The 56300-nt window shown below is 73.9% G+C and carries 51 protein-coding genes and 3 tRNA genes; 17 read left to right on the forward strand and 37 right to left on the reverse strand.

All coding sequences use genetic code 11. The features are described 5' to 3' along the window. Window positions 1–90 precede the first annotated feature (90 nt). Both glmU and AB0P35_RS16875 read right to left on the reverse strand, forming a co-directional pair. Window positions 91–1548 (reverse strand): bifunctional UDP-N-acetylglucosamine diphosphorylase/glucosamine-1-phosphate N-acetyltransferase GlmU, encoded by a 1458-nt coding sequence (gene glmU, locus AB0P35_RS16870; protein ID WP_363511337.1) that lies wholly within the window; start codon window positions 1546–1548, stop codon window positions 91–93. 72 nt (window positions 1549–1620) lie between these two features. Further along, window positions 1621–1691 (reverse strand) — tRNA-Gln (locus tag AB0P35_RS16875). Between the two features lie 202 nt (window positions 1692–1893). Here AB0P35_RS16875 and AB0P35_RS16880 point away from each other — a divergent pair. The 3 genes from AB0P35_RS16880 (at window position 1894) to AB0P35_RS16890 (ending at window position 4487) form a co-directional block, all read left to right on the forward strand. Then, window positions 1894–2850: a fatty acid desaturase gene (locus AB0P35_RS16880; RefSeq protein ID WP_363511439.1), complete on the forward strand. Its 957-nt coding sequence runs from the start codon at window positions 1894–1896 to the stop codon at window positions 2848–2850. 92 nt (window positions 2851–2942) lie between these two features. Then, complete coding sequence (locus tag AB0P35_RS16885) at window positions 2943–3605, forward strand: TetR/AcrR family transcriptional regulator (RefSeq protein WP_257019282.1); 663 nt, start codon at window positions 2943–2945, stop codon at window positions 3603–3605. Window positions 3606–3623: 18 nt separating this feature from the next. Then, window positions 3624–4487 (forward strand): DMT family transporter, encoded by an 864-nt coding sequence (locus tag AB0P35_RS16890; protein WP_095873435.1) that lies wholly within the window; start codon window positions 3624–3626, stop codon window positions 4485–4487. 28 nt (window positions 4488–4515) lie between these two features. On the opposite strand, the gene AB0P35_RS16895 is transcribed toward AB0P35_RS16890, so the two are convergent. Then, entirely contained in the window at window positions 4516–5322 is an 807-nt protein-coding gene (locus AB0P35_RS16895; RefSeq protein WP_363511339.1) for a methyltransferase domain-containing protein, read from the reverse strand. 110 nt (window positions 5323–5432) lie between these two features. Here AB0P35_RS16895 and AB0P35_RS16900 point away from each other — a divergent pair, with 110 nt between their 5' ends. Next, window positions 5433–5927: a MarR family transcriptional regulator gene (locus AB0P35_RS16900; protein WP_363511341.1), complete on the forward strand. Its 495-nt coding sequence runs from the start codon at window positions 5433–5435 to the stop codon at window positions 5925–5927. A 9-nt stretch (window positions 5928–5936) separates the two neighbouring features. Here the strand turns inward: AB0P35_RS16900 and AB0P35_RS16905 are convergent, their stop codons facing one another. The 8 genes from AB0P35_RS16905 to AB0P35_RS16940 form a co-directional block, all read right to left on the reverse strand. After that, entirely contained in the window at window positions 5937–7478 is a 1542-nt protein-coding gene (locus AB0P35_RS16905) for a nucleoside-diphosphate sugar epimerase/dehydratase (protein ID WP_363511343.1), read from the reverse strand. 90 nt (window positions 7479–7568) lie between these two features. Then, window positions 7569–8411: a response regulator transcription factor gene (locus AB0P35_RS16910; RefSeq protein WP_363511345.1), complete on the reverse strand. Its 843-nt coding sequence runs from the start codon at window positions 8409–8411 to the stop codon at window positions 7569–7571. Between the two features lie 197 nt (window positions 8412–8608). Next, a complete protein-coding gene (gene galK, locus AB0P35_RS16915; protein ID WP_363511347.1) occupies window positions 8609–9742 on the reverse strand; it encodes a galactokinase in 1134 nt (377 codons plus the stop codon). Continuing rightward, window positions 9742–10701, reverse strand: a complete 960-nt coding sequence (gene galE / locus AB0P35_RS16920) for a UDP-glucose 4-epimerase GalE (protein ID WP_095873441.1) — start codon at window positions 10699–10701, stop codon at window positions 9742–9744. Before galE ends, galK begins: the two co-directional genes overlap by 1 nt. Then, window positions 10698–11801: a galactose-1-phosphate uridylyltransferase gene (gene galT, locus AB0P35_RS16925; RefSeq protein WP_363511349.1), complete on the reverse strand. Its 1104-nt coding sequence runs from the start codon at window positions 11799–11801 to the stop codon at window positions 10698–10700. Before galT ends, galE begins: the two co-directional genes overlap by 4 nt. A gap of 84 nt (window positions 11802–11885) precedes the next feature. Continuing rightward, window positions 11886–12560, reverse strand: a complete 675-nt coding sequence (locus AB0P35_RS16930; RefSeq protein ID WP_095873443.1) for a LuxR C-terminal-related transcriptional regulator — start codon at window positions 12558–12560, stop codon at window positions 11886–11888. 185 nt (window positions 12561–12745) lie between these two features. Further along, window positions 12746–12821: transfer RNA gene (locus tag AB0P35_RS16935), tRNA-Thr, on the reverse strand. Window positions 12822–12927: 106 nt separating this feature from the next. Further along, window positions 12928–13377 (reverse strand): helix-turn-helix domain-containing protein, encoded by a 450-nt coding sequence (locus AB0P35_RS16940; RefSeq protein ID WP_095873444.1) that lies wholly within the window; start codon window positions 13375–13377, stop codon window positions 12928–12930. Between the two features lie 139 nt (window positions 13378–13516). On the opposite strand from AB0P35_RS16940, the gene AB0P35_RS16945 reads away from it, so the two are divergent. Beyond that, entirely contained in the window at window positions 13517–14116 is a 600-nt protein-coding gene (locus AB0P35_RS16945; RefSeq protein ID WP_363511351.1) for a flavodoxin family protein, read from the forward strand. A gap of 25 nt (window positions 14117–14141) precedes the next feature. Here the strand turns inward: AB0P35_RS16945 and AB0P35_RS16950 are convergent, their stop codons facing one another. After that, the gene (locus AB0P35_RS16950) at window positions 14142–15476 is read right to left on the reverse strand and encodes an MFS transporter (protein WP_363511353.1); all 1335 of its coding nucleotides are present in this window, start codon (window positions 15474–15476) and stop codon (window positions 14142–14144) included. A gap of 143 nt (window positions 15477–15619) precedes the next feature. Here AB0P35_RS16950 and AB0P35_RS16955 point away from each other — a divergent pair, with 143 nt between their 5' ends. Beyond that, entirely contained in the window at window positions 15620–15817 is a 198-nt protein-coding gene (locus AB0P35_RS16955; RefSeq protein ID WP_144298624.1) for a hypothetical protein, read from the forward strand. A 60-nt stretch (window positions 15818–15877) separates the two neighbouring features. Here AB0P35_RS16955 and AB0P35_RS16960 read toward each other — a convergent pair whose 3' ends face one another. Then, window positions 15878–17677, reverse strand: coding sequence for an ABC-F family ATP-binding cassette domain-containing protein (locus AB0P35_RS16960; RefSeq protein ID WP_363511355.1), 1800 nt, complete (start codon window positions 17675–17677; stop codon window positions 15878–15880). Between the two features lie 142 nt (window positions 17678–17819). Here AB0P35_RS16960 and AB0P35_RS16965 point away from each other — a divergent pair, with 142 nt between their 5' ends. Then, on the forward strand, window positions 17820–18398 hold the full coding sequence (locus tag AB0P35_RS16965) for a Uma2 family endonuclease (protein ID WP_363511357.1): 579 nt from the start codon (window positions 17820–17822) through the stop codon (window positions 18396–18398). Here the strand turns inward: AB0P35_RS16965 and AB0P35_RS16970 are convergent. From AB0P35_RS16970 to rsmI, 6 genes are all read right to left on the reverse strand, one after another. Beyond that, window positions 18379–19305, reverse strand: coding sequence for a 4-(cytidine 5'-diphospho)-2-C-methyl-D-erythritol kinase (locus AB0P35_RS16970; RefSeq protein WP_363511359.1), 927 nt, complete (start codon window positions 19303–19305; stop codon window positions 18379–18381). The genes AB0P35_RS16965 and AB0P35_RS16970 overlap by 20 nt on opposite strands. After that, the gene (gene rsmA, locus AB0P35_RS16975) at window positions 19302–20186 is read right to left on the reverse strand and encodes a 16S rRNA (adenine(1518)-N(6)/adenine(1519)-N(6))-dimethyltransferase RsmA (protein WP_363511361.1); all 885 of its coding nucleotides are present in this window, start codon (window positions 20184–20186) and stop codon (window positions 19302–19304) included. Before rsmA ends, AB0P35_RS16970 begins: the two co-directional genes overlap by 4 nt. Window positions 20187–20288: 102 nt before the next feature. After that, on the reverse strand, window positions 20289–21167 hold the full coding sequence (locus AB0P35_RS16980; protein WP_363511363.1) for a TatD family hydrolase: 879 nt from the start codon (window positions 21165–21167) through the stop codon (window positions 20289–20291). Beyond that, entirely contained in the window at window positions 21167–22786 is a 1620-nt protein-coding gene (gene metG, locus AB0P35_RS16985; protein ID WP_363511365.1) for a methionine--tRNA ligase, read from the reverse strand. The genes AB0P35_RS16980 and metG overlap by 1 nt, the downstream gene beginning before the upstream one ends. Window positions 22787–22875: 89 nt before the next feature. Next, window positions 22876–23322, reverse strand: coding sequence for a hypothetical protein (locus AB0P35_RS16990; RefSeq protein WP_363511367.1), 447 nt, complete (start codon window positions 23320–23322; stop codon window positions 22876–22878). Between the two features lie 201 nt (window positions 23323–23523). Further along, window positions 23524–24369, reverse strand: a complete 846-nt coding sequence (gene rsmI / locus AB0P35_RS16995) for a 16S rRNA (cytidine(1402)-2'-O)-methyltransferase (protein ID WP_363511369.1) — start codon at window positions 24367–24369, stop codon at window positions 23524–23526. A gap of 119 nt (window positions 24370–24488) precedes the next feature. Between rsmI and AB0P35_RS17000 the strand changes: the two genes are divergently transcribed. Then, entirely contained in the window at window positions 24489–26366 is a 1878-nt protein-coding gene (locus tag AB0P35_RS17000) for a phospholipid carrier-dependent glycosyltransferase (protein ID WP_363511371.1), read from the forward strand. A 116-nt stretch (window positions 26367–26482) separates the two neighbouring features. Further along, on the forward strand, window positions 26483–28138 hold the full coding sequence (locus AB0P35_RS17005) for a penicillin-binding transpeptidase domain-containing protein (RefSeq protein WP_363511373.1): 1656 nt from the start codon (window positions 26483–26485) through the stop codon (window positions 28136–28138). 12 nt (window positions 28139–28150) lie between these two features. On the opposite strand, the gene AB0P35_RS17010 is transcribed toward AB0P35_RS17005, so the two are convergent. From AB0P35_RS17010 to AB0P35_RS17040, 7 genes are all read right to left on the reverse strand, one after another. Beyond that, entirely contained in the window at window positions 28151–29722 is a 1572-nt protein-coding gene (locus AB0P35_RS17010) for a N,N-dimethylformamidase beta subunit family domain-containing protein (RefSeq protein ID WP_363511375.1), read from the reverse strand. A gap of 87 nt (window positions 29723–29809) precedes the next feature. After that, window positions 29810–31147 (reverse strand): hypothetical protein, encoded by a 1338-nt coding sequence (locus tag AB0P35_RS17015; RefSeq protein WP_144298626.1) that lies wholly within the window; start codon window positions 31145–31147, stop codon window positions 29810–29812. A gap of 186 nt (window positions 31148–31333) precedes the next feature. Then, window positions 31334–32833 (reverse strand): penicillin-binding transpeptidase domain-containing protein, encoded by a 1500-nt coding sequence (locus AB0P35_RS17020; protein ID WP_363511377.1) that lies wholly within the window; start codon window positions 32831–32833, stop codon window positions 31334–31336. Beyond that, window positions 32830–34182: an FtsW/RodA/SpoVE family cell cycle protein gene (locus AB0P35_RS17025; protein ID WP_363511379.1), complete on the reverse strand. Its 1353-nt coding sequence runs from the start codon at window positions 34180–34182 to the stop codon at window positions 32830–32832. The genes AB0P35_RS17020 and AB0P35_RS17025 overlap by 4 nt, the downstream gene beginning before the upstream one ends. A 59-nt stretch (window positions 34183–34241) precedes the next feature. Beyond that, entirely contained in the window at window positions 34242–34745 is a 504-nt protein-coding gene (locus AB0P35_RS17030; protein ID WP_363511381.1) for a DUF1269 domain-containing protein, read from the reverse strand. A gap of 143 nt (window positions 34746–34888) precedes the next feature. Further along, on the reverse strand, window positions 34889–35551 hold the full coding sequence (locus AB0P35_RS17035; protein ID WP_363511383.1) for an ABC transporter: 663 nt from the start codon (window positions 35549–35551) through the stop codon (window positions 34889–34891). Further along, window positions 35548–36441, reverse strand: a complete 894-nt coding sequence (locus AB0P35_RS17040; protein WP_363511385.1) for an ABC transporter ATP-binding protein — start codon at window positions 36439–36441, stop codon at window positions 35548–35550. The genes AB0P35_RS17035 and AB0P35_RS17040 overlap by 4 nt, the downstream gene beginning before the upstream one ends. Before the next feature lie 127 nt (window positions 36442–36568). On the opposite strand from AB0P35_RS17040, the gene AB0P35_RS17045 reads away from it, so the two are divergent. Then, window positions 36569–37897 (forward strand): VWA domain-containing protein, encoded by a 1329-nt coding sequence (locus AB0P35_RS17045; RefSeq protein ID WP_363511387.1) that lies wholly within the window; start codon window positions 36569–36571, stop codon window positions 37895–37897. Window positions 37898–37899: 2 nt separating this feature from the next. Beyond that, window positions 37900–38865 (forward strand): peptidase, encoded by a 966-nt coding sequence (locus AB0P35_RS17050; protein WP_363511389.1) that lies wholly within the window; start codon window positions 37900–37902, stop codon window positions 38863–38865. A gap of 86 nt (window positions 38866–38951) precedes the next feature. Here AB0P35_RS17050 and AB0P35_RS17055 read toward each other — a convergent pair whose 3' ends face one another. Further along, window positions 38952–39434 (reverse strand): MarR family transcriptional regulator, encoded by a 483-nt coding sequence (locus AB0P35_RS17055; RefSeq protein WP_363511391.1) that lies wholly within the window; start codon window positions 39432–39434, stop codon window positions 38952–38954. 136 nt (window positions 39435–39570) lie between these two features. On the opposite strand from AB0P35_RS17055, the gene AB0P35_RS17060 reads away from it, so the two are divergent. Beyond that, window positions 39571–40791: an MFS transporter gene (locus AB0P35_RS17060; RefSeq protein WP_363511393.1), complete on the forward strand. Its 1221-nt coding sequence runs from the start codon at window positions 39571–39573 to the stop codon at window positions 40789–40791. A 60-nt stretch (window positions 40792–40851) separates the two neighbouring features. Further along, window positions 40852–41262, forward strand: a complete 411-nt coding sequence (locus tag AB0P35_RS17065) for a heme-binding protein (protein ID WP_095873467.1) — start codon at window positions 40852–40854, stop codon at window positions 41260–41262. Between the two features lie 165 nt (window positions 41263–41427). Here the strand turns inward: AB0P35_RS17065 and AB0P35_RS17070 are convergent, their stop codons facing one another. The 9 genes from AB0P35_RS17070 to AB0P35_RS17110 all read right to left on the reverse strand — a co-directional run bounded on the left by AB0P35_RS17070 (window position 41428) and on the right by AB0P35_RS17110 (window position 48581). Further along, window positions 41428–41862 (reverse strand): hypothetical protein, encoded by a 435-nt coding sequence (locus AB0P35_RS17070; protein WP_363511395.1) that lies wholly within the window; start codon window positions 41860–41862, stop codon window positions 41428–41430. A gap of 292 nt (window positions 41863–42154) precedes the next feature. After that, window positions 42155–42228: transfer RNA gene (locus AB0P35_RS17075), tRNA-Ala, on the reverse strand. Window positions 42229–42338: 110 nt separating this feature from the next. Then, on the reverse strand, window positions 42339–43460 hold the full coding sequence (locus AB0P35_RS17080) for a hypothetical protein (RefSeq protein WP_363511397.1): 1122 nt from the start codon (window positions 43458–43460) through the stop codon (window positions 42339–42341). Between the two features lie 160 nt (window positions 43461–43620). Continuing rightward, complete coding sequence (locus tag AB0P35_RS17085; RefSeq protein WP_363511441.1) at window positions 43621–44238, reverse strand: GNAT family protein; 618 nt, start codon at window positions 44236–44238, stop codon at window positions 43621–43623. Next, window positions 44235–44735, reverse strand: coding sequence for a MogA/MoaB family molybdenum cofactor biosynthesis protein (locus tag AB0P35_RS17090; protein ID WP_363511443.1), 501 nt, complete (start codon window positions 44733–44735; stop codon window positions 44235–44237). The genes AB0P35_RS17085 and AB0P35_RS17090 overlap by 4 nt, the downstream gene beginning before the upstream one ends. Window positions 44736–44752: 17 nt before the next feature. Next, the gene (gene moaC / locus AB0P35_RS17095; RefSeq protein WP_363511445.1) at window positions 44753–45190 is read right to left on the reverse strand and encodes a cyclic pyranopterin monophosphate synthase MoaC; all 438 of its coding nucleotides are present in this window, start codon (window positions 45188–45190) and stop codon (window positions 44753–44755) included. A gap of 114 nt (window positions 45191–45304) precedes the next feature. After that, complete coding sequence (gene glp, locus AB0P35_RS17100; protein WP_363511447.1) at window positions 45305–46555, reverse strand: gephyrin-like molybdotransferase Glp; 1251 nt, start codon at window positions 46553–46555, stop codon at window positions 45305–45307. A 96-nt stretch (window positions 46556–46651) separates the two neighbouring features. Next, window positions 46652–47572, reverse strand: a complete 921-nt coding sequence (galU, locus tag AB0P35_RS17105; RefSeq protein WP_095873472.1) for a UTP--glucose-1-phosphate uridylyltransferase GalU — start codon at window positions 47570–47572, stop codon at window positions 46652–46654. A gap of 55 nt (window positions 47573–47627) precedes the next feature. Then, entirely contained in the window at window positions 47628–48581 is a 954-nt protein-coding gene (locus tag AB0P35_RS17110; RefSeq protein WP_363511400.1) for a GGDEF domain-containing protein, read from the reverse strand. Between the two features lie 59 nt (window positions 48582–48640). Here AB0P35_RS17110 and AB0P35_RS17115 point away from each other — a divergent pair, with 59 nt between their 5' ends. Beyond that, entirely contained in the window at window positions 48641–49246 is a 606-nt protein-coding gene (locus AB0P35_RS17115; RefSeq protein ID WP_257019078.1) for a 5-formyltetrahydrofolate cyclo-ligase, read from the forward strand. Between the two features lie 19 nt (window positions 49247–49265). Here the strand turns inward: AB0P35_RS17115 and AB0P35_RS17120 are convergent, their stop codons facing one another. Then, window positions 49266–52013 (reverse strand): penicillin acylase family protein, encoded by a 2748-nt coding sequence (locus AB0P35_RS17120; RefSeq protein ID WP_363511402.1) that lies wholly within the window; start codon window positions 52011–52013, stop codon window positions 49266–49268. A 218-nt stretch (window positions 52014–52231) separates the two neighbouring features. Here AB0P35_RS17120 and AB0P35_RS17125 point away from each other — a divergent pair, with 218 nt between their 5' ends. The 3 genes from AB0P35_RS17125 to AB0P35_RS17135 all read left to right on the forward strand — a co-directional run bounded on the left by AB0P35_RS17125 (window position 52232) and on the right by AB0P35_RS17135 (window position 55836). Next, window positions 52232–53716: a potassium/proton antiporter gene (locus AB0P35_RS17125; RefSeq protein WP_363511404.1), complete on the forward strand. Its 1485-nt coding sequence runs from the start codon at window positions 52232–52234 to the stop codon at window positions 53714–53716. A gap of 326 nt (window positions 53717–54042) precedes the next feature. Further along, entirely contained in the window at window positions 54043–55419 is a 1377-nt protein-coding gene (locus AB0P35_RS17130; RefSeq protein WP_363511449.1) for an MFS transporter, read from the forward strand. A 120-nt stretch (window positions 55420–55539) separates the two neighbouring features. After that, window positions 55540–55836 carry an FmdB family zinc ribbon protein gene (locus AB0P35_RS17135; protein WP_095873477.1) on the forward strand — a complete coding sequence of 99 codons (297 nt, stop codon included), beginning with the start codon at window positions 55540–55542 and terminating at the stop codon, window positions 55834–55836. Window positions 55837–56300: the final 464 nt, after the last annotated feature.

A 56300-nucleotide genomic window follows, 5' to 3' on the forward strand; every position in this document is an offset into this window, starting at 1 on the left:
AGCCCAATGGCGCACGTATGTACTCCAGGTTACGCGGTGCGCCGGAAACCGTCCGCCCCGGGATCACATCCCAAGATCCCCCGCAGCGACTCAGGCCTCGCCCGTCCCTGCGGCCTCGGCCTTCGCGGCGGCCTCTGCCGCGGCGGTGCCGGGGCGCTTGCGGGCGACCCAGCCGGCGATGTTGCGCTGCTGCGCCCGGGCGACGCCGAGCGAGCCGGCCGGCACGTCCTGGTAGATCACCGAGCCGGCCGCCGTGTAGGCGCCGTCACCGACGGTCACCGGGGCGATGAACATGTTGTCCGAGCCGGTGCGGCAGTGCGCCCCGATCACGGTGCGGTGCTTGTTGACGCCGTCGTAGTTGACGGTGACGGAGGCCGCGCCGACGTTGCTGCCCTCGCCGATGCTGGCGTCGCCGATGTAGGAGAGGTGCGGCACCTTGGCGCCCTCGCCGAGCTCGGAGTTCTTGATCTCGACGTAGGTGCCGGCCTTGGCCTTGCGGGCGAGCTTCGCGCCCGGGCGCAGGTAGGCGTACGGGCCGACCGAGGCGGACTCGCCGACCTCGGCCTCGATCACCGTGGCGTTGCTCACAGTGGCGCCGGCGCCGATCACGCTGTCGGTGACGGTGGAGTTCGGGCCGACGGTGCAGCCCTCGCCGAGGTGGGTGGTGCCCTGCAGCTGGGTGCCGGGCAGGACGACCGCGTCCGGCTCGTAGCTCACCTGGACGTCGAACCAGGTGGAGAGGGGGTCGACCACGGTGACGCCGGCGCGCATGGCGCGGTCCAGCAGCCGGTCGTTGAGCATCCGGCGGGCCTCGGCGAGCTGCACCCGGTCGTTGATCCCGAGGATGTCGCGGAAGTCGTCGGCGACGACGGCGCCGACCCGGTGGCCGCCGGTGCGCAGGATCTCCAGGGTGTCGGTGAGGTACTCCTCGCCCTGGACGTTGTCGGTGGTGAGCCGGCCGAGCGCCTCGGCGAGCAGCTTGGCGTCGAAGGCGAACACCCCGGAGTTGATCTCGGAGACGGCGCGCTGCGCCTCGGTGGCGTCCTTGTGCTCGACGATCGCGGCGACCGCGCCCTGGTCGTCGCGGAGGATCCGGCCGTAGCCGTTCGCGTCCGGGACGACGGCGGTCAGCACGGTGACGCCGTTGCCCTGCTCGGTGTGGGCCTCGGCGAGGGCGCGCAGGGTGGCGCCGGTGAGCAGCGGGGCGTCGCCGGTGGTGACGAGCACGGTGCCGTCGAGGGCGGTGCCGTCGGCGGTGAGCGCGTCGAGAGCGGTGCGGACGGCGTGGCCGGTGCCGTTCTGCTGCTCCTGGACGGCGGTGCGCACGCCGGCGTAGTGCGTCTCCAGGTGGGCGGTGACCAGCTCGCGCAGGTGGCCGACGACCACGACGAGGTGCGCCGGTTCGAGCTCCTGCGCGGCGGCGACGGCGTGGCCGACCAGGGACCGTCCGCAGATCTCGTGCAGCACCTTCGGGAGCCGGTTGGACTTCATCCGCGTGCCCCCACCGGCGGCGAGCACGATCACGGCAGCGGTCTTCTTGGCAGTCACGCGGAGAGCTCCTCGGTTGTTCTGAGGGAGGGTCGGGCGCGCCTGCCGGACGGCTCGGGGCTGTGTGCGGAGCTCCCGGAGGAGGATTCGAACCCCCATAAGCTGGACCAAAACCAGCTGTCCTGCCCTTAGACGATCCGGGACGGATGCCGTGCACGGGTGACGCGCCGCCGGACGTCGGCGGGCAATGCAGGGCTAAGAGTACGGGCTGTGCCGCTCCGCATCCACCACCCTCCGGAGTCCCGCCGGTGCGACACGTCTTCCCTTCGGATGCCCGGTTACCTACGATGCCGTAAGTTACGGATACGTAGGTACCGCTACCTCCCTGAGGACGCCCCCATGACCATGCAGGCCGGTGCAGCCCCCACCATGGCGGCGGAGAAGCCCCCCGCCCAGGTGTCCGCGACCCTCGGCGGGGAGAAACAGGGAGTGGCCGAGCGGATCACCCTCGGCCTGTTCATCGGCATCCCGTTCCTGGCCCTGCTGGCCGCGGTGCCGGTGGCCTGGGGCTGGGGCCTCGGCTGGACGGACATGGCGATCGCGACCGTCATGTACTTCCTGACCTGCCACGGCATCACGATCGGCTTCCACCGCTACTTCACGCACGGCGCCTTCAAGGCGAACCGGCCGCTCCGGCTGGCGCTGGCGGTGGCCGGCAGCCTGGCCGTGGAGGGGCCGCTGGTGCGCTGGGTGGCCGACCACCGCAAGCACCACCGGTTCAGCGACAAGGACGGCGACCCGCACTCGCCCTGGCGGTACGGCGAGAGCGTGCCGGCGCTGATGAAGGGCCTGTACTGGGCGCACCTGGGCTGGCTCTTCGACGAGGAGCAGACCCCGCAGCACAAGTACGCGCCGGACCTGGTGGCCGATCCGGCCATACGGCGGATCTCCCGGCTGTTCTGGCTCTGGACGGCGCTGTCGATGCTGATCCCGCCTCTGGTCGGCGGCCTGGTCTCGATGTCCTGGCAGGGGGCGCTCTCCGCCTTCTTCTGGGGCTCGCTGGTGCGGATCGCGCTGCTGCACCACGTGACGTGGTCGATCAACTCGATCTGCCACGCGGTCGGCGAGCGGCCGTTCAAGTCCCGCGACCGGTCCGGCAACGTGTGGTGGCTGGCGGTGCTGTCCTGCGGCGAGTCCTGGCACAACCTGCACCACGCCGACCCGACCAGCGCCCGGCACGGCGTGCTGCGCGGCCAGGTGGACTCGTCGGCCCGGCTGATCCGCTGGTTCGAGCAGGCGGGCTGGGCGAGCGACGTCCGCTGGCCGGGGGCCGAGCGGATCAACGCCCGCCGCGCCGTATGACCCGCCCGCTGCAGCATGATGTAGGGGTGAACGGGAGCAACGCAGACACCGCGGACGGCCATCAGCACGCACCGAGCGGGGACGGCGGCGCGGTGGGCCGCACCCGCTCCACCCCCGCGGCGCGCGGCGGCCGGTCGGGCGGCCGGGTCCGGATGACCGGCAAGCAGCGCCGCGAGCAGCTGCTGGAGATCGGCCGGTCGGTGTTCGCGGAGCGCGGCTACGACGGCACCTCGGTGGAGGAGATCGCCGAGCGGGCGGGCGTGTCCAAGCCGGTGGTCTACGAGCACTTCGGCGGCAAGGAGGGGCTGTACGCGGTCGTCGTCGACCGCGAGATGCAGCTGCTGCTGGACATGGTGACCGGGGCGCTGACCGGCGGGCACTCCCGGGAGCTGCTGGAGCAGGCGGCGTTCGCGTTGATGGACTACATCGACACCTCGACCGACGGTTTCAAGATCCTCGTGCGGGACTCCCCGGTCGCGCAGTCGACCGGCAGCTTCGCCTCGCTGATCAGCGACATCGCCACCCAGGTCGAGGACATCCTGGGGCTGGAGTTCAAGTCCCGGGGCTTCGACCCCAGGCTGGCACCCATGTACTCGCAGATGCTGGTCGGGATGGTCGCGCTCACCGGCCAGTGGTGGCTGGAGGTGCGCAAGCCGCAGAAGTCCGAAGTGGCAGCCCATCTGGTGAATCTGGCGTGGCACGGCCTGGAGGGCCTGGAGCGGCATCCGAAGCTGGTGGGCGAACGGCAGGCGTGACGGCACCGAGGTGGTCGCGTGGCGGTCTTCATTCTGGCAGTGGGGGCGGCCTGCTGCCTCGGCCTGGGCTTCGTGCTGCAGCAGCACGCCGCCCAGCGGGCGCCCAAGAGCGACCTGCTGCACTGGCGGCTGCTGCTCGACCTGGCGCGGATGCCGGACTGGCTGATCGGCCTGGGCTTCATGATCGCCGGCCTGGTGCTGAGCGCGGTCGCGCTGAGCCAGGGCGAGGTGGCGCTGGTCGAACCGCTGCTCGCCACCAACCTGGTCTTCGCCATGCTGATGGCGCGCCGGCTCACCGGGACGAGGCTCGGCCGCTCCGGCTGGGCCGGGGTGGCGCTGATCGCCCTCGGGGTGGCCTCCTTCATCGTGGCGGGCCACCCGCAGGGCGGCGGCGCGGAGGCCGGCCCGCTGCGCTTCTGGCTGGTGGTCGGGATCGTCACCGGGCTGGCCGTGCTGCTGGTGACCGTCGCCAAGCACATGCCGCTGTTCGAGGAGGCGACCATGCTGGCGCTCGCCGCGGGGCTGCTCTACGGCCTGCAGGACGCCCTGACCCGGATGACCACCGAGCGGCTGGACGAGCACGGCATCGGCGCGGTCGTGCGCAGCTGGCAGCCGTACGCGGTCGTGGTGATCGGCGTGGTGGGGCTGCTGCTGGTGCAGTCGGCCTTCGAGGCGGCGCCGCTGCGGATGTCGCTGCCGGCGCTGACCGCGGCCCAGCCGCTGACCGGGATCGCCTGCGCGGTGGGCTTCCTCGGTGACCGGCTGCGGGTGACACCGGTCGCGGTGGCCTTCCAGGTGATCGGACTGCTGGCGGTGGTGGGCGGCGTGGTGCTGCTCGGACGCCATCCGGCGATGCCGGGCCACCACCACTTCCACAAGTGACCGCGGGCCGTCGAGCGCGCCCGGCGGCTCAGTGGCGCCGGGCGACGGCGAAGATCCGGCGGAACGGGAAGACCGTGCCGTGCTCCCGCTCCGGGTAGGCCTCGCGCAGCAGCGCGCCGTAGGCGGCCAGGAACTCCTCCCGGTCGGCCGGGTCGGCGAGCCGGGAGAGGACGGGCCGCAGCGCCGTGCCCTTGACCCACTGGAGCACCGGGTCGGGGCCGGTGAGCAGGGTGAGGTAGGTGGTCTCCCAGACGTCGGCGGTGCAGTCGGCGCCGAGCAGGGTGTGCAGGTAGTCGGCGGGGTCGTGGACGCCGGCCCGCTGGGCCCCGGTGCCGAGGGCGTCCCGCCAGCGGGCGCTGCCGCGGAGATCGGCGAGCAGGGTGTGGCTGGGGGCGTCGAAGTTGCCGGGCACCTGGAAGGCGAGGACGCCGCCGGGCTTGAGGGCGGCCGCCCAGCGGGCGACCAGGGGCAGGTGGTCCGGCCCGGTGGCGCCGTCGGGGTTGAGCCACTGCAGGGTGGCGTTGGAGACGATGGCGTCGGGGCCGGCGTCGGCCGGGTCCCAGCTGCGGGCGTCGGCGAGCCGGTAGGCGGCGCGGGGCTCGCCGGTGGCACGGGCGGTGGCGAGCATCTCGGGGGAGTCGTCGATGCCGGTGAGGTGGGCGTCGGGCCAGCGCTCGCGCAGGACGGCGGTGGAGTTGCCGGGGCCGCAGCCGATGTCGAGGACGACCGGGGCGGCGGGCAGGGCGGGCATCCGGGCGACGAGTTCGTGCAGCGGGCGGGTGCGTTCGTCGGCGAAGCGGAGGTACTGCGCGGGGTCCCAACCGGTGGCGGACATGACGGCTCCAAAGTATCTCGACATCAAGATATCCAGTCGAGAGACTGCGCGTGAAAACTCTCGATGTCAAGAGACTTCACATCGACACATCCCCCGATACACTGATCGTCATGGAGGACGAGGTCGACCGTCTGGTCGCAGCATGGCGCCGTGAGCGCCCCGACCTCGACGTGGAACCGCTCGAGGTGCTCAGCCGGGTCAGTCGACTCGCCCGGCACCTCGACCGCGCCCGCCGCACCGCCTTCGCCGAGCACGGTCTGGAGCCCTGGGAGTTCGACGTGCTGACGGCGCTGCGCCGGGCCGGCACGCCCTACCAGCTCTCCCCCGGCCAGCTGCTCACCCAGACCCTGGTCACCTCCGGCACCATGACCAACCGGATCGACCGGCTCACCGGCAAGGGCCTCGTCCGTCGCCTGCCCGACCCGGACGACCGGCGCGGCGTCCTCGTCCGGCTCACCGACGACGGCCGCGACAAGGCCGACCAGGCGCTCGCCGGCCTGCTCGCCCACGAGCGCGAACTCCTCGCCCAGCTCAGCTCCGGGCAGCAGGCTGAACTCGCCGCCCTGCTGCGCTGCCTCGTCGCCCCCTTCGACCAGGCCGGCTGAGCCGCCCGCTCAGAAGCCGTCCGGGTACGGGGAGGCCAGCGCAGGCACCGGCACGGCCTCGGGCGTCCGGTAGCCCGGCAGCAGCTCCGCCAGCCGCTCCCGCACCTCGGCGTCCACGTTTCCCCGGGCCGCCTCGTACAGCCCGGTCAGCCCGCCCGCCAGGTCCTCCGGGCCGCCGCCGCCCGCCACCGTGGCGAAGATCCGGCCGTGCTCGGTCGGCAGCCGCTCCTCGCCCTCCGAGAACAGTGCCTCGTTGAGCTTCTCGCCCGCCCGCAGGCCGGTGTAGCGGATCTCCACCTCCTCGGCGCCGAGCTGCACCTGCCGGGCGAAGTTGTGCACCAGGTCGACGATCCGCACCGGCTCGCCCATGTCCAGGACGAAGACCTCGCCGCCCTCCGCCATCCGCCCGGCCTCCAGCACCAGGCCGACGGCCTCCTCGATGGTCATGAAGAACCGGGTCACGTCCGGGTGGGTGATGGTCACCGGGCCGCCGCTGCGCAGCTGCTCCGCCAGCACCGAGAGCAGCGAGCCCCGCGAGCCCAGCACGTTGCCGAAGCGCACCGCCGAGAACACCCCGGTGCCCAGGTTCCGGGCGTCGCGGGCGTTCGCCTGGACGATCAGCTCGGCCAGCCGCTTGCTCGCCCCCAGCACCGAGGTCGGATCGGCCGCCTTGTCGGTGGAGATCAGCACGAACCGCTCCACGCCGGTGGCCAGCGCCGCCTCCACCAGGTGGTCCGTGCCCAGGACGTTCGACTTCACCGCCTCGCTCGGATGCCGTTCCAGCAGCGGCAGGTGCTTGTGCGCCGCCGCGTGGAAGACCACCTCGGGCCGCAGGTCGCGGAAGATCTGCTGGATCCGCGGCCGGTCCCGGATGTCGGCGATCACCAGCGAGTCGTCGGTGAGCAGCGCCTCGCCCCAGATGTCCAACTGCAGCCGGTGCAGGTTCGACTCGTCGTGGTCCAGCATGTACAGCGCGGACGGGCCGAAGGCGTGCACCTGGCGGCAGAGCTCGCTGCCGATCGAACCGCCCGCGCCCGTCACCAGCACCCGGCGGCCCTCGATCACCGCCCGCACGTCCGCCGAGACCACGTGGACCTCGTGACGGCCGATCAGCTTGTTGACGTCCAGGCTGCGCAGGTCCGAGCCGACCACCTCGCGGCGCAGCGCCGACAGGAAGGACGGCAGGTAGCGGACGGCCACCCCGGCCGCGGCCGCCGCCGTCGCCAGCGCCCGTACCTGCTGGTGCGGCAGTCCCGGGATCGCCAGCACCACCACCTGCGCGCGGTGGGTCACCGCCAGCGGCGTCAGCTCCGCCAGCGGGCCCAGCACCGGCACCCCGTCCACGGCGGTGCCCGCCTTGCCCGGGTCGTCGTCCAGGACGCCGACCGGGGCGAGTCCGAACTCCGGGGTCCGGAGCAGGTCGCGGACCAGCGCCGACCCGGCGGAGCCACCGCCGATCACCAGAGTGCGCAGGCCCGGCGGCTCGGCGGCCACCCCTGCGGCGGCAACGGACTGTGCATCGGGACGGGCGGCAGTGCTGTTCGGCGACATCTGTCCTCCGGTCTCCCTGACCTGACGGAGTCGGTACCTGGGTGTGGCGACGGGCCGATCCCCCGCCCGGCGCGGGCGCGAGGAAACGATTCAGCCGACGCCCGGGCCTGCGTTCGAGGCGACGGTCGGCGGATGCGGTGGCGGAGCCGAGGCGGGCGGGAGCAGCGGCTCGGAGGGCGTGATCCCCGCCCGGCGGGCCACCGCGACGGCCGCGAGGGTGGAGTGCACCCCCAACTTGCCGAGGACGTTCTGCATATGGGTGCGGACGGTGTGCGGGGAGAGGTACAGCCGCTCGGCGACGGCCTGCCGGCCGAGACCGGCGACCATGCAGCGCAGCACCTCCTCCTCCCGCGGGGTCAGTGTGCCGACGAGGCGCTCGCTCTCCGTCCGGTCCCGCCGCGCGCTGGTCAACTCCCGTACCACGCCGGTCAGCAGGGCCGGCGGCAGATGCGTCTCGTCACGCAGCACACCGCGGACGACGGCCAGCAGCCGCCCCAGCGAGCTCTCCTTGGCGACCCAGCCCGAGGCGCCCGCCTGCAGCGCGCGGACCGCGCGGCGCGGGTCGTCGCCGGTCGCGAGCACCACCGCGCGCAGCGCGGGATGAGCACGGCAGATCCGGCCCACCAGGGCGATCCCGTCGCCGGCCGACAGACCGAGGGACGCCTCGCGGCGCGGCATCGGCACCACGGCGACCGGGGGGCGGCCGCGGGCCCGGGGCGGCAGCGGGCGGCCGGCCGCAGGGGTCAGGTCGGCGTCCACCAGGGCGATGTCGTACGGGCGGCCCTCGGCGGCGGCGCGCTCCAGCGCGCGTTCGGCCGCGGCCGAACTGCCGGCCGCGCCGACCTCGATCTCGGGCTCGGCGGCGAGCGCCGCGGCCAGTGCCTCGGCGAAGATGCGGTGGTCGTCGACCACCAGGACGCGAATACGTCCCATCGTTCGTCCCCCCTGCTCCGGCGCCGACCCCCACCGGTACCGGACTCAGCGTACGGGAGGGGCAGGAGAAGGGTGGGGGATTGGTGAAGTTTCTTCATCCCCTGGTGATTTGACCTTCGCGCAGCAACCACGACCGCACGTCGGGGCAGCGGGACAACCACGAGGGCGCGCCCTGAGCTCCCCTCGGTGGCTGTCCGTCAGCTGATGCGGTGGGCGCCGGGGGCGGGGATCGCGGTGAAGGTGCGGGGGGCGGCGTAGCCGGCGTCGGTGAAGGCGGTGGTGACGGCGGCGGCGACGGTGTCGAGGGTGTCGGCGGCGGTCAGGGCGATGACGGAGCCGCCGAAGCCGCCGCCGGTCATCCGGGCGCCGAGCGCGCCGGCCGCGACGGCGGTCTCCACGGCGAGGTCGGTCTCGGGGCAGGAGACGCGGTAGTCGTCGCGGAGCGAGGCGTGTCCGGCGGTGAGGATCGGCCCGAGGGCGGCGAGGTCGCCGAGGTCGAGGTGGGCGATCGCCTGCTGGACGCGGGCGTTCTCGGTGACCACGTGCCGGACCAGCGGCCGCAGTTCCGTGGGCAGCCGGTCGAGGGCGGCGTCCAGGCCCGCCGGGGCGAGGTCCCGCAGGGCGGGCAGGCCGAGGAGTGCGGCGGCGCGTTCGCAGCCGGCCCGCAGCTCGGCGTAGGCGCCGTCGGCGAGGTCGTGCTTGACCCGGGTGTCGACGACCAGGAGCCGCAGGCCGGCCCCGGCGAGGTCGAGCGGGACCTGTCGCTGGGCGAGGTCGCGGGTGTCGAGGAACAGAGCGTTTCCCTCGGTGCAGCAGACCGAGGCCATCTGGTCCATGATCCCGCAGGGGACGCCGACGAACTCGTTCTCGGCGCGCTGGGCGAGCCGGGCGAGCGCCGGGCGGTCGAGGCCGATGCCGTGCAGGTCGTTGTAGGCCGCGGCGACGACGCACTCGATGGCCGCCGAGGAGGAGAGGCCCGCCCCGGTCGGCACGTCGCTGTCGATGTCGATGTCGGCGCCGCCGACCCGGTACCCGGCCGCGCGCAGCGTCCACACCACGGCGGCCGGGTACTTGGCCCAGCCGTCCACACTGCCGGGGACGAGGTCGGCGACCCGGAGCTCCACGGTGCCGCCGCCGGTCTGCTCGCTGTGCAGGCGGAGCAGGCCGTCGGTGCGGAGCCTGACGGCGGCGCGGGCGGCCTGCGGCAGGGCCACGGGCAGCACGAAGCCGTCGTTGTAGTCGGTGTGTTCGCCGATCAGGTTGACCCGTCCGGGCGCCGCCCAGACCCCTGCCGGGGCGGCGCCGTCGTGGACGGACTGGAAACCGGTCATCAGGCTCGCTTCTCCAGGGTGAAGGCCCAGGCGTCGGCGACGATGTCGTCGAGTTCGGGGCGGCGGGGCTGCCAGCCGAGCGCCTCGTGGGCGCGGGCGGCGGAGGCGACCAGGACGGCCGGGTCGCCGGGGCGGCGCTCGGAGACGACGACGGGGATCTCGCGGCCGGTCACGCGCTTGACCGACTCGATGACCTCGCGGACGGAGAAGCCGTTGCCGTTGCCGAGGTTGCAGATCAGGTGCTCGCCGGGCTTGGCGGCGTCGAGGGCGAGCAGGTGGGCCTCGGCGAGGTCGGCGACGTGGATGTAGTCGCGGATGCAGGTGCCGTCCGGGGTCGGGTAGTCGTCGCCGAAGACGGAGATGTGCGGGCGCTGGCCGAGGGCGGCCTGGAAGACCAGCGGGATGAGGTGCGACTCGGGGTCGTGGCGCTCGCCGTAGGAGCCGTACGCGCCGGCGACGTTGAAGTAGCGGAGCGACACCGCGGCCAGGCCGTGGGCGACCGCCTCACTGGTGATCAGGTGGTCGACGGCGAGCTTGGTGGCGCCGTAGGTGTTGGTCGGCGAGGTGCGCGCGGTCTCCGCGATCGGGACGACCTCGGGCTCGCCGTACACGGCGGCGGTGGAGGAGAAGACGAGCTTGCGGACGCCGGCCTTGCGCATCGCGGAGATCAGCTCCAGCGAGCCGGCCACGTTGTTGCGCCAGTACTTCTCCGGGTCGGCGACGGACTCGCCGACCTGCGAGGAGGCGGCGAAGTGCAGGACGCCGTCGAAGGAGCCGTCGAGCACGTCGGCGGCGTCCTGGATCCGGCCGCGGACGAACTCGACACCGGCCGGGACGCCCTCGGCGAAGCCGGTGGACAGGTCGTCGAGCACGGTGACCTGGTGGCCCGCCTCCAGCAGGTGGGCGGCGACCACACTGCCGACGTAGCCGGCGCCACCCGTGACCAGGTACTTACTCATGATGCGACCTCCCGCAGGCGCTGTGCCGCCCGCTCGGGCGACACATCGTTGACGAACGCGTCCATGCCGGACTCGACGCCGGCAAGGAACTTGAGCTTGCCCACCGTACGACGAATCGTGAACAGCTCCAGATGCAGCGCCAGCTCCTCGCCGTCGAGGGCGGGCGCCTGGTGCCAGGCCGCGATGTACGGCGTCGGCTGGGCCTGCCCATTGTGCCCGGGCTCGATGAACAGCCGGTCGAAGCGGCGCAGAAGTTCCAGGTAGACGCCGGGGAACTCGGCGCGCTCGGCCTCGGTGAGCCGGGTGAGGTCGGGCACCCGGCGGTTCGGGTACAGGTGCACCTCGTAGGGCCAGCGGGCGGCGAAGGGGACGAAGGCCGTCCAGTGCTCGCCGGCCAGCACCACCCGGACGGGGTCGGCGCGTTCGGCGGCGAGCAGGTCCTCGAAGAGGTTGCGACCGGTGCGGGCCCGGTGCTCGGCGGCCCGTTCCAGGGCGCGGGCGGTCCGCGGGGGGACGAACGGGAAGGCGTAGATCTGCCCGTGCGGGTGGGCGAGGGTGACGCCGATCTCGGCGCCGCGGTTCTCGAAGCAGTAGACCTGGCGGACGTCGGGCAGCGCGGACAGGTCCGCCGTCCGGTCCGTCCAGGCGTCGAGGACGAGGCGGGCCTGCTGCTCGCTCAGGTCGGCGAAGGAGAGCGCGTGGTCGGCGGTGAAGCAGACCACCTCGCAGCGGCCGGTGCCGGGGGCCCGCTCGGCGACCGGGTGCCCGGGGCCCGTGGCGTGGTCGGCGGCGTCGGCGGCCAGTGACGGGAAGCGGTTCTCGAAGACCGCGACCTGGTAGTCGGGGGCCGGGATCTCGCTGAGCCGTCCGTCGCGGGACGGGCAGAGCGGGCACTCGTCGGCCGGCGGGTGGTAGGTGCGGCCCTGCCGGTGGGCGGCGACGGTCACCCAGTCGCCGGTGACCGGGTCCCGGCGGATCTCGGAGAGGCTCGCGGCGGGCTCCAGCGGACGCAGGTCGACGGAGTCCCGCAGGACGGAGTCGTCCGCGTCGAAGTACAGGAGCTCGCGGCCGTCCGCGAGCTTGGTGACGGTCTTCTTCACGGTGAACTGCTCCGATCTCCTCGCTCTCCAACATATTCAAACACGTCCGACCACAAGTCAACAGATGGACGGGGCGGGAGGGACTCAGGCGGACCGGTCCACCCGGTCGAGCAGTCCGGTCCGGGCGGCCACCGCCGCCGCCTCCAGCCGGGACCGGGCGCCGAGCTTCACCAGCACCCGCTGCACATGGGTCCTGGCGGTGCTGGAGGCGATGCCCATGCCGGCCGCGATGGCCGCGGTGTCCTCACCCTCGGCGATCCGCGCCAGCACCTGCGCCTCGCGCCGGGTCAGCAGCCGCAGCAGCCGCACGGCGTCGTCGTCCGGCTCGGCGGCGGGCCGCAGCAGCGCCTCGAACGCGCCCTGCAGCACCTCGACGGCGACCGCCGCCTCCCCTGCCCGGACCCGGGCGACCGCCCGCTCGACGACCTCGATCCGCTCGTCGCTGCGCACATAGCCGGCCGCCCCGGCGGCGAAGGCGGCCGCCACCCGGCCGGGGTCGCCGACCGGGCCGAGCACGACGACGGCCACCTCGGGCCGCTCGGCCCGCAGCCATCGGAGCGGGGCGAAGAGGTCCTCGCCCCCGGCCGGTTCGGCCAGGCCCAGCAGGCAGACCTCGGGCCGACGCCCGGCGACCAGGCCGCCGACCGCGGCGGCGGGGGCGCCCACCCCGAGGACGCGGTGTCCGCGCAGCCTGAGCGCGGCGGCCAGCGCCTCGGCCAGCAGGCGGTGGTCGTCGACGATCACGAGCCGAACGCCCACGGCGCCCTCCCCCAGTCCCCCGTGCCGGCCGCCGGGCGCCTCGGCACCCGGCGCGACGCTTGACGCACCATCACAGCGCATCCCCGGCGACTCCGCCAGGCCGCCCCGGGGCACCTCGCCCGAATTCGAACCGCATCGGAAAACGCCGAAGGCCCTCGCCTTGCGGCGAGGGCCTTCGTACTCTGTGGAGCCCCCATGCGGAATCGAACCGCAGACCTTCTCCTTACCATGGAGACGCTCTACCGACTGAGCTATAGGGGCTTGTTCTCGGCGTGTTCCCAGTGTTCCCCGCGAACGAGGAAGACATTACAGGGTCGGCGACCGGAAAGGGAAATCGGTCGCGGCCGTCCCGATCGGCCCCGCAGGCTCAGACCTGCGGCGCGCAGGCGCCGTCGTGCGCCTGGTCGAAGCGCTCGCGCGCCGCGACCACCTGGCCGGCGTACGACTCCACCCAGTCGCCGAGCGGGGCGATCCGCTCGGCCAGCGTGCGGCCGAGCGGCAGCAGCTCGTAGACGACCCGCGGCGGGGTCTCCGGGTGGACGGTCCGCAGCACCAGCCCGTCCCGTTCGAGCGCGCGCAGGGACTGGGTGAGCATCTTGCGACTGACCCCGCCGACCGAGCGCTGGAGTTCAGAGAACCGCTGCTCGCCGCAGGTGTGCAGGCTCAGCACGAGCAGCAGCGACCACTTGTCGGCGAGCTCCGCGAAGACGTCCCGGCTGGGGCAGACGGCCGCGAAGATGTCGAACCCCTGATCGCCCTCGGGACAGGACGCGGGGCTCTCGGTCTGCTGGTCGGCGGTCTGCTGCGGGGTGGCCATGCCGCAAGGGTAGCGCCGACGGTCTCCAATCGGGAGTTGGTAACCAGTGGAGACCTGGTCTACATTGGAGACCGCCAAGCCCGGCCGGCCCGGCCGCCCGGCCAGGCCCCCGTCCGCCCTCTTCGAGGAGTCATTCCGCATGACGACCGCCAACCGTCCCACCGTCGCCATCGCCTACCACTCCGGCTTCGGCCACACCGCCGTCCTGGCCGAGGCCGTCGCCCGCGGTGCCGCCGCGGCCGGCGCCGACACCGTGCAGATCGCCGTGGACACCATCACCGAGGAGCAGTGGACGCAGCTGGACGCCGCCGACGCGATCGTCTTCGGTTCGCCGACCTACATGGGCACCGCCTCCGGCGCCTTCCACACCTTCGCCGAGGCCACCTCCAAGCGCTGGTTCGGCCAGACCTGGAAGGACAAGCTGGCCGCCGGCTTCACCAACTCCGCCTCCAAGAGCGGCGACAAGCTGCACACCCTGCAGTTCTTCACGGTGCTCGCCGCCCAGCACGGCATGCAGTGGGTGAACCTCGGCCTGCACCCGGGCTGGAACTCCACCACCGCCTCCGAGAACGACCTCAATCGCCTCGGCCTGTTCCTGGGCGCCGGCGCCCAGACCAACAACGACCAGGGCCCGGAGGGCGTCCACAAGGCCGACATCGCCACCGCCGAACACCTCGGCGACCGGGTCGCCCGGCAGACCGCGATCACCCTGGCCGGCCGCGCCGCGCTGGCCGCCTGACACCCCGCCACGCCGCACGGCGCCGTCACCGGCCGGTCGCCGCACCTCCGTCCAGCACGGGGGTGCGGCGGCCGGCCGCCGCCAGTTCCGCCCCGCGGGTCTCCGGCAGGCCGAGCAGGCACAGCACCGACACCCCGCCGAGCGCCGCCAGGTACCAGCCGACCGGCACCGCCGTGCCGTACGCCGCGGTCAGCCGGGTCGCCACCAGCGGCGCCGTCGCCCCGCCCACCACCCCGGCCAGGTTGTACGTCAGCGCCGCCCCCGTGTAGCGCACCCGGGTCGGGAACAGCTCCGGGAGGTACGCGGCGACCGGCCCGAGCATCGCGCCGAGCACCGCCATCGCCCCCAGCAGGGCGAGCCCGATCCAGGCCGTCCGGCCGGTCTCCAGCAGCGGGAACAGCACCGCCGACCAGCCCGCCGCGAGGGTGGTCGCGGCCATCAGGGTGCGCCGCCGGCCGAACCGGTCGCTCGCCCGCGCGCTCAGCACCACCGTGCCGCCCTTCAGCACCGCGCCGGCCAGCAGCAGCCCGAGCACCAGGGTCCGCCCGACGCCGAGGTCCGCGGTCGCGTGCGCCAGCGCGTACGTGGTGGTCAGGTAGAACAGCGCGTACCCGGACATCACCGCGCCCGCGCCGAGCAGCACCGGGCGGCCGTGCCGGGACAGCACCTCCGCCACCGGCACCCGGGGCCGCCGCCGCTCCGCCCGGAACAGCGGGCTCTCCGCCACCCGCAGCCGGACGAAGAGCCCGATCGCCACCAGCACCAGCGACGCCAGGAACGGCACCCGCCAGCCCCAGGCGAGGAACGCCGCCTCGTCCAGCACGCCGCCCAGCAGCAGGAACACCGCCGTGGCGAGGAAGAACCCGGCGCACGGCCCGAGTTGCAGCAGCCCGCCGTACCGGCCGCGGCGACCCGCCGGGGCGTGCTCCGCCACCAGCAGCGCCGCCCCGCCCCACTCGCCGCCCAGCCCCAGGCCCTGGCAGAAGCGCAGCACGGTGAGCAGCACCGGCGCCCAGGCGCCCCAGCGCCCGTAGTCGGGCAGCAATCCGACCGCCGCGGTGGACAGGCCCATCAGCAGCAGCGACACCACCAGGGTCGCGCGCCGGCCGAGCCGGTCGCCGAAGTGCCCGAAGGCGACGGCGCCCAGTGGGCGGGCGACGAACGCCACCGCGTAGACCGAGAAGGCCGCCAACAGCCCGCCGGCCGCGCCGAGTCCGGGAAAGAACACCCGGCCGAACACCAGCGCGGCTGCGGTGCCGTAGATGAAGAAGTCGTAGAACTCGACGGCGGTGCCGAGGAGGGCGGCGGAGGCCGCCCGGCGCAGCGCCGGCGAGGGTGCCGAGGGGGTGTCATGTGTCATGCCGTCAGCCTGGCAAGGCGCTGACCTGCGCGGACAGCGGGCACACGGGTGATTCGGCAGCGAACGGCCGAACGGGAGCCGGGGTGGTGCGCCGTCCCGGGTACGGCGGTATGGTGGCCGCCTCCGGATCCGAAAGGGCGCACGTGGCCGACGTGTTCGACAAGAACGGTGTGTTCGACAAGCTCTTCGCGGTGCTGTGCCTCGCGCTCAACCTGCTGCTGCTCGACCTGGGCGTCACCCAGTACCGGCACGGCGGCTCGGCCGCCTGGGCGCTCTTCGCCGCGGCGCTGCTCCTGGCCTCGGGCTGGGAGACGGCCCGCCGGTTCCGCCCGCGCCGCTGAGGGCCCGCTGCTGATGGCCCGGCGAGGGGCGCCCGGCTGCGGACGCCCCTCGGCCGATTCCTAGACCTGCTCGGCGAGTTCGAGCCAGGCCATCTCCAGCTCCTCCTTCTCGTCGCGGACCTTGCGCAGCTGCGCGTCCAGTTCCGCGACCTTGGAGAAGTTGGCGGCGTGCTCGGCGAGTTGGGCGTGCAGCTTGGACTCCTGGTCGTCCAGCTTGGCGATCTGCCGCTCCAGCTTCTGCATCTCCTTCTTCGCCAGCCGGGTGTCGGCGGCGGGCTTCGCCGGCGCGGCCGGGGCCGCCACGGCGGCGGGGGCGGTCGCCTCGACCATCCGGGCGCGGCGCTCCAGGTACTCGTCGATGCCGTTCGGCAGCATCCGCATCCGCCGGTCGCCGAGCAGCGCGTAGACGGTGTCGGTGGTCCGCTCGATGAAGAACCGGTCGTGGCTGATCACGATCATCGAACCGGGCCAGCCGTCGAGGACGTCCTCCAGCTGGTTGAGGGTCTCGATGTCGAGGTCGTTGGTGGGCTCGTCGAGGAAGAGCACGTTCGGCTCGTCCATCAGCAGCCGCAGCAGCTGGAGGCGGCGGCGCTCGCCGCCGGACAGGTCGCCGACCGGCGTCCACTGCTTGTCCTTGCCGAAGCCGAACTGCTCGCAGAGCTGACCGGCGCTCATCTCCCGGCCCTTGCCGAGGTCGACCCGGCCGCGGACCTGCTCGACGGCCTGCAGCACCCGGGTGGCCGGGTCCAGTTCGGCGACCTCCTGGGAGAGGTACGCCAGGCGCACCGTCTTGCCGACCTTGATCACACCGCCGGACGGCTGCACGTCGCCCTCGGTGGCGTACGCGGCCTGCATGGCCCGCAGCAGCGAGGTCTTGCCGGCGCCGTTGACGCCGAGCAGGCCGATCCGGTCGCCGGGGCCGAGCTGCCAGGTGACGTGGTCCAGCAGGTGCTTGGGGCCGGCCTTGATGCTCACGCCCTCCAGGTCGAAGACGGTGCGGCCGAGGCGGGCGTTGGCGAACTTCATGAGCTCGCTCTTGTCGCGCGGTTCCGGCACGTCCGCGATCAGCGCGTTGGCCGCCTCGATCCGGTAGCGCGGCTTGGAGGTGCGGGCGGGCGCGCCGCGGCGCAGCCAGGCCAGCTCCTTGCGGGCCAGGTTCTGCCGCTTCTGCTCCTCGGTCGCCTCGATCCGGGAACGCTCGGCGCGGGCGAAGACGTAGTCGGAGTAGCCGCCCTCGTACTCGCGGACCTCGCCGCGCTGCACGTCCCACATCCGGGTGCAGACCTGGTCCAGGAACCAGCGGTCGTGGGTGACGCAGACCAGGGCCGACCGGCGGTTCTGCAGGTGGCGGGCGAGCCAGGCGATGCCCTCGACGTCGAGGTGGTTGGTGGGCTCGTCCAGGACGATCAGGTCGGGCTCGCCGAGCAGCAGCTTGGCCAGCGCGATCCGGCGGCGCTCACCGCCGGAGAGCGGGCCGATCACGGTGTCCAGGCCGTCCGCGAAGCCCGGCAGGTCGAGCCCGCCGAACAGGCCCTCGATGATGTCGCGGATCCTGGCGTCGCCGAGCCACTCGTGGTCGGCCCGGTCGGCGATCACCTCGTGCCGGATGGTGGCCTTCGGGTCGAGGGAGTCGTGCTGGGTGAGGACGGCCATCTGCAGCCCGCCGGAGTGGGTGATCCGCCCGCTGTCCGGCTCCTCCAGCTTGGCGAGCATCCGGATCAGGGTGGTCTTGCCGTCGCCGTTGCGCCCGACGACGCCGATCCGGTCCCCCTCGCTGACGCCGAGGCTCACCCCGTCCATCAGGGCACGGGTGCCGTACACCTTGGTGACGGACTCGATGGTGGCGAGGTTGACGGCCACTGCTGCTGCGCTCCTGGGAGGGGGTCGAGAGAGGTCTCCGACCACCCAGCCTAGTGGGCACCCGGAAGCCGCCCGGCCCGCTGCTCCGACGCGGTACCGTGCGAGAAGTCGCAGCAGCGAACCGGAGAGCGGGAGGTGTGCGGTGACGGCAGTGGAGGACCGGCCGCAGATGCTGGCCGAGGAGTTCGAGCGCATCGCCGTGGCGGCCGAGCGCGAGGGTGTGCGGATGGAGTTCATCCACGGGCGGATGGGGGTCAAGGCAGTGCCCGACGGCGACCACGACGAGATCATCCGCTGGGTGATGGAGCAGTGCATGCAGCAGCGCCCCGATCTCTGGCTCTACCCCGAACGTGGACTGCGGGTGGAGACCTACCGCAAGGGTCACGCCAAGCCCGACGGGGTGCTGTCTCCAAAGGGGAGTTTCGCGGGCCAGGGCGAGTGGGCCTCAGCCGACCGGGCCGTGATGGTGGTCGAGGTGACCTCCTACGACACCGACACCGACCGCCGCGACCGGGACGAGAAGCCGCGCGCCTACGCGGAGACCGGCATCCCGGTCTACCTGCTGGTCGATCGGGACAGCTGCGAGGTGCTGGTCTTCAGCGAGCCCGAGGACGGCCAGTACGTGAGCCTGGTCCGGCGGCCTTTCGGCAAGACCGTCGTGCTGCCCGACCCGGTCGGGATCAGCCTGGAGACCGAGCCGTTCAAGGCCTGGGTGCGCTGACCTCCGCGCCCCGGACCGGGCCGTGGGTGGCGTGGGCCGCCCGGCAGGTGCCGGAGGCGGTGAGGGCGGCGGCGATCGCGGTGGCGGCGTCGGCGTCCTTGGCGAGGAAGGCGCAGGTCGGGCCGGAGCCGGAGACCAGGGCGCCGATCGCGCCGGCCTCGGTGCCAGCGGCCAGGGTGTCGGCGAGCGAGGGCCGCAGCGCCAGGGCCGCTGCCTGCAGGTCGTTGGTGAGGGCGGCGGCGAGGGCCACCGGGTCGCCGGAGGCGAGGGCGGCGAGCAGCGCCGGGTCGGCGTCCGGGGTGGGGACGTCGGCCGCCGAGGAGCCGGTGCCGGCCTCCTCGCGGAGCCGGTCGCACTCACGGAAGACGGCCGGGGTGGAGAGCCCGCCGTCGGCGACCGCGAACACCCAGTGGAAGGTGCCGGCGACCGGCAGGGCGTCCAGGATCTCGCCGCGGCCGCGGCCCAGCGCGACGCCGCCGAGCAGGGCGAACGGCACGTCGGAGCCGAGTTCGGCGGCGAGCTCCAGCAGGGTGTCGAACGGGGTGTCCAGGCCCCACAGGGCGTCACAGGCGACGAGGGCGGCGGCGCCGTCCGCGCTGCCGCCGGCCATCCCGCCGGCCACCGGGATGGCCTTGGCGATGTGCAGGTGGACGCCCGGGTCGCCGAGGCCGTGGTGCGCGGCCAGCAGCCGGGCGGCACGGGCGGCGAGGTTGGTGTCGTCCAGCGGGACGGAGGCCGCGTCGGGGCCGGTGCAGGAGAGCGTGACGCCCTCGCCGGGGGTGGCGGTGACCTCGTCGAACAGGCCGACGGCGAAGAAGACGTTGGCCAGGTCGTGGAAGCCGTCGGCGCGCAGGCCGCCGACCCCGAGCTGGACGTTGACCTTGGCGGGGACGCGAACCGTGATCATTTCTGGGCCTCGGGCTTGTGCTCGGCGATGGCGGCGAACTGTTCCACCGTCAGCATCTCGCCGCGCAGCTTGTGGTCGATCCCGGCGGCGGCCAGCGCCTGTTCGGCGCCGGCCGGCGAGCCGGCCCAGCCGGCCAGGGCGGCCCGCAGGGTCTTGCGGCGCTGCGCGAACGCGGCGTCGACGACGGCGAACACCTCCGCGCGGGAGGCGGTGGTCTTCGGCGGGTCGCGGCGGATCAGCGACACCAGGCCGGAGTCGACGTTCGGCGCGGGCCAGAAGACGCTGCGGCCGATCGCGCCGGCCCGCTTCACCTCGGCGTACCAGTTGGCCTTCACCGAGGGCACGCCGTACACCTTGTTGCCGGGCTTGGCGGCGAGCCGGTCGGCGACCTCGCTCTGCACCATGACGAGGGTGCGCTCGATGCTCGGGAAGGTCTGCAGCATGTGCAGCAGCACCGGCACGGCGACGTTGTAGGGCAGGTTGGCGACCAGCGCGGTCGGCGCCGGGCCGGGGAGCTCGGTGACCTCCATGGCGTCGGAGAGCACCAGGTCGAAGTCCTTCGCCTTATCCGGCATCCGGGAGGCGACGGTGGCGGGGAGGTGCTGGGCGAGCAGCGGGTCGATCTCGACCGCGGTGACGTGCGCGGCGACCTCCAGCAGGGCCAGGGTGAGCGAGCCGAGCCCCGGGCCGACCTCGACCACGCTGTCCTCGGCGGTCACCCCGCCCGCGCGGACGATCCGGCGCACGGTGTTGCCGTCGATGACGAAGTTCTGGCCGCGCTGCTTGGTCGGCTTCACGCCGAAGGCGGCCGCCAGCTCGCGGATGTCGGCCGCGCCGAGCAGGTGGTGGTCGGCGGCGGGTGCGGGATCGGTGCTGCTCACCCCGCAAGGATACGGGCGCCGCGGCGGCTCAGAGTTCGACGACCTGCTTGAGGTCGATCTCCACCGGGAACGGCACCGCCGTGACCAGCAGTCCTTCGATCGTCAGTACCCGAAGGCGCGGGCGGTGTTGTCGGCGATCGCGGTGGCCATCTCGTCCTCCCCGATGCCCCGGTGCGCGGCCATGGCGCGGAGGGTGACCGGGATCAGGTAGGGGGCGTTGGGGCGGCCGCGGAAGGGGTGCGGGGTGAGGAAGGGGGCGTCCGTCTCGATCAGGACGCGGTCGAGCGGGGTCACCGCCAGGGCCTCGCGCAGGGCGTGGTTGGCCTTGTAGGTGACCGGGCCGGCGAAGGACAGGTACCAGCCGTGCTCGGCGCAGACCTTGGCCATCTCGGCGTCGCCGGAGTAGCAGTGGAAGACGGTGCGTTCGGGCGCGCCCTCCTCCAGCAGCAGGGCGATGACGTCCTCGTGGGCATCCCGGTCGTGGATGACCAGGGCCTTGCCGTGCCGCTTGGCGATCTCGATGTGGCGGCGGAAGGACTCCTTCTGGATGTCCACACCCTCGGGGCCGGTGCGGAAGTAGTCGAGGCCGGTCTCGCCGACCGCCTTGACGTGCGGCAGGGCGGCGAGCGCGTCGATCTCGGCGAGTGCCTCGTCGAGGGCGGCGGCGCCGCCCGGGGCCCGGTGCTGCCCGGACCAGCCGTCCGGGTCGCCGAGGAAGATCCGCGGCGCCTCGTTGGGGTGCAGGGCGACGGCCGCGTGCACGGCGTCGAACTCGGCGGCGAGCGATGCCGCCCAGCGCGAGCCGCGCACGTCGCAGCCGACCTGGACGACGGTGGTCACCCCGACCGAGGCGGCCTTCGCGAGGCCCTCGGCGGGGGTTCCGTTCTGCATGTCCAGGTGGGTGTGCGAGTCGGCCACCGCCACGGCCAGGGGTTCCGGCAGTGGCGGCGGGGTCGACCGGTCGTCGTCCTTCTTGGCCATCAGGAGGCGGGCTTCTCTTCCAGGCGGGGGAACAGGATGTCGCCCTTGGTGACGGTGGTGCCGGCGGGCAGCCGGCCCCAGTCGGCGACGGTGGCGATGGTCTGGTCGGCGAGCGCGCCGAGCGAGTCCTGGGCGCCGAGTGACTCCCACAGCTTGCCGGAGGCGGTCGGCATCACCGGGTTGAGCAGGACGGCGGTGGCGCGCAGCGCCTCGGCCGCGGTGTAGAGGATGGTGGCGAGGCGCGCCTGGCCCTCCTCGGACGTGTCCTTGGCGACCTTCCAGGGCTCCTGCTCGGTGAGGTAGCCGTTGACCAGCTTGACGAACTCGAAGATCGCCGCGATGCCGCCGGCGAAGTCCAGCTCCTCGCCGATCTTCCGGTCGGCCTCGGCGGCGGCCCTGGCCAGGCCGTCGACGACCGCCTGCTCGGCCGGGCCGGCGGCGGTGGCCGCGGGCAGCGCGCCCTCGAAGTACTTGCCGACCATGGCGGCGACCCGGGAGGCCAGGTTGCCGAAGTCGTTGGCGAGCTCGGAGGTGTACCGCGCGGTGAAGTCCTCCCAGGAGAACGAACCGTCGGTGCCGAACGGGATCGCCCGCAGGAAGTAGTAGCGGTAGGCGTCCACGCCGAAGTGCGAGGTGAGGTCGGTGGGCGAGATGCCGGTCAGGTTGGACTTGGACATCTTCTCGCCGCCGACCATCAGCCAGCCGTTGGCGACGACCCGCTTGGGCAGCGGCAGGCCCGCGGCCATCAGCATGGCCGGCCAGATGACCGCGTGGAAGCGGAGGATGTCCTTGCCGACCAGGTGGACGGAGGCCGGCCACAGCTCGGCGAAGCGCTCCGGGTCGGCGCCGTAGCCGGCCGCGGTGATGTAGTTCTGCAGCGCGTCGACCCAGACGTAGAGGACGTGCTTCTCGTCCCAGGGCAGCGGTACGCCCCAGTTGAAGGTGGAGCGGGAGATCGAGAGGTCCTGCAGGCCCTGCTCGACGAAGCGCAGCACCTCGTTGCGGGCCGAGGCCGGGGCGATGAAGTCCGGGTTGGCCGCGTAGAAGTCCAGCAGCTTGGGGCCGTAGGCGGAGAGCCGGAAGAAGTAGTTCTCCTCCTCCAGCCACTCGACCGGGCGCTTGTGGATCGGGCAGAGCTTCTCGTCCTCGGTGGCGCCGGGGAGCAGTTCGCCCGGGAGCTTGTACTCCTCGCAGCCGACGCAGTACGGGCCGGAGTAGCCGCCCTTGTAGATCTCGCCCTTGTCGTGGAGGTCCTGGACGAACTCCTGCACGCGGTCGGTGTGCCGCTGCTGGGTCGTCCGGATGAAGTCGTCGTTGGCGATGTTCAGGTGCTGCCAGAGCGGCTTCCAGGCCTCCTCGACCAGCTTGTCGCACCACTCCTGCGGGGTGACGCCGTTGGCCTCGGCGGTCCGCATGATCTTCTGGCCGTGCTCGTCGGTACCGGTGAGGTACCAGACGTTCTCGCCGCGCTGGCGGTGCCAGCGGGTGAGGACGTCGCCCGCGACCGTGGTGTACGCGTGGCCCAGGTGCGGGCGGTCGTTCACGTAGTAGATCGGGGTGGTGACGTAGTACGCCGAGCGCGTGGCCTCGGTGGTGGTGTGGTCTTCAGTGGCCGCCATGCCACCGAATCTTAGTCGCGCGGGGGAACCGCCCTCGACCGATTACCGGCCCGGGGCGGCCCCGCGCGGCGGCCCTGGCGGGCCGGGTCTCAGTCGGCGCGGTGGCCGAAGAAGCCGAACCAGCGGCGGCGCTGCCCGGCGGGCACCGCGTGCTGCTGCTCCTCGGGCGCGGTGCGCCGGGGCTCGTCGGGCTCAGGGTGGCTCTGGTAGCCGGGGGCGTGGTGGACCTGGCCCTCGGCGCCGGCGACCCGGCCCTCGCGCATGATCCGGACCTTGTGGCCTCCGCAGCCCGGGCAGGTGGGCTCGCGCAGCGGCGAGGGCACCCGGACGCCGTTCGCCTTGTACTCGAAGACGATGCGGCCCTCCCGGTCCACGTGGTGCTCGATGTCGTACGCCTGCTCCCAGCCGTAGCCGCAGCTCAGGCACGCGAAGGAGTACGCCTCCCGAACGATCTCGATCTTCGGGGGCCGCCGGGTGGTCAGTCCGACGCCGCTGGGCGCTTCGCCAGTCAGAGGGCTACCGATCGTCTCGCTCATAGCCGTCTCCCAGGTGCCCGCCGGACGGTCGTCCGGCTCGGGTCTTCCATCTCGGACAATGCCCGCGCGGGCCGGTTTCCCACCCGACTTGTCAAGTCTTGGACGTGCGTTGGGAAGACCTGTACGCAGCCGGTGAAACGCGGGCACTGCCGGGGTGCTTCCCTCCACGGTACGCGCGGCACCCCCGGGGAGCACTCCTGGTCAGCCCGCGTTCTTCGCGGCCACCACGGCGTCGAAGACGTCCCGCTTGGGCAGGCCGAGATCGGCGGCGACGGCCGCGATGGCCTCCTTGCGGCGCTCGCCGGCCTCCTCCCGGACGGCCACCCGGCGGGCGAGCTCGGCGGGGCCGACGGCCTCCGGCGCGGCCGGCGGGGCGCCGGCCACCACGACGGTGATCTCGCCCCGGACGCCGTCGGCGGCCCAGGCGGCCAGCTCGGCGAGCGGGCCGCGGCGGACCTCCTCGTACGTCTTGGTGAGTTCCCGGCAGACCGCGCCGGGGCGGTCGTCGCCGAAGGCCTCGGCCATCGCGGCGAGGGTCTCGGCGATCCGGTGCGGGGCCTCGAAGAAGACCATGGTGCGCGGTTCGGCGGCGACGGTCGCGAGCTGGCGGGCCCGGTCTCCGGCCTTGCGCGGCAGGAAGCCCTCGAAGGTGAAGCGGTCGACCGGCAGCCCGGAGAGGGCGAGCGCGGTGAGCACCGCGGAGGGCCCGGGCACCGCGGTGACCCGGATGCCGGCCGCGACGGCCGCGTCGACCAGCCGGTAGCCGGGGTCGGAGACCGACGGCATGCCGGCGTCGGTGACCAGCAGCACCCGGGCGCCGCCGCGCAGCGCCTCGACCAGTTCGGGGGTGCGGGCCACCTCGTTGCCCTCGAAGTAGGAGACCACCCGGCCGGTCGGGGCGACGCCGAGAGCCTGGGTCAGCCGGCGCAGCCGCCGGGTGTCCTCCGCCGCGATGACGTCGGCGTCGGCGAGCTCGGTGAGCAGCCGGGGCGGGGCGTCGCTCACGTCGCCGATGGGGGTTCCTGCCAGCACGAGTACACCTGTCACGGGCACCATCCTCCCAGGGCCGGGGCGGTGGCGGTGCGGCCGGGCGAACGGTGACGAACCGGGCAGGTTCGCGGGGAGCTTCGGAGGGGCCCTCCTCCTTCCGGTGGAGCGCCCCTACGATGTGGCGCGTGAGCGGCGACACGTCATCCGAGGCGCCTGGGGGCGCGGACCACACCGACCAGGGCGGCGTGGCGCTGCTGAGCGCGTCCACCGCGGCGCCCGGCGGCGCACCCGCGGTTCCGGGCGTGCCCGGGCCGCGCGGGCCGGAGCCGGAGCCCGAGCGCCCGTTCTGGCAGCGGCGGCTGGAGCGCGTGGGCTACCGCGCGGCGGAGCCGGTGCCGGTGGCGGAGCGGCTGGTGCCGCCGATGCCGGACGGCCCCGGGGTGACCCCGGCGGTGGTGCCGCCCTCGCCGGTGCTGCTGCAGCTGGGGCTGCGCCTGCCGGACGGGCTGTGGTCGTGGCTGTGCCGCTGGTCGGGCTGGATCGGCCCGGTGGCGGTGGCGGTCTTCGGCGGCCTGCTGCGGATGTGGCACCTGGGCACGCCGAAGGCGCTGATCTTCGACGAGACGTACTACGCCAAGGACGCGTACTCACTCTGGCGGGGCGGCTACGAGACCAGCTGGGCGGACGACGCCAACAACCTGATCACCGCCGGGCACCCGACGGTGCCGTACCGGGTGGACCCGGCGTACATCGTCCATCCGCCGGTCGGGAAGTGGATCATCGGCCTGGGCGAGCAGGTCTTCGGGATGAACCCGGTCGGCTGGCGGTTCATGACGGCGGTGCTGGGCACCCTGTCGATCCTGATGATCGCCCGGATCGGCCGGCGGCTGTTCCGCTCGACGCTGCTGGGCTGTGTCGCGGGGCTGCTGCTGGCGGTCGACGGGCTGCACTTCGTGATGAGCCGTACGGCGCTGCTCGACCTGGTGGTGATGTTCTGGTTCGTGGCCGCGTTCGGCTTCCTGCTGCTGGACCGCGACCGCACCCGGGGCATCGTGGCGCGCCGGCTGGAGAGCGGTGCGGGCGCGGACTGGCTGTTCCTGGGCTGGCGCCCGTACCGGCTGGCGGCGGGCGTGTCGCTGGGCCTGATGACCGCGACGAAGTGGAGCGGCCTGTACGCGCTGCTGGCCTTCGCGGTGATGAGCGTGCTGTGGGACGCCTCGGCCCGCCGGGCGGCGGGCGCCCGGCAGTGGTGGCTGTGGGGCCTGTTCGACGCGGTGGTGGCGCTGCCGCTGCTGTTCGTGGTGACCGTCGGGGTGTACCTGGCCTCCTGGACGGGCTGGTTCCTCAGCAGCACGGTGCCCGGCAAGGGCGGCTACGGCCGGGACTGGGCGGAGCACCGGGCCGGCCTGTCGCCGGACCACGTGCTGGGGCTGCCGCTGTCGCAGGTCGACCTGAGCTGGGTGCCGGCCGGGCTGCGCAGCCTGTGGCACTACCACGCCACCATGTACGACTTCCACGTCCACCTGACGAGCCCGCACACCTACCAGTCGAACCCGTGGAGCTGGCTGCTGCTGGGTCGGCCGGTCTCCTTCTTCTACGAGTCCCCGAAGGCCGGGCAGGCGGGCTGCACCGCCGCCGAGTGCGCCCGCGAGGTGCTGGGCATCGGTACCCCGGTGCTGTGGTGGGCGGGGATCGCGGCGCTGGCGTACTGCCTGTACCGCTGGGCGCTGCGGCGGGACTGGCGGGCCGGGGCGGTGCTCTGCGGGCTGGCCGCGGGCTACCTGCCGTGGTTCGGGTACCAGCAGCGGACGATCTTCCTCTTCTACGCGGTCGCCTTCGTCCCGTTCCTCGTGCTGGCGGTGACCATGATGATCGGCGCGATGCTCGGCCCGGCGGGGGCCGGACGGGACCGCCGGCTGGTCGGCGGCGCGGCGGCGGGTCTGCTCGTTTTCGCGGTCATGTGGAACTTTCTGTACTTCCACCCGCTGTATACGGGAGAGACGATCCCGATGGACGACTGGCGTGCCCGGATGTGGTTCACCAGCTGGATCTGACCGCGGCCCGGCGGCAACGGATGTGTCACATGTGACCACCGTGTCGCGGGTGCACGCACGTTCGGTGTTCTACCGTGGTGCGGTCGGCCGTCGGGCTATACCCATGGGGGGACACCGTGCACAAGGGCGTGAAGATCGGCATCGGCACCGTCTGTGTCGCGATGCTGGCCGTCGGGGGGTACGGGGCGTACAACATCGCCTCGGCGCTGACCGGCGACGACAAGCCGAAGGGGCCGCGGACGGTCGTGGCCGGCTCGCCGACCGAGCAGCAGGCCGCGGAGGCCGCCAAGGCCTTCCTGGCGGCCTGGTCCAAGGGCGACCTGGAGGCGGCCGGTGCCGAGACCGACCGGCCGGACACCGCCGACGCCGCGCTCGTGGCCTTCCGGACCAAGCTGAAACCGAGCGCGATCACGCTGACCGCGGGCGGCCCGACCGCCGCCCCGGCGGGCGCGCCCTCGCCGCAGTCGGCCAACGCGGCCAAGGCGGTCATGCTGTCCTTCTCCGCCAAGGTCGAGTTCGCGGGCTCCGCCAAGGCCTGGACGTACGACGGCGTGCTGCCGATGGTGAAGATGAGCGACGGCAAGGCCGCCGTGCAGTGGAGCTCCACGGTGGTGCACCCGCACCTCGGCGAGGGCAGGACGATCGACGTGAAGCCGGTCTTCGCGCAGGCCGCGCAGGTCACCGACCGCAAGGGCCGTTCGCTGGCCGCCTTCCCCTCGCTGACCGGGCTGCTGGACGTCTTCAAGCAGGGCACCTCCGGCGACCCGGCGGACGCCGGCAGCGGCGTGGTGATCTCGGACGACTCGGGGAAGGCCAAGCCCGAGCAGCTCTTCGTGATCACCGAGCCCAAGCCGGTGCCCTCACTGCGGCTCACCCTGGACGCCCAGCTGCAGCAGGCCGCCGAGGAGGCGGTGAAGGAGCAGTCCAAGGGCGGCGCGCACAAGGCCTCGCTGGTCGCGATCGAGCCGAGCACCGGCAACGTCCTGGCCTTCGCGAACGCCCCGACGGGCGGCCAGAACCGGGCCTTCGCCGGCGGCACCGCGCCCGGCTCCACGATGAAGGTGCTCACCGGTGCGGCCCTGCTGGAGGCCGGGGTCACCCCGCAGACCCCGATCGCCTGCCCGTCCAACACCACGGCCGGCGGCCAGCCGGTGGCGAACGACTTCCCCGAGGCCCACCCGGAGTACACCTTCCGGCAGGACTTCGCGCAGTCCTGCAACACCGCCTTCATCAACGCGGGCAACGACAGGCTGAAGGCCGACAGTCTGCCGAAGATCGCCAAGGAGGTCTTCGGTCTGGGGCTGGTCTGGCACACCGGCCTGCCGGCCTTCGACACCGACATCCCGGTGCCGTCCAACATCAACGGCGCGCTGCCCGAGTTCATCGGCCAGGGCAAGATCCGCACCAACTCGCTGGCGATGGCCTCCGTCTCGGCCACCGTGCAGAACGGCACCTTCCACCAGCCCGTGCTGGTGCCGGGCAAGAGCGACATCGCCAAGGCCTCCCGGAACCTCGACCCGAAGGTGCTGTCCGACCTGCGCTCGCTGATGCGGGCGGTGGTGACGGAGGGCACCGCCCGCACGCCGATGGCCGGGATCAGCGACGTCTACGCCAAGACCGGCACGGCCGAGGTCGACGGCAAGGAGACCAACGCCTGGTTCACCGCCTACCGCGGCAACCTCGCGGTGGCCGCCGAGGTCGAGGGCGGCGGCCACGGCGCGCAGGCGGCCGCGCCGGCCGCCGCGAAGCTGCTGCGGATCGGCAACGGCTGATCCGCCGGGCGGTCAGCCCTGGCCGTGGACGGCGGCGACGTTGTCCACGGCCGGGTGCGCCCGCCCGGCCGGCCCGGCGGCGAGGGCCGTGAGGACGTTCTCGGTGACCCGGCGCACCAGGTCGCCGGTCCGGGCGTCCATGCCGTGGTTCCCGTGCCCGCCGGGGCCCTGCGCGTCCAGGGCCTCGACCCAGCGCATGGTGCCGCTGGCGAACACCCCGGCACCGCCGGGCAGCGTCCACCAGGCGGTGTCGGCCCATGAGCGGCGGCCGTCGCAGACCACCGGGGAGTGCGCGACGATCTCGATCGGCCGCGGGGTGGGGAAGGCGGTGTTCACCCGGTCGTACTCGACACCGACCAGGTGCGGGAAGGAGTCGCCGGCCTTCGCCCCGGTGCCGGCGAACAGCCAGTGGTCGGGCGCGGTGACCACGTAGGGGGCGTCCACCGGGTAGCCGTCGTAGATCACCCCGAGCAGCGAGCTCTCCGGGTCGGCGTCCGGTGCGGCCCGGAAGTCGTTGGTGGCGGGGTGCCCCGCGCGGCGGCCCGGGTCCTCCTGCCAGGCGCCCTTGTAGCAGACCACCGTCCGGTCCGGGCCGAGGCTGGAGGGCTCGTAGCGGACCCGCCGGAAGCAGCAGTTGGCGCCGAGCACCGCCAGGTTGGTGCCGGCGTCCCGGGCCGCCGCGACGTGGGCGCGCTGCTCCGGCGACCAGTACTCGTCGTGGCCGAGCGAGAGGACGGCGTGCGCGCCGCGCAGCAGCTGCGGGTCACGGGCCAGGTCGACGGTCGTGGTGTACGCCAGCGGCAGGCCGAGCCGCTCGGCGAGGGCGATCAGCGGCGCCTCGTAGACCAGGAACAGCCCGGCGCCGTCGGCGTAGCGGTAGGGGCGGTCGAAGGTCACCTGCAGCGAGCGGGTGGCCAGGCCCCCGGTGGGGCCGTTGTAGAGGTTGTGGCCGCCCCACTCGTTGTAGGCCTGCCAGGTGGTGACCGCGTTCACCACCACCGTCCGCCCGGCGGTGGCGCGGGAGCGGACGGTGATCGGGACGAACCGCTGGGCGGAGCCGTCCCCGGTGTCCAGCCGGAGCAGGTAGCTGCCCTCGGGCCAGCCGCGGGTCTGCACGGTGGCGGTGCGCCGCCAGCCGGTGCGGACCATGCGGGTCGCGGGGTCCACCGACGGGTCGGCCTGCCGGGTGCCGGGCAGGAGGTCCGACTGCCAGACCAGCCGGGCGCGGGCGCCGCCGTACCAGCCCGTCCGGTAGGCGCGGACCCGGAAGGTGGGCACGGTGGTCGACACGTACAGGCCGAACGGCTCCCCCGGCAGCACGCTCACCCGGTCGGCGAAGCCATCGATCGCCTCGGGCGAGCCGGGCCGGGTGACCCTCCAGTCCCGGTCCCCGGGCAGCGCGTTCTCGGCCGCGGTGGCGGAGGGCGCGGGGCGGGCGGCCGAGGACCGCTGGGCGTCGGCCGAGGGCCCGTGCGGGGCCGCCGGGGCGCAGCCGCCGGCGGCACCGGCCGCGGCGGCCGCACCGACCGCAAGTCCGAGGAATCGCCGGCGGTCGGTGCCCGCCGTGCCGTCGCTGTGCGCCATCCGCCGCCCTCCCTGGCTGCCGACCGTCCCGGCACGAGTCTTGTGGATCATCGTGGCGCACGGCGGGGGACGCGCCGGAGGGCGGGGTCAGACCTGGACGAGTCCGCTGCGCGGGGGCAGTACGGCCGGCTCGGGTTGCCGCCAGGTCAGCGAGCGGGAGGCCAGCCGTGGCCAGATCACCAGCACGGCCGGCAGCGCCAGGTAGCCGAACCGCCCGGCCGGGGCGAGCACGAACGCTATCGCCAGGCCGGCCGCCAGCAGGTCGCAGGCGGCGACCGCCGAGGTCGGCGGGTAGGCCAGCAGCCAGAGCGCCACGGCGAGGCCGCCGAGGCAGAGCAGGGTGAGCGAGATGGTGTGCCCGGTCGGGCCGAGGCCGGCCAGCACCTTGCCGGGCAGCGGGCTGCCGGCCGGGGTCTGCACGGCGGCCAGGCCGAGCGGGAAGCGGACCACCTGCTCGCGCATCTCCCGGCCGTCCAGCAGTGCGAACGGCAGCACCACCGCCACCGCGGCGCCGACCGCGATCGCCGCGGCACGGGCGGCCGGCAGCCGGCCGTAGAGCCGCCAGATCAGCAGGGCGGCCACCGGCAGGGCCGGCCAGGCCGTCCACTTGAGGGTGCAGGCGAGGGCCAGCACGACGCCGGCGCCGGCGGCGCGGCCGCGGGCGGCGAGGGCCATCGCCAGGCAGCAGACGCCGATCAGCGGCAGGTCGACGCCGCCGACCGCGAGGGCGAGGCCGATCAGCGGGGAGGCGGTGAGCACGGCGAGCGGCAGCAGCGGGGCCCGGTCGCGGGCGGGGCGCAGCAGCCACCAGCTGCCGAGCATGCAGCCGAGGAAGGTCAGCGCGAACCAGATCCGGGCGTCGCCGAGCAGCTGGGTGACCGGCCCGGCGCTGCCGAGCACCGCCCGCGGCAGACCGAACAGCACCATGGCGGGCAGGTAGGGGTTGTAGTCGGCGGCCCGGACGGGGGCGGCCAGGTAGGGGTCGCCGGAGCTCAGCAGCAGGTGGGCGGAGCGTTCGACGACCATCACCTCGGACTGGTGGCGGCCGTGCACCGCGAGCAGGACGAGGGGCAGCAGCACCGCGCCGACCAGGGCCACCGAGGCGGCGGCGCGCGGGGCGATCCGCCGGGGCAGCACCGCGCAGAGCAGTCCGGCGAGGCCGTACGCGGGGGCGGCGAGGGTGCCCCAGAAGACCTGGTTGGGCAGGTCGGAGACGAGCGGGAAGGCACCGGCCCAGCCGGCCGCGACGGCGCAGCCGAGCAGTTGGACGCCGCGGTGACCGGCGAGTCGGCGTGCGGCCGGCCCGCTGTCGGAGCGGGGGCGGGGCACCCGGGCGGCGGGCACGGGCCCGGCGCCGGGGACGGCGGGGCGCCGGCGCGCACGGCGCTCGGGCTCGGGCCGGTCGGGCATCCGGGGGCTCACCATGGCAGAGAGGGTATGGGCTGGGCGGGTCGCTGTCCCGGCGCCCCGACGGTTGATGGTGTGCGTCCTGCCACAACGGGGGCGGGCCGCCGGTGCCGCGGGGGCGGACCGAGCCGGTGTGCGGGCCGGTCGGGGGGTGTGTCGGCCGGTCGGGGCCGGCCGGGCGGGGCGGGCCGGGGCGGCGGCGGATCAGTCGCCGTTCAGCACGGCCTGCAGGACCGAACGGGCGATGGGCGCGGCCAGGGCGCCGCCGGTGACGTCGGTGGCCTCGCTGTCGGCGACCACCACGGCCACCGCGACCGGGGGCACGCCGCCGGAGTCCGCCGGGCGGGCCCAGGCGATGAACCAGGCGAAGGGGGTGCCGCCGTTGCCGGTGCCGTGCTGGGCGGTGCCGGTCTTGCCGCCGACGACGGCGCCGGGGATCCGCGCCCTGCTGCCGGTGCCCTCCTCGACCACGTCGACCATGAGCTGCTGGACCTTCGCGGCGACGGAGGCGCTCACCGCCTGCCGGTAGAGCTGCGGGTGCATCAGCTGGACGACGGTGCCGTCGCTGCGCGTCAGTTTGTCCACAAGCTGTGGACGCATGACCGTGCCGTTGTTGGCGATCCCGGCGGCGACCGTCGCCATGACCAGCGGGGTGGCGGCGGTGTCGTACTGGCCGATGGAGGAGAGCGCGACCTGGGAGGTGTTCATCCGGGTGTCGAAGTTGGAGCGGGCGGCGCGGACGGGGACGTCCAGTGCGGCGTCGTTGAAGCCGAAGGCCTCGGCGGTGGACGCCATCCGCTGCAGCCCGACCTGGGTGCCGAGCCAGCCCATGGTGCTGTTGCACGAGTTCACCATCGCCTCGTCCAGCGAGAGGCCGGCCTCGTCGCAGGCCCGGCTGTCGTTGACGAGTTCGGTCGTGGTGCCCTGCATGACGTAGGGGTAGGGGGCGCCGGTCGGGGCGTGGACGTCCCTGACCTCGCCGGAGGCGAGTGCGGCGGCCGCGGTGACCACCTTGAAGGTGGAGCCCGGCGGGTAGATCTGGCGCAGTGCCCGGTTGAGCATCGGCTGGTCGGTGTCGGCACGCAGCCGGGTCCAGGCCTCGCGGTCGGCGGCCGAGGAGCCGGCGAAGCTGCCCGGGTCGTAGGAGGGGGTGCTGGCGAGGGCGAGGATGCGGCCGGTGGCGGGTTCGATCGCGACGACGGCGCCCTGCTGGCGGCCCAGGCCGTGCAGCGCGGCCTGCTGGGCGGCCGGGTCGATGGTGGTGTGGACGTCGCCGCCGGGGTTCTGCCGGCGGGCGACGGCGTCCCACACGGCCCAGCCGGAGAGGCGGTCGTCGGCACCGGAGAGCAGGTCGTCGTAGATGCCCTCCAGCTGGGTGGTGCCGTAGACCTGGGAGGCGTAGCCGGTGACGGCCGCCCAGGCGGGGCCGTCGGTGTAGGTGCGCCGGTAGTCGTAGCGGCCGCCGGTGGGGGTGGAGCCGGTGACGGGCTCGCCGGCCACCAGGATGTTGCCGCGCGGCTGGTCGTATCGCTCGATGGTGAGCCGCTGGTTGGCCTTGTTGTGGTCGTAGGCGTCGGCCTGGAAGATCTGCACCCGGGTGGCCTGGGCGGCGAGGGCGACGATCAGCAGCAGGCAGAAGGTGCCGGCCCGGCGGCCGGTGGTGGAGATGCCGGGGCGGGCGGCGGAGTCGCCGCGGGTGATCACGGGTGGGCCTCCGGGCGTGGGCGGCGGGCGGTGTCGCTCATCCGCACCAGCAGGGCGACGATGATCCAGTTGGTGACGACGGAGGATCCGCCCTGGGCGACGAAGGGCAGCGTCATGCCGGTGAGCGGGATGAGCGCGAGGACGCCGCCGGCCACCACGAAGACCTGCAGGCCGACGATGGCGGCCAGGCCGATCGCCAGCAGCCGGCCGAACGGGTCGCGCAGGGCGAGGCCGGTGGCGAAGCCGCGGGAGACCAGCAGGGCGTAGAGCAGCAGGACGGCGGTCAGCCCGGTCAGGCCGAGTTCCTCGCCGACGGTGGCGAGGATGAAGTCGGACTTGGCGGCGAAGCCGATCAGGATGGAGTGGCCGAGGCCGAGGCCGGCGCCGAGCAGGCCGCCCCAGGCGAAGGCGAACAGCGACTGGGCGATCTGGTTGGGGCCCTGTCCGGCGGCGATCGAGCCGAGCGGGTCCAGCCAGTCGGTGACCCGGCTGTGCACGTGCGGGGAGAGCCAGCCGACGCCGGCCGCGCCGACCGCGGCCAGGAAGAGGCCGATGGCGATCCAGCCGCTGCGGGCGGTGGCCACGTACAGCATGATCACGAACAGGCCGAAGAACAGCAGCGAGGTGCCGAGGTCGGTCTCCAGCACGAGGACGCCGACGAAGGCCGCCCAGACCACCAGCACCGGGCCGAGCACCCGGCCGCGGGGCAGCTGGAAGCGCCAGATCCGGCGGCCGGTCAGGGCGAGCGCGTCCCGGTGCGCGGCGAGGTAGGCGGCGAAGAACACCGCGAGCAGGATCTTGGCGAACTCGCCGGGCTGGATGGAGAACGCGCCGACGGTGATCCAGATCCGGGAGCCGTAGACCGGCGGGAAGAACACCGGCAGCACCAGGAGCACCAGCGCGGCCAGCGCGCAGATGTAGGCGTACCGCTGGAGCACCCGGTGGTCGCGCAGCACCACGACGGCGGCGAGGAAGAGCGCCACCCCGATCGCCGACCAGAGCAGCTGGGTCGGGGCGGCGGCGGAGCCCGGGGTGGCCCGGTCCAGGCGGTAGATGACGACCAGTCCGATGCCGTTCAGCAGCACCGCGATCGGCAGCAGCAGCGGGTCCGCGTACCGGGCCCGCCAGCGCACCGCGCCGTGCGCGACCAGGGCGAGCGCGCCGAGCGCCGCCCCGTAGGAGGCGGCGTCGGGCGGCGGCCGGCCGTCGATGTTGGCGCCGACCTCGATGTAGCCGAACACCGCGATCAGCACGGCGCCGACGACCAGCAGCAGTTCGGTGGTGCGGCGGGTCGGGGGCGCGGTGGCGGCGGTGGGCGGTGCGGCCGCCGGGGTGGTGGGTGTGGCCACGGCCGGTCCTTGCGAGCGGGGCGGTGGGCGGCCGCCCCGGGCGGGCGGCCGCGGCGGGCTCACGCGTCGCTGTGCGCCTTCGCCGCCTTGAGGGCCTCGACGAGGTGTTCCTCCTGGTCCGCGCTGAGCGAGGTCTGCAGGATCTCGCCGCCGTACTGGGCGAGCGCGGGCACGACCTTGTCGGCGGTGGCGGAGCGGACCAGCAGGAAGAGGGCCGCGGAGCCGGGCTCCATCTTCTGGCCGACCTGGCGCATGAAGTTGTCGTCGACGCCGGTGTCGGTGGCGGCGCCGACGGCCGCACCGGTCGCGCCGCCGATCGCCGCGCCGAGGAAGGGCATGAAGAAGAGCAGGCCGATGACGCCGCCCCACAGGGCACCGGAGGCGGCGCCGATGCCGGTGGTGTTGACGGCCTGGTGCAGCTTGACCTTGCCGTCCGGGCGGCGCTCGACGACGACGATGTCCTCCAGGTCGATCAGCTTCTGCTTCTGCAGACCGATGGCGGTGTCGCGGACCTGCTGGGCGGTGGCCACGTCGGGGTAGGCGATCGCAAAGAGGTTGCTCACGCGCGGGTTCCTTCCAGTCCTCGAGCGTGCGGAACCGGTGCCGCGCCGCTGCTGGTGGTCGCAGCCTAACGAGGATTTGCCATATTTATGCTGGATCGTGGCGGTGTGTCCGATTTTCGGCACCGCGGTGCTGCCGGCCGGGCTCACTCCGCCCGGCGCACCGCCAGCTCCCCGGCCGCGGCCACCGCCGCCACCGCGAGCAGCACGGCGGCGAACAGCGCCGGCAGCACCGCCCCGGCCAGGTCGAGGTCGCCGTGCTCGGCGGCCCGGACCAGCGCCTTCACCACGACGTGGGCCGGCGCCCAGGGCGCCAGCAGCACCAGCACCACCGCGCCCAGCGCCGCCAGGATCCCGAACGGGCCGGAGGGCAGCACCGGGCGGTTGCACAGCGCACCGACGGCCAGCCCCAGCAGCACGCAGGCCACGGTGGCCGCCAGGCCGCCGGCCAGCGCCGGGCCCGCCCCGGCCTTGGAGGTGCCGCCGGTGGCGAGCACCGCCGCCGCCCCGGCGGCCGCGAGGACGGTGGCGGCCAGCAGCGCGGCCAGCAGGTCGGCCCGGTGCACCCGGCGGGCGCCGGCCGCCGCCACCCGGCAGGCCCGGGCCGCGGCCGGCTCCGCGGTGACCGCGCAGCGCACCAGCCAGGCGGTGACGGGCAGCAGCAGTCCGGCGCTCCAGGCATGGCCGCCGAGCGGGTCGTCCCCACCGGACAGGCCGAGCACCATCAGCACGCCGTAGCAGAGCGCGGGCGGCACCAGCCGGTGGGAGCGCAGCAGCAGCTCCAGTTGGTACCGGATCAGGGCGGTCACCTTGCCTCCTCCGGAACGGCCCGGGCGGCCTCGTCGGCTGTCACGTCCGGGACGGTCCCCTCCGGGACGGCCCCCTCCGGAACGGTGGCGAGGCTGCGCACGTGCACGGCGCCGCCGGAGAGCAGGGCGCGCAGCAGCGCGTCCGAGTGGGCCCCGGCGACCTCCAGCCGGACGGCGCCGTCGGCGAGGCCGGTCCGGCGGGGTGCGCCGGGCAACCGCTCGGGCAGCGGGACCGGGCTCTCGACCTCTATCCGCACGGTCGGGCCGCCGGGTCGGGCCGCCGGCACCGGCAGCAGGGCGCCGGCGGCGACCTCGTACGTTGCGGTGGTGAGCCCGGCGAGCCGGGTCGGGTCGTGGTCGACGAAGAGCACCCGGCCGCCGCGGGCGGCGAGGTCGGCGGCCGCCTCGTCGAGCCGGGCGCGGGCGGCGGGGTCGAGGCCGGTCCAGGCCTCGTCGAGCACCAGCAGGTCGGCCTCGGCGAGCAACGCCTGGGCGACGGCGACCTTCTGGCAGGCGCCCTTGGAGAGTTGGGCGAGCGGGGTGCCGGCCCGGTCGGCGATGCCGAAGGCGTCCAGCCAGTGCTCGGCCCGGCGGTCGGCCACCGCCCCGTCCAGGCCGCGGATCCGGCCGGTGTGCCGCAGGTAGCCGCGGACGTCGAAGGGCAGCGCGGGCGGGAAGCGCTCGGGCACGTAGGCGCGGCGGGCGGGCAGCTCGGCGGTGCCCTCGGTCGGGCGCTCCACGCCGGCGGCGATCCGCAGCAGGGTGGACTTGCCGCTGCCGTTCGGGCCGCCGATCCGCACCAGCGCGCCCGGGTCGACGGCGAGCGCCACCCCGCGCAGGATCCACGGCTCGCGCCGGCCGTACCGCCGCCCCACCCCGTCGAGTCGCATGCGCCCCCTCCCTCCGCGGAAGCCTAGACGGTGGCCCGGGCAGCGGGGCCGATCCGCACAATCCCCCTTGGTTCGCACAGGCCCTGCACATTGGGAGAACCAAACTGATGATCCATAGGATGCGCGCGTGACGACTATCGGACGACGAACGGCGACCCGCGCGGCGGGGCTGCTGTCAGCACTGGCGATATCCGCCGGCATGCTGCTCGGCACCCTCCCGGCGTACGCCGACGAACCAAGCGGCTCCACGGCCGCCACCACCGAGGCGCCCAAGGTCGACCTCGTCCTCGACGTCAGCGGCTCGATGCGGGCCACCGACATCGAGGGCAGGAGCCGGATCTCGGTGGCCCAGCAGTCCATCGGCGAGGTCATCGACGCGCTGCCGGCGGAGACCGAGTTCGGCATCCGCACGCTGGGCGCGACCTACCCGGGCACCGACAAGGCGGAGGGCTGCAAGGACACCAAGCAGCTGTACCCGGTGGGGAAGACGAACAAGGTGGAGGCCAAGACGGCCGTCGCCACCCTGCGTCCGACCGGCTGGACGCCGATCGGCCTGGCGCTGCGCGGCGCCGCCCAGGACCTCGGCAACGGCCCGACGACCCGCCGGGTGGTGCTGATCACCGACGGCGAGGACTCCTGTGCCCCGCCTGACCCGTGCGAGGTGGCCCGTGAACTGGCCTCGCAGGGCATCAATCTGGTGGTCGACACGCTGGGCCTCGCCCACGACGACAAGACCCGCCAGCAGCTGCTGTGCATCGCCAACGCGACCGGCGGCACCTACACCGACGTGCGGACGAAGGACCAGCTCACCGAGAAGGTGAAGCAGTTGGTCGACCGAGCCGGCGAGACGTACCGGGTGACACCCGCCAAGGTCGCCGGCACCGACACCTGCCCGGACGCGCCGGTGCTGCGGCCCGGCGTCTACAGCGACCGGGAGAAGCTCTCCGAGCACCGCGTCTACCGGGTGCCGGTGAAGGCGGGCGAGGAGCTGCGGGCCTCGGTCAGCGTCACGCCGGACCGGGCGGTCGCCCGCGACTACGGCGTGCTGCTGCTGGCCACCGACACGAGCGGCCAGGAGCTGGTGCGCGGCACCGACGCGGGCAGCGGCCGCACCGACGTCGCCTCCACCGGCGTGCGCTGGTCGGCGCCGGCCGCGGACGAGGACGCCACACCGTCGCCGTCCGGGTCGTCGTCAGGCAAGGGCGCCGCCGAGCACGTGGTCTGCCTGGTCGTCAGCAACTCCTTCGCCGCGCAGGCGGGCGTGCAGGCCGCGCCGGGCCTGCCGGTCGAGCTGACCGTGGACGTCGCCAAGGCGTCCCCCGCGCCGGACGGCCCGGCCATGGGTCTCGGCCGCGGCTGGATCCTGCTGCTGGTGCTGACCCTCGCGGGCCTGCTCGCCGGCCTGGTCTTCGGCTGGCTGGCGCGCTGGCGGATCGCTGTCTGGCGGGAGAACTGACGATGCGTGTTCCGATGATGCGTTCCCTGACGAGGCGTACGGCCTTCGCCCGTGCCGCGGCCGTGCTGCCGCTGGGCCTCGGCGCCCTGCTGGCGGCTGCCCCGTCGGCCGCGGCGGCCTCCCCGTCGCCCGCGCCGTCCGGCTCGGCCGCCGCCGCCGCGGTAACCACCGCCGGGACGACCTTCCTGACCGCGACGCCGCTGCCCGCCGGCAAGGCGGCCGTGGTGTCCGCCTCCACCGGCGACTACCTGTACTGGGCGTTCGCCGCCTCCGAGGGCCGGACCGACACCGTGCACGTGACGGTGACGCTGCCGCCGTCCGCCGACCGGCACGGCACGCAGACCTGGTCGGTGGAGCTGTTCGACGGCCTGCGGCGCCGGCAGTCCTGCACCGCCGGCCCGCAGAACGCCACCGCGGACACCGCCACCGCGTCGGTGTCGATGAGCTGCACGCTGCGGCAGATCCGCTCCTGGGCCGAGCCGTGGTCCGGCGACCCGCTGCCGGGCACCTACTACGTGCGGCTCTCGGTCGCGGACGTCCCGCAGCAAGACCTCGGCCTCGCGGCCCAGGTGCAGCTGCACGTCGCCGGCAAGGGCGGGGCGGACGACGCCCAGCCGGAGGGCGGCGAGCTGAAGGCGCCGCTGGTGCCGCCGGTCAACGCGGGCTCCACCGCGGCACCTGGCGCCGCGACGGCCACCCCGAGCGCCAAGCCCTCGGCCTCCGCCTCGGCGGCCGTCGGCACGGTGGAGGTGGCGGCGCCCGGCGAGCCGGAGTCGCACTGGTACACCGGCCTGTTCTCGGGCTGGAACACCCGCTGGTACTGGACGGTCGCGGGCGGCACGCTGGCCGCCCTGGCCGGTGTCTGGGGCTACACCCTCACCCGCCACCCGCGCGGGCGCCGGCCCGCCGGGCCGGCCCCGGTGCCGCCGCAGGCCACCGCACCGCAGCACCCGCAGTACCGCAGCTGACCCGTCCGGGGCAGCAGGGCCGAAGGGCCCGGCCGGAGCGACCGCAGGTCGTCCCGGCCGGGCCCTTCGGTGTTCCCGTGCGCCGGTCAGCCCACCGCGACGGGCACCGGGCCCGCGGCCGGTGAGGCGGGTTCGAGGTCGCGGACGGCGGCGACCAGCGGGGCGAGCTCGGGGCGCCGCCCGGCCGCGTCCAGGGCCTCGCGCAGCGCGTGGTCGTTGGTGGGGCGGGCCTGCTCCAGCAGGGCCAGCCCGGCGTCGGTGACGTTGGTGTAGATGCCGCGGCGGTCGGTCGGGCAGAGGTAGCGGGCGAGCAGGCCGCGGTCCTCCAGCCGGGTGACCAGCCGGGTGGTGGCGCTCTGGCTGAGCACGACGGCGTCCGCGAGCTGGGTCATCCGGAAGTGCCCGCCCTCCTCGTCGTGCTGCGCGCTGAGCACGTCCAGGACGGAGAACTCGCGCACGCTCAGGCCGTGCTCCGCCTGGAGGGCGCGCTCGATGTGCGCCTCGATCCGGCCGTGCAGGGCGGAGAGTGCGCACCAGCCGTGGGCCAGGCCCGGTTCGGGTCGCGTCATGGGACCACTGCTCCCTTCGCTGCGGTGTCACCCCAGGATAGTCCAGATCCGAGATAGCCCGCGTTTGCAACTATAGGCGCGTGCAATTAATGTCGAAGCCCGTAAGGCCTCTACGCAACCACTGGGAAGGCCACCCATGCCTCTCGCACTCCTGGCGCTCGCCATCGGCGCCTTCGGCATCGGCACCACGGAATTCGTGGTCATGGGACTGCTGCCGCAGGTGGCCCAGGACTTCGGCGTCTCCGTCCCCACCGCCGGCCTGCTCACCACCGGCTACGCCCTCGGCGTGGTGGCCGGCGCCCCGCTGCTCGCCGCCCTCGGCACCCGGGTCAGCCGCAAGCGGATGCTCATGCTGCTGATGGGTCTGTTCGTCGCGGGCAACCTGCTGACCGCCCTCGCCCCCGCCTTCGGCCTGGTGCTCGCCGGCCGGATCACCGCCTCGCTCGCCCACGGCGCCTTCTTCGGCATCGGCTCGATCGTCGCGGCCGGCCTCGTCGCCCCCGCGCGCAAGGCCGGGGCGATCGCCATGATGTTCACCGGCCTGACCGTCGCCAACGTGGTCGGCGTGCCGCTCGGCACCCTGGTCGGCCAGCAGGTCGGCTGGCGGGTCACCTTCCTGCTGGTCGCCGCGCTCGGCGTGGCCGGGCTGGCGGGCATCGCCGCTCTCGTCCCGGCCGACCCGCGGCCCGGCACCGACGGCACCGGACGGCCCGGGATCCGGCGCGAGCTGGCCGCCTTCCGCAACGTCCAGGTCGTGCTCGCGATGCTGATGACGGTGCTGGGCTTCGGCGGCGTCTTCGCCGCGGTGACCTACATCGCGCCGATGATGACCGAGGCCGCCGGCTACGCCGAGTCCTCCGTCACCTGGCTGCTCGTCCTGTTCGGGCTCGGCATGGTCGTCGGCAACCTGGTCGGCGGCAGGTACGCGGACCGCCGGCTGATGCCGATGCTCATCACCACGCTCGGCGCGCTGGCCGTCGTCCTCGCACTGTTCTCCTTCACGGCGCACGACAAGGTGCTGGCCGCGGTCACCGTGCCGCTGATCGGCGCGCTCGGCTTCGCCACCGTCCCGCCGCTGCAGAAGCGCGTCCTCGACCGGACCGCCGACGCCCCCACCCTGGCCTCCGCCGTGAACATCGGCGCCTTCAACCTCGGCAACGCGCTGGCCGCCTGGCTCGGCGGCGCCGTCCTCTCAGCCGGCCTCGGCGCCACCGCCCCCAACTGGGTGGGCGCCCTGATGGCCGCCGGCGCCCTCGGTCTCGCCGTCCTCTCCGCCGCGCTGGACCGCCGGCCGGCACCGGTGCCGACCGTGACCGCCGACACCGCGCCCACCGCGCGGGTACCCGTCGACCACTGACCGACCGTCCGATCCCCCCGCACTACGAACACCGCAGCACCGAACCGAACCGGAGTACCGATGAACCCGCTGACCACCGCCGACGCCGACCGCCTGATCGCCGCCGCCCACCGGGCCGCCGAGGCCGAGGGCGTCCGGATCTCCGCCACCGTGCTGGACGCCGGGGGCCACCTGCTGGCCTTCCGCCGCGACGACCGGGCCGTCCTGATCGCCGGCGAGACCAGCACCCGCAAGGCCTACACGGCCCTCCAGCTGGACACCCCCACCGCCGACCTGGTCGACGCCGTCCGGCCCGGCGGCCCCTTCCACACCCTGCCCACCGCGCTGGACCGCCCGCTGCTCTTCCTCGCCGGCGGCATCCCGCTGCACCGCGACGGACGGCTCGTCGGCGCCCTCGGCATCGGCGGCGGCGCACCCGCCCAGGACCACGGCTTCGCCCGGGCCGCCGCGGCCGAGTCCGACCTCGGCTGACGTCCGCTCAGTTCGGGTACGGCCCCGGACAGCAGAAATCCCGTCCGGTCGGCGATCGGACGGGATTTCGCCGGCCTCCGGCCTCCGGGCTCCGGTCGGCTAGGGCCGCCGCGGTTGCCGTACCGCACTGCGGTACGGCGGCCCGCTCAGTGCGGAACCCTGGGTTCAGTGGTCGTTGAGGAAGGTGTGTTCGCTTCCGAGATGCCCCACGCTCGGGCCCAGCCAGATCGAGACGGCGATGCTGACGTTCTCCGGAAGGTCGTAAATGCCGCCGTCCGAAGCACTGACGGTCTTGCACGATCCGAGCCCGCCGGTGGCCTCGATGATGTAGCGGGAGTTGTACTGGCCGGAACTGCTCTGGGTCCAGACCTGGACCCTGGGGGCCATTCCGTCGGCTGCCGAGTCGCAGACGGAGACGACGTCGCCGTGCTCCTCGACGTAGACCGTGCCGCCGTGGGCGGAGTCCACGGTGGTCCACGTGTGGTCCCAGCTGCCGCCGGGCGGGTCGACAGCCGCCGATGCCGACGTCGCGGTGGCGAGCGCCCCGCCGGCAAGGAGAACGGTGGCTGCGGTTAAGGCCGCGATCCTGTGACGCATCATGCGATCCTCCCTAGGGCTCGCTCGGACGGCCCGGCGAGCTCCAGCGAGCCTAAGTAGATTGGCTGCCACGGGTCGGTGAGGTCGAGTGGATCTTTGCATTGCCTTGACTGCACACGCACAAATCACTCGCACACCCGGGCTGCGGTGACGGCGCGTCAGCGGATCGCGGCGCAGCTCCTCCGGCACATCGCGGCCGAAGCGCCCGGGCTCCCGGAGCAGGCGCTGCACTTCGCTGCCGCGCGAACGCTCAAAGGCCCTCCCGGGTAATCCCGGAAGGGCCTTTGACATTGGGTGGAGCTGAGGGGATTCGAACCCCTGACCCCCTCGATGCGAACGAGGTGCGCTACCGGACTGCGCCACAGCCCCAACGAGAAAGAACTCTATCACCTCTGCGGACCGGCCCGTGACCATTGCGGTCATGGCCCCGACGTGCGGCGCCCCGCCCTCCGCGGGGCGGAGGGCGGGGCGCTCGGGGATCACTCGTTGGCCGCTCGGGCCCGCGGCGCGAAGTCCGCCTCGGGTGGCGCGGCGGCCTCCGCGTACTGGTCGAACAGCGGGGTCCGGCGGGACTCGGCCGGGCGGCCGGAGTCCCGGACGCCGGGGGCGCCCAGGTCGAGGCCGCGGGTGACCCGCGGGGCGACCGGCGCGGTGACGTAGGTCGGCAGCGGGACGGGCACCGGCTCCCAGGAGTCGGCCCCGGCCGGCCCCCGCTCGCGCATCCCGTCCACCCACTCCTCGTGGTCGGTGGCCTCGACCAGGGCGGTCGCCGAGGTGGCGGCCTCGGACAGGCCGTGCGCCGGCGCCTCGGCGGCGAGCCGAAGGTGCGGCCGGGCAGGCCCGTCCGCGACGGGCGCTCCGTCCTGCCGGACGGACTCCGGGGCGAGCTGCGCGGAGAACTGCGCGGCGGCCTGCGGCTCGGCCCGGTCGGCGCGCTCCCGCCGCTGCTCCCGGTCCTGCTCCCGGTCCCGCTCGCGGGCGCGCAGCCGCTCGGCGGCCTGCGCGGCGCGGGCCCGGTCGATCTTGACCTCGTACCGCTGGCGTTCCAGCCGGCGCAGGTGGCCGATGTAGAAGGTCAGCAGCGCGGCGGGCACGGCGGGCACCCAGATGAAGGCGATGCCGGAGACGGCCGCGACCACCGCACCGAGCGCGAAGGCCACGAAGAGCAGGGTGACCATGCGGCGGCGCCGGGCGAGCAGCCGGGCGCGGCGCTGCGCGGTCGGCCGGTGCGGCCGGTCCGCCGGGATCTCCGCGCCGGAGACCTGGATCTCGGGCGCGTCCGGGGTTGCCGCGGGCTCCGGGGCCGCCGGCACCGGCTCGGCCGGGGCGTCCTCGGCGACCGCGGGCGCGACAGGGGCGGACGGGTCGCCGGGGGCGTCGTCCTGGACGGGGGCGGGGTGCCCGCCGGTGGGTTCGTCGGTGAGAGACCTCGATGCGCGCCGCTCCAGCGCCGACCGGCCGGCCAGCAGGCGGATCGCGGTACTGAAGCGTTCCGTCGGACGCGACTCGTTGAGCTCGTCCTGCCTGCGGAGCCACATCGGCACCAGATAGGCGGCCCAGGCTCCCACGATGACCGCGTAGATAAGGCCGCTACTGCTCACGATTCACACGGTACGGGGGCGCGGTAAGGCCTGGCAGCAATTTGGCGCGGCGTGTCGTGTGATCAAGCTGATTCTCCGACTATTTTGCCGGTGTTTGCCACCACTCGACCCGGCCCCCGATGCCAGATCGATATCTATTTCGAACAAATATTCAATTCATTCAGGAGCGCCCGCTCCTGACGGCACGCCAGCGCTCCACCATGCCCTCCGGCACCTCCTCGGCGGTGAGGGCGTAGACGAGGTGGTCGCGCCAGTCGCCGTCGATGTGCAGATACCGGGGCCGCATTCCCTCCTCGCGGAAGCCGAGTTTCTCGACCACCCGCCGGCTCGGCCGGTTCTCCGGCCGAATGCACACCTCGATCCGGTGCAGTCCGAGCGTGCGGAAACAGTGGTCGACCGAGAGCGCGACCGCGGTCGGCATGATGCCGTGCCCGGCCGCCTGCTCGTCGATCCAGTAGCCGACGTTGGCGGAGCACATCGACCCCCAGGTGATGCCGCCGACGGTGAGCTGGCCGACCAGCCGCCCCCGGTGCAGCACCACGAAGGGCAGCATCCGCCCGGCCGCCGCCTCGCCGCGCAGGTAGCGGACCATCTGCCGGTAGCTCGGCCGGGCGACGCCGCCGCGGCCCGCCGGCGGCGGGGGCACGGTCGCCTCCCAGCGCCGCAGCCAGTCCCGGTTGCGGCGGCTGACCTCCTGCCAGGCGCGCTGGTCGCGGACCCGGATCGGGCGCAGCGTCACCTCGCCCTCGGTCAGCTCGACCGGCCAGCCGGCGCTCAGCTCGTGCTCCGCGTGCTGCTGTCCGGCCGCGGGTGGTCGCCGCCGCGGAGCTGGTCGACGGCGTGGGCGAGCAGCGGTTCGAGGACGGCCAGGCCGTCCTTGACGCCGCCGGTGGAGCCGGGCAGGTTGACGACCAGGGTGCGTCCGGCGAGGCCGGCGAGGCCGCGGGAGAGCGCCGCTGTGGGCACCTTGGCGCGGCCCTGCGCGCGGATCGCCTCGGCGATGCCGGGGATCTGCCGGTCGATCACCCGGGCGGTCATCTCGGGCGTGAGGTCCATCGGCGAGATGCCGGTGCCGCCGGTGGTGAGGACGACGTCGTAGCCGGCCGCGACGGCCTCCCGCAGGACGGCCTCGACGGGCTCGCCGTCGGGCACCACGCGGGGGCCGTCGACGGTGAAGCCCATCCGGCCGAGGCCCTCGGCGAGCAGCGGTCCGCCCCGGTCCTCGTAGACGCCGGCGGAGGCGCGGTTGGAGACGGTGACGGCGAGTGCCCGCATGCCGCCCTCGGCGGCGGTCACCGGGCGTCCTCGCGGGCCCAGTCGCCGCTCTTGCCGCCGGTCTTGGTCAGCACCCGGACGTCGGTGATCGCGGCGGCCTTGTCGACCGCCTTGACCATGTCGACGACGGTCAGCCCGGCGACCGCGACGGCGGTCAGCGCCTCCATCTCGACGCCGGTGCGGTCGGCCGTCCGCACGGTGGCGGTGATCTCGACGGCCTCGTCGGTGACGGCCAGGTCGACGGTGACGCCGGAGATGGCGATCGGGTGGCAGAGCGGGATCAGCTCGGGGGTCTTCTTGGCGCCCATGATCCCGGCGATCCGCGCGACGGCGAGGGCGTCGCCCTTGGGGACGCCCTCGCCGCGGAGCAGTTCGACCACCCGCGGGGCGACGACGACCCGTCCGGCCGCGACGGCGGTGCGGACGGTGGTGGCCTTCTCGGAGACGTCCACCATGCGGGCGGCGCCGGTGTCGTCGACGTGCGTGAGGCGGTCGCCGGGGGGTGTCTCGGTCACGGGGGCTCCAGTGGCGCGGGTCGAATACCGCGCTACCGTACAACCCCCGTGCCGTCAGTCCGTGAGAAGGACCACGTCGACGCGGCTGCCGGCCGGCAGCGCGGTGGTGTCCTCGGGGACGGTGATCAGGCAGTCGGCCTGCGCGAGGGCGCCGACCAGGTGCGAGGACGCGCCGCCGACCGGGGTGACGGTGCCGTCGGCGCCGTACCGGCCGCGCAGGAACTGCCGCCGCCCGGCGGGCGACCGGAGCTCCGCGGTGCAGACCGCACCGACCACCGGCCGGTGCACGTCGGGGGCGCCGAGCATGGTGCGGATCAGCGGCCGGACGAACAGCTCGAAGGAGATGTACGCGCTGACCGGGTTGCCGGGCAGGGCGAGCAGCGGGACGCCGTCCTTGCCGAGCCGGCCGAAGCCCTGCGGCTTGCCGGGCTGCATGCGCAGCCGCCGGAAGTCGACGCCGCCGAGGTCCTCGCCGCCGGGCAGCGGCTGGAGGGCCTCCTTGACGACGTCGTAGGCGCCGACGCTGACCCCGCCGCTGGTGACGATCAGGTCGGCGTCGGCGAGCTGCTCCTGCAGCACCCGGCGGAGCACGGCCGGGTCGTCGGGCACGCCGCCGATCCGGACGGCCTCGGCGCCGGCGGCGCGGGCCGCCGCGGTGAGGGTGAAGCTGTTGGAGTCGGAGATCCGGCCGGGGCCGATCGGCTCGCCGGGCTGGACGAGTTCGCTGCCGGTGGAGAGCACCGCGACCCGGGGCCTGCGGTGGACGGCGGCGGTGGCCCGGCCGATCGCGGCGAGCAGGCCGACCTGGGCGGGGCCGAGCAGGGTGCCGGCGGCGAGCACCGTCGCGCCGGCGGTGATGTCGCTGCCGCGGCGGCGGATGTGGGCGCCGGCCTCGACCGGGCGGAGCACCTGGACGGTCTCGTCGGGGGCGGCCGGGGCCATCGCGTCGGCGGGCCGGCCGGTGCCGGTGCCGCCGTCGGTCCACTCGACAGGGGCGACGGCGTCGGCGCCGGGCGGCACGGGCGCGCCGGTCATGATCCGGGCGGCCTGGCCGGGGCCGACCTCGGGGAGCTCGGCGGCGCCGGCCGCGATGTCGCCGACCACGGCGAGGGCGACCGGCGCGGTGTCCGCGGCGCGCAGCGCGTAGCCGTCCATCGAGCTGTTGTCGAAGGGCGGCAGGTCGACGGCGGCGGTGACGTCGGCGGCGAGCCGGCGGCCGAGGGCGTCGAGCAGGTCCACCTCGACCGGCGGCAGCGGGGCGGCCCCGGCGAGGACGTCGGCGAGGTGCTCGTCGACGGTCCACATCCGGGGGGCGACCGGGGCCCCGGCGTCCTCGCAGCAGGGGTGGTTGCTGCCGTGCGCGGGGCCCGCGGTCATCGCCTCACTCGCCTTCGTGATGGGTCAGCTGTGCATCTCGGTGGCGACGAACTGCCGGAGCCAGTCCCGGAACTCGGGGCCGAGGTCCTCGCGCTCGCACGCCAGTCGGACGATAGCGCGAAGGTAGTCGGCGCGGTCGCCGGTGTCGTAGCGGCGGCCCTTGAAGAGCACGCCGTGGACGGGGCCGCCGCCGGCCTCGTCGCGGCCGGCGAGTTCGCGCAGCGCGTCGGTGAGCTGGATCTCGCCGCCGCGGCCGGGCGGGGTCTTGCTGAGCACCTCGAAGACGGCGGGGTCGAGGATGTAACGGCCGATCACCGCGTAGTTGGACGGGGCGTCCTCGGTGTCGGGCTTCTCGACCAGGTCGGTGATCCGGAAGACGTCGTCGCCGAAGCCGTTCGGCTTGACGGCGGCGCAGCCGTAGAGGTGGATCTGCGCGGGGTCGACCTCCATGAGGGCGACGACGGAGCCGCCGAGCTCCTGCTGGACCTCGATCATGCGGGAGAGCAGCGGGTCGCGCGGGTCGATCAGGTCGTCGCCGAGGAGGACGGCGAAGGGCTGGCCGGCGACGTGCTGCTCGGCGACGAGGACGGCGTGCCCGAGGCCCTTGGGGTCGCCCTGCCGGACGTAGTGCATGTTGGCGAGCTGCACGGACTCCTGGACGCGGCGCAGCCGGTCGTGGTCGCCCTTGCGGGTGAGCAGCTCCTCCAGCTCGTAGGCGCGGTCGAAGTGGTCCTCCAGCGCGCGCTTGTTGCGGCCGGTCACCATCAGTATGTCGGACAGGCCGGCGGCGGCGGCCTCCTCGACGACGTACTGGATGGCCGGCTTGTCGACCACCGGCAGCATCTCCTTGGGCGTCGCCTTGGTCGCCGGGAGGAACCGGGTCCCCAGGCCTGCAGCGGGCACGACGGCCTTGGTGACGGGGGTGCGGGCGTGCGTCTTCGTCATGCGTCGACCTTACTGAGGCGTTTCAGCGCCCTGTGAGAGCGAGGTGAGTCGGGTGTTAAACCCCGTCCCGAGCAGCGGCCGTGGCGGCAGCGGCCGCAGCGGTGCGGGCCTGGCCGACGGAGGTGAGGGTGGCCTCGCTGCCGGCACAAGCCGACAGACTACCCGGGATTTCCACGGTCCCCGTCGGCCCGTCGGGCCGTCTGCCGGGCTGCACCGCAGGTGCGGCGGGCACGGGCGCGGGCGCTGCGGCGGGGACGGTCTCCACCGGGGCGCCGCGCCAGCAGTCGCCGCCGGCCCGGCGGGCCTCGGCGAGGGCCCGGTCGGCGGCCCTCAGCAGCAGTGCGGCGTGGGATCCGTCGCGCGGCAGGACGGCGATGCCGACGGCGGCTGTGAGGCCGTTGCCGCGGGCGGTCGCGGGGGCACCGTCGGAGTCGGCCGATCGGGTGGCGCGGGCGGCCGGGCCGCTGCCGGACCAGTCCAGCAGCCGGTGCCGGCGGACGGTCCAGCAGAGCCGCTCGGCGACCTGGACGGCGCCCTCGGCCCCGGTGTCGGGCAGCAGGACGAGGAACTCCTCGCCGCCGTAGCGGCCGAGGGTGTCGGAGCGGCGGATCTCGACGGCGAGGCGCTGCGCGAGGTCGCGCAGGACGGCGCCGGCGCGGCTGCGGCCGTGCTCGGCGACGATCGCGTCGAATCCGGCGATCTCCAGCATGAGCAGGGCGAGCGGGCGCTTCTCGTCGGCGGTCTCGGCCCGGCGGGCGCGTTCGATCTCCTTGTCGAGGGTGATCTGCAGGTGGCGGTAGTTCCACACCCCGGTGAGCGGGTCGCAGGAGGCGGTGCGCTGCAGCTCGTCGCGCTCCTGCCGGAGTTCGGCGACGGTGCCCTGCAGGGCCGCCTCGCGCTCGGCCGCCGCGGCCGCCGCCCGGCGCATCCGGGCGCCGAGCAGCCCGGCGCCGGCCAGCGCGGGGGCGCTGAGCGCCGCGAGGGCCTGGACCAGGAGCGGGGTGGACATGTGGCGCCTTCCGCATGTCAGGCTCTGGGCACCGATCGGTGCCGAGCTGTGGGGAACCCTTGACTGCCAATCCATTGCACAACGACAAGGCCGCGCTGAGGTCACGCCTGCTGGCGGACCGCCGTGCGCTGTCACCCGCTCGGCGGGCATCGGCGGCCGAGCGGCTGGCCGTGCACGCCGCGGCGCTGGCCGAGCCGGGGTGGACGGCGGCCGCGTACGTGTCGGTCGGCGGGGAGCCGGGCACCGGGCCGCTGCTGGACGCGCTGGCGGCCCGCGGGGTGCGGGTCCTGCTGCCGGTGCTGCTGCCGGACAACGACCTGGACTGGGCGGAGTACGCCGGCCGTGACGCGCTGGCGCCGGCCTCCCGCGGCCTGCTGGAGCCGGTCGGCCGGCGGCTGGGGCCGGACGCGGTGTGCGGGGCGCGGCTGGTGCTGCTGCCGGGCCTCGCGGTGGACCGCCGGGGGGTGCGGCTGGGCCGCGGTGGCGGCAGCTACGACCGGGTGCTGGCCCGGTTGGCGGCGGCCGGGGCGCGGCCGCTGCTGGCGACGCTGCTGTACGAGGAGGAGCTGCTGCCCGAGGTGCCGGGCGAGGCCCACGACCTGCCGGTGGACGCGGCGGTGACGCCCTCGGGGGTGCACCGCTTCCGCGGGGGCGCCGCCGGCTGAGCAGCGCCCCCGCGGCGGGTCAGCCGTTGGTGAGCGTCATGGTGTGCTGGGTCGCCTTGGTGACGGCGTCCGGCGAGTACGCCCAGGGCAGCAGTTCGCCCTTGGCCCACAGCTCGGTCTGGTCGTTGTAGTTGCTGTGGAAGGCGTGGCCGGAGGCACCGCCGACGTTGATCCAGCGGGAGGCGTCGAAGTCGCTGAGGTCGACGACCATCCGCATCGAGGGGATCCAGTCCACCTGGTAGCCGGCGGCGGCGTTCCAGCCGGCCGCGTTGACCGCGGCGCTGCCGCCGGAGAGCCGGTAGGGGCCGCGGTTCAGCAGCCGGTGCACGAAGCCCGAGGCGAGCGAGGAGTCGTCGCTGCCGAGCGTCGTCTCCTTGAGCGTCAGGGTGTGCAGACGGCCCCAGCTCCAGGAGGAGACGGACTTGCCGAGGTAGGCGGTGAGGTCCTGGCGGGCGTTCTTCATCGCCTGGGCGAGCAGGTTGTTCATGCCGTGCTGCTGCAGGTGGTCGGAGTCGATGTAGTCCCACCACTGGCTGTCGGGCCGGGTGAGCATGGTGCGCACCACCTCCGTCCAGCGGTCGCCGCCGTCCGGCTGGGCCTGGTCGGGCTTGCGGGTGCCGCACTCGGTGACCGGCTTGGTGCCGCCGTTGACCGCGTCGTCGGGCAGCGTGGCGTTGGCCTTCTGACGGACCAGGAGGCAGTCGCCCTCGGCGCGCAGCGAGGCCGGCAGCTTCTGCCCGAAGGCGAGGGTGAGCAGCGCGCGCCAGACGCCGTTGTAGTAGGCGGCGGCCGCGGAGTCGGCGTCCTGGTGGTAGTTCCAGTCCTTGAGCAGGTCCTGGGCCTCGCGGACGTACGGGTCGCTGATCTTCACCTTGAGCAGCAGCGGGACGAGGGTCTTGGCCATCACGCTGGTGTTGTCCAGCTGCATGGCCTGCATGTCGTCCGGCGAGATCTTGCCGCCGTTCTTCAGGCGGCCCTCGATCTGGTCGGTGATCTCCTTGGCGCGGGTGCCGTACTCCCAGTCGGTGGTGATGGTGTACGGGTAGCCGGTGTCGACCACGGCCTGGTTGGCGGTGACGATGTAGCCGGCGGCCGGGTTGTAGCTGTAGGGCAGCGACTTGAAGGGGATCGGGTCCTTCTTCCAGTCGTAGGCGGAGTCCCAGCCGGGGGCGGGGTAGCGGCCGTCGCCCTTGCCGCGGGCGGGGATGACGCCCGGGGTCTGGTAGCCGATGTTGCCCTTGGTGTCGGCGTAGATCAGGTTCTGGGCCGGGACGGCGAAGTCGGCGGCGGCCTGCTGGAAGGTCTTCCAGTCGGCGGCGCGGTCGAGCGCGAAGACGGCGTCCATGGTCTTGCCGGGGGTGAGGGCCGTCCACTGGAGGGCGACGCCGTAGCCGGTGGCGCGGTCCGGGGCGGCGTTGCCGGCCGGGGCGTAGCTGCCGACCTTCTGCTGCTCGGAGGACTGGTCGGAGATCAGCGGGCCGTTGGCGGTGGTGCGGACGGTGATGGTGCGGTCCTCGCCGCCGGCGACCTTGATGGTCTCCTTGCGGGTCTGGAACTTCACCTCCTTGCCGTCGCGCAGGTAGGTGTCCGGGCCGGTGACCTTCTCCAGGTAGAGGTCGGTGACGTCGGCGCCGAGGTTGGTGAAGCCCCAGGCGATGTCCTTGTTGTGGCCGATGACCACGCCGGGCATCCCGGCGAAGGTGAAGCCGGCGGTGTCGAAGCCGCACTTGGGGCCGACGGTGCGGCAGTGCAGGCCCATCTGGTACCAGACGGACGGCATGCCGGGGCCGAGGTGCGGGTCGTTGGCGAGCAGCGGCTTGCCGGTGGTGGTGTGGCTGCCGGCGACGACCCAGGAGTTGGAGCCGATGCCCTGGCCCTGCGGGCCGAGCAGCTGCGGCACGGCGGCCATCCGGTCGGCGACGTTCTGGATCACGGCCTGGGTGGCGGCGCGGCTCTGGGTGGTGGTGCCGGTGGCGGCGCCGGCCGCCCCGGTGGTGCCGGTCGCGGTGCTGCCGTCGGCGGGCCGGTAGCTGCCGTCGGCGGCGAGCTTGCCGGTCTTGACGATGGTGCCGTTCCGCTCGAAGGGGTAGCCCGGGTAGAGCTGGTCGATCTCGGTCTGCTGGAAGTTCTGGGCGAGCAGCGCGCGGTCGATCTCGTCCTGCCGGTTGCCGGAGAGGTTCCAGGCCATCGCCTTGAGCCAGGCGACGGAGTCGACCGGGGTCCACTCCTCCGGCCTGTAGTCGCTGTTCACGGCGCCGAGCAGGGCGTACTCGAGGGAGGCGCCGGCCCCGCCGGGGTGCTCGGCGATCCAGGCGTTCACGCCGTCCGCGTAGGCCTGCAGGTACTTCTTGGTGTCGGCGGACAGGACGGTGTCGTACTCCTGCTGCGCGACCTGGTGCCAGCCCATGGTGCGCAGGAAGGCGTCCGTCTCGACCTGGCCGGAACCGAACATCTCGGACAGCCTGCCGGAGGTGATGTGCCGTCGGACGTCCATCTCCCAGAACCGGTCCTGCGCCTGGACGAAGCCCTGTGCGCGGAAGAGGTCCTCGGAGGTGTCGGCGTAGAGCTGGGGCACGCCCTTGCCGTCGCGCTTCACGTCGACCGGCGCGCTCATCCCGGAGACCCGGACGGTGCCCGTCAGCTCGGGGAAGGAGGCGCGCACGGTGTGGACCGCCCAGTAGCCGCCCCCGCCCAGCCCGGCGATCAGCACCACGGCCAGCACGATCACGATCAGACGGGCGCGCCGGAACTTCTTCGAGCGGGGCATCTGGGTCCTTGACTGGGGGTGGTGGCCGTGACAGCTCACCACATTAGGTCGGCTCAGGTGGCGGACGTGCACCGGGGACGCCCACGGTTGGATCAGAGGGGACGATACCCCGGAGGGATGACCGGAAGGGAAGGCCGAGGGGCCTCGATCAAAGATCAAGTAAAATGTTAGACTGAGTAACGACTCATCAGCCCCTCCTGCCGCAGAGGTGCCCCTGCGTGACCGTCGACCACCTGAACGCGTTCCTGCTCGAGTTCTCCGTGATCCTCCTGGTCGCGGTGGTCGCCGTGCGCATCTCCACCCGCTCCGGGCTGCCCAGCCTCCTCATCTACCTCGGCATCGGCATCGCCCTCGGCCACAACGGCCTCGGCCTGGCCTTCGACAACGTCGCCCTGGCCCAGGTGCTCGGCTACGCGGCCCTGGTCGTGATCCTCGCCGAGGGCGGCCTGAAGACCAGCTGGCGGGCGATCCGCCCGGTCATGCCGGCCGCCACGGTGCTGGCCACCGTCGGCGTCGCGGTCAGCGTGGTCGTCACCGCGGCGGGCGCGCACTGGCTGGTCGGCCTGGACTGGCGCACCTCGCTGCTGCTCGGCGCCATCGTCTCGTCCACCGACGCCGCCGCGGTCTTCTCCGTGCTGCGCACGGTGCCGCTGCCGCGCCGGCTCACCGGCCTGCTGGAGGCCGAGTCCGGCTTCAACGACGCCCCGGTGGTCATCCTGGTCGTCGCCTTCGCCACCACCGGTCCGCTCGATCCCTGGTACGTGCTGGTCGGCACCATCCTCGGCGAGCTCGCCGTCGGCGCGGCGGTCGGCTTCGCGGTCGGCCGGGTCGGCGCCTGGGCGGTCAAGCACGTCGCCCTGCCCTCCTCCGGCCTCTACCCGATCGCGGTCATGGCGCTGACGGTGCTGGCGTACGCGGGCGCCTCGCTGCTGCACGGCTCCGGGTTCCTCGCCGTCTACACCGCGGCGGTGATCCTCGGGAACTCCAAGCTGCCGCACGGCCCGGCCGTCCGCGGCTTCGCCGACGGCCTCGCGTGGATCGGCCAGATCGGCATGTTCGTGGTGCTCGGCCTGCTGGTCACCCCCAGCGAGATGGGCTCGGCGATCGTCCCGGCCCTGGTCAGCGGCGCGGTCCTGGTCTTCCTCGCCCGGCCCGCCTCGGTGCTGCTCTCGCTCACGCCCTTCCGGCTGCCGTGGCGGGAGCAGGCCCTGCTCAGCTGGGCCGGTCTGCGCGGCGCGGTGCCGATCGTGCTCGCCACCATCCCGATGGTGGCGGCCGCCCCGCGGGCCCAGGAGGTCTTCAACATCGTCTTCGTGCTGGTCGTGGTGTTCACCCTGCTGCAGGGGCCGACCCTGCCGCCGGTCGCCCGCGCGCTGCGGATCGGCGAGGGCGACCTGGGCCAGGACCTCGGCATCGAGTCCGCGCCGTTGGAGAAGCTGCACGGCCACCTGCTCTCCGTCTCGCTCTCCCCGGAGTCGCGGATGTCCGGCGTCGAGGTGGGCGAGCTGCGGCTGCCCAAGGGGGCCGCGGTCACCCTGGTCGTCCGGGAGGGCAGCAGCTTCGTGCCGGAGCGGACCACGATCCTGCGGGCCGGCGACGAGCTGCTCGTCGTCACCACCGAGGAGGTCGGCGAGGCCGCCGAGCGCAGGCTCCGCGCGGTCGACCACGGTGGCAAGCTGGCGGGCTGGCTGCGCGGGCGCTGAGGGCGGCGGGTGTGACCTGCCTTGCATCGGCAGCCCCACGGGGCACAACTGCCATATAATCGATTGATACGTAAGATCTACAGCTAGAAAAACACGCAACTTCTGCCTGATGCAGAGTTGGCGCGACCGCTCGGCGGCCGCGGTCCGCAGCACCCTGCCTGAAGCCGGCGCACGTACCACCCCACAGCCGGCGGGACCCGGTATCTACCCCGGTCGACGCGCGAGAGGACGACTCTCGGCGCCGTCGGGGCCCACCCGTTCCCCGGCGCGCTACCAGGCAGCAGGAAGGACCGACCGTGACGGCCCGCCGAACGGTCGACGACACCCTGTCCGCCGGCACGCCCACGCCCGCCGGCCCCGACACCGCACCCGCCCGGGTGGGGTACGCGGCACTGCTGCGGACCCCCGGCGCCTGGACGTTCCTGGTCCCCGCCTTCGCCGCCCGGCTGCCCTACGCCATGCTGAGCCTGGGCATCGTGCTGCTCGTCCTGGACACCCACGGCTCGTACGGCACCGCCGGCGCGGTCGCCGCCGTCTCCGCCGTCGCCCAGGCCGTGATCGGCCCGCAGACCGGACGGCTCGCCGACCGCTACGGCCAGGCCGCGGTGCTGCTGCCCAGCGTCGCCGTGCACGCCGTGTCGGTGGCCGCGCTGATCGGCCTGGCACTGGGCCACGCCCCGGCCTGGGCGCTCTTCGCGGCCGCCGCCCCCGCGGGCGCCTCGGTGCCGCAGATCGGCGCCATGGTCCGGGCCCGCTGGGTCTCCCGGCTGTCGGACTCCCCGGCCACGCTGAACACCGCGTTCGCCTTCGAGTCGGTCACCGACGAGTTCACCTTCGTGGTCGGCCCGGTGCTGGCCACCGCCATCGCCACCACGGTCACGCCGTCCGCCGCGCTGATCGCCGAGGCCGCGCTGACCGTCGCCGGCGGCCTCGCCTTCGCCGCGCAGCGCCGCACCGCGCCGGTCCGCCACCCGCGCACCGCCGACGGCCGCGGGCCGTCCGCACTGTCCTCCCCCGGCGTCCGGCTGCTGGCCGGTGCCTTCCTCGGGGTGGGCACCGTCTTCGGCGCCATGCAGGTCTCGGTGACCGCCTTCGCCGAGTCGGTCGGCCGCGGCGGCGCCAGCGGCACCGTCTACGGCGTCTTCGCGGGCGGCTCGATGCTCGCCGGCGTGCTCTACGGCCTGATCGCCTGGCGCCGCTCGGCCCGCACCCGGATGCTCGGCTGCTACGCCCTGCTGGTGCTCGGCTGCTCGACCCTGTGGGCGATGCCGAACCTGACGGCGCTCTCGGTGGCCGGCCTGTTCTGCGGCCTGGCGATCGCGCCCACCCTGATCACCGGCTACACCCTGGTCGAGACGCTCGTCGCGGACGGCGCCAAGACCGAGGCCTTCACCTGGCTGACCGGCGCCATCGGCCTCGGCCTCGCGGTCGGCTCCACCGCCGCCGGGCAGCTCATCGACACGCACGGCCCGTCCGCCGGGTTTCTGGTGCCGGTGGTCGGCGCTGGGCTCGGCCTGGTCGCGCTGATCGCCCTGCGCGGGCTGCTGGTCGCCCCGCGGCCCGCCGCGCAGGCCGTCGCCACGTCGGCCGACCGGCCGGGTGCGGACGGCACCGACACCGCCCGACCCGTCACCGGGACGGCCCGGCCCGGCGCCGACGGCGTCGGGCCGCGGCAGCTCGTCGGTGCGGGGAGCGGGCGCTGAGGCCCGTGCCGCGGCAGCCCGGGCCCATCTCACACCCGGCATCGCTGGACTGTTCCAGCGGAATACCGCATCATTGACGATCGTTAGCACTCATCAGGCGAGAGTGCCAGGAGGAAGCAAGTGCCCACGTACCAGTACCAGTGCACCGAGTGCGGCAGCGGCCTGGAGGCGGTGCAGAAGTTCACCGACGAGGCGCTGACCACGTGCCCCGACTGCCAGGGAAAGCTCCGCAAGGTCTTCTCGGCCGTGGGCGTCGTGTTCAAGGGTTCGGGCTTCTACCGCACCGACAGCCGCTCCTCCTCCAGCAGCTCGGTGAGCTCGTCGAACTCGTCGTCGGGCTCGTCCACCGGCTCGTCGTCCTCGACGCCGGCCGCCGCGTCCACCGGCTCGACGGCGTCGGCACCGGCCGCCGGCTGAGTCCTCGCATCACGGTCTGAGCACCGCGGTCTGAGCATCGCGGTCGTCGGATCGCAGTCCGGGCATCGCGCAGGGCCCGGTGCCGCCCGCTCCGTTCTCGGGGCGGCGGCACCGGGCCCTTTGCGCGTCCACGCCGGGTCTCTTTCCACGGGCCGGCACGATCGGGCCGACATTCTCCGGTGATTTCCGGCATCGCGGGATGCCGATTCCCCCGTCCGGGTGAAGCGGGTTTTCCACAGCCCTGGTTTATCCACAGGAAAGCGGCGGGCAATTCCCGATGTGCCACGGTCAGCGCATTCTGGTGCCCGCGGGCCCGGCCGGGTCCGCGGACCGCCGACCGGAGGCCGCCGACACCGTGACCACCCACTTCGCTCCCCCGCCGCCGTGCTCCGTCCCGCCCCGCCGGAGCGTGCCCGACTTCCCGCCGATCCGCCGCGGCTCCGGTGGGCGCCACCGGCTGCAGC

The sequence above is a fragment of the Kitasatospora sp. NPDC085879 genome (assembly GCF_040686255.1).
Taxonomy (GTDB): domain Bacteria; phylum Actinomycetota; class Actinomycetes; order Streptomycetales; family Streptomycetaceae; genus Kitasatospora.

Bases quoted from the DNA above. Each gene is read 5' to 3' on its own strand.
- AB0P35_RS17015 (WP_144298626.1), bottom strand. From the start codon at position 31,147: ATGGTGAGCCCCCGGATGCCCGACCGGCCCGAGCCCGAGCGCCGTGCG.
- AB0P35_RS16895 (WP_363511339.1), bottom strand. From the start codon at position 5,322: ATGTCCGCCACCGGTTGGGACCCCGCGCAGTACCTCCGCTTCGCCGAC.
- AB0P35_RS17000 (WP_363511371.1), top strand. From the start codon at position 24,489: ATGTGGCGCGTGAGCGGCGACACGTCATCCGAGGCGCCTGGGGGCGCG.
- metG (WP_363511365.1), bottom strand. From the start codon at position 22,786: ATGGCGGCCACTGAAGACCACACCACCACCGAGGCCACGCGCTCGGCG.
- galU (WP_095873472.1), bottom strand. From the start codon at position 47,572: ATGACGAAGACGCACGCCCGCACCCCCGTCACCAAGGCCGTCGTGCCC.
- AB0P35_RS17010 (WP_363511375.1), bottom strand. From the start codon at position 29,722: ATGGCGCACAGCGACGGCACGGCGGGCACCGACCGCCGGCGATTCCTC.
- AB0P35_RS17050 (WP_363511389.1), top strand. From the start codon at position 37,900: ATGCGTGTTCCGATGATGCGTTCCCTGACGAGGCGTACGGCCTTCGCC.
- AB0P35_RS17070 (WP_363511395.1), bottom strand. From the start codon at position 41,862: ATGATGCGTCACAGGATCGCGGCCTTAACCGCAGCCACCGTTCTCCTT.
- AB0P35_RS17055 (WP_363511391.1), bottom strand. From the start codon at position 39,434: ATGACGCGACCCGAACCGGGCCTGGCCCACGGCTGGTGCGCACTCTCC.
- AB0P35_RS17060 (WP_363511393.1), top strand. From the start codon at position 39,571: ATGCCTCTCGCACTCCTGGCGCTCGCCATCGGCGCCTTCGGCATCGGC.
- AB0P35_RS16905 (WP_363511343.1), bottom strand. From the start codon at position 7,478: ATGTCGCCGAACAGCACTGCCGCCCGTCCCGATGCACAGTCCGTTGCC.
- AB0P35_RS17120 (WP_363511402.1), bottom strand. From the start codon at position 52,013: ATGCCCCGCTCGAAGAAGTTCCGGCGCGCCCGTCTGATCGTGATCGTG.
- galK (WP_363511347.1), bottom strand. From the start codon at position 9,742: ATGACCGGTTTCCAGTCCGTCCACGACGGCGCCGCCCCGGCAGGGGTC.
- AB0P35_RS16945 (WP_363511351.1), top strand. From the start codon at position 13,517: ATGACGACCGCCAACCGTCCCACCGTCGCCATCGCCTACCACTCCGGC.
- AB0P35_RS17090 (WP_363511443.1), bottom strand. From the start codon at position 44,735: ATGCGGGCACTCGCCGTCACCGTCTCCAACCGCGCCTCCGCCGGCGTC.
- galE (WP_095873441.1), bottom strand. From the start codon at position 10,701: ATGAGTAAGTACCTGGTCACGGGTGGCGCCGGCTACGTCGGCAGTGTG.
- AB0P35_RS16970 (WP_363511359.1), bottom strand. From the start codon at position 19,305: ATGATCACGGTTCGCGTCCCCGCCAAGGTCAACGTCCAGCTCGGGGTC.
- AB0P35_RS16950 (WP_363511353.1), bottom strand. From the start codon at position 15,476: ATGACACATGACACCCCCTCGGCACCCTCGCCGGCGCTGCGCCGGGCG.
- glp (WP_363511447.1), bottom strand. From the start codon at position 46,555: ATGTGGACCGTCGACGAGCACCTCGCCGACGTCCTCGCCGGGGCCGCC.
- AB0P35_RS16980 (WP_363511363.1), bottom strand. From the start codon at position 21,167: ATGGCCAAGAAGGACGACGACCGGTCGACCCCGCCGCCACTGCCGGAA.
- AB0P35_RS17040 (WP_363511385.1), bottom strand. From the start codon at position 36,441: ATGCGACTCGACGGGGTGGGGCGGCGGTACGGCCGGCGCGAGCCGTGG.
- AB0P35_RS16900 (WP_363511341.1), top strand. From the start codon at position 5,433: ATGGAGGACGAGGTCGACCGTCTGGTCGCAGCATGGCGCCGTGAGCGC.
- AB0P35_RS17065 (WP_095873467.1), top strand. From the start codon at position 40,852: ATGAACCCGCTGACCACCGCCGACGCCGACCGCCTGATCGCCGCCGCC.
- moaC (WP_363511445.1), bottom strand. From the start codon at position 45,190: ATGGTGGACGTCTCCGAGAAGGCCACCACCGTCCGCACCGCCGTCGCG.
- AB0P35_RS16990 (WP_363511367.1), bottom strand. From the start codon at position 23,322: ATGAGCGAGACGATCGGTAGCCCTCTGACTGGCGAAGCGCCCAGCGGC.
- AB0P35_RS16910 (WP_363511345.1), bottom strand. From the start codon at position 8,411: ATGGGACGTATTCGCGTCCTGGTGGTCGACGACCACCGCATCTTCGCC.
- AB0P35_RS16940 (WP_095873444.1), bottom strand. From the start codon at position 13,377: ATGGCCACCCCGCAGCAGACCGCCGACCAGCAGACCGAGAGCCCCGCG.
- AB0P35_RS16880 (WP_363511439.1), top strand. From the start codon at position 1,894: ATGCAGGCCGGTGCAGCCCCCACCATGGCGGCGGAGAAGCCCCCCGCC.
- AB0P35_RS17110 (WP_363511400.1), bottom strand. From the start codon at position 48,581: ATGTCCACCCCGCTCCTGGTCCAGGCCCTCGCGGCGCTCAGCGCCCCC.